A 57,671-nucleotide genomic window follows, 5' to 3' on the forward strand; every position below is an offset into this window, starting at 1 on the left:
GCCAACAGTAAGTCGTACGGGGTGAGTATTTCCCAGTACACGCCGAACATGGCCAAGGTGCTCAAGCGCCCTGAGCCGACTGGTTGGATTATCGATTCCGAATTCTCGGACATGTGGTACGGCTTCTACTGCTACGAAACCACCGGTTTTGTACTCAAGGGCAACACCTACAAAGACAACATCGTCTACGGCATTGACCCGCACGACCGTTCCCACGGCCTGATCATCGCCGACAACACCGTCTACGGCACCAAGAAGAAGCACGGCATCATCATTTCCCGGGAAGTGAACGACAGCTTCATCTTCAACAACCGCAGCTACGACAACAAGCTCTCGGGCTTGGTGATCGACCGTAACAGCGTGAACAACCTGGTCGCCGACAACGAGATTTACCGCAACCACACCGACGGCATCACGCTCTATGAGAGCGGCGACAACCTGCTGTGGGGCAACAAAGTGATCGCCAACCGTCGCCACGGCATTCGCATCCGTAACAGCGTGAACATTCGCCTGTACGAAAACACCTCAATGGCCAACGGCCTGACCGGCGTGTACGGCCACATCAAGGATTTGACCGACACCGACCGCGACATCGCCCTCGACCCATTCGACGCCAAGGTCTCGCTGATCGTGGTCGGCGGTGAGCTGGCCGGTAACGGCAGCGGGCCGCTGTCGATCGACTCGCCATTGAGTGTCGAGCTGTATCGCGTGTCGATGCTGGCGCCGACCAAATCCAGCGGCATCAGCTTCAACGGCGTGCTGGGTGATCGGCAGGAAGAAATTCTCGACCTGTTGGTACGCCAACAGAAAGCCGTGCTGATCGACCCTGTCGAACGCCAGACCGAAATGCAGGACTGAGGATGACCCTTATGCACCCACACATGATCAAACTGCTGAGCCTCTCGGGTCTGACCCTCGGCCTGCTGGCGGCCAGCCAAGGCGTACGCGCCGACGAAATCAAAGCCCCGACCTTCACCGCCGAACCGTGCTGCAGCCTGTGCCCGGCGGCCCATGACGCGAAGAACTACACCACGCGTTATCAGCAGAACTTCACCACCCTGGTGCAAGCCCAGGGCGATTGGCTGTTCCGTACCCAGGAAGACCTGCGTACCGAATTCGACACCAGCCCTGCCGGCTACAAACGCATGCAACAGCTGCACGATGCGTTCAAGGCCAAAGGCGTAGAGCTCGTGGTGGTGTACCAGCCGACCCGTGGCTTGGTGAACCGCAACAAGCTCAACCCCATCGATAAAGCCAAATTCGATTTCGACAAGGCACTGGGCAACTACAAAGCCATGCTCGGCCGTTTCGCCAAGATGGGTTATGTGGTGCCGGATTTGTCGCCGCTCACCAACGAGCAACTGCCGGATGAATTGCCGGCCCACGATTTCTACTTCCGCGGAGACCAACACTGGACCCCATACGGTGCCCAGCGCACGGCGAAAATCGTCGGTGCCAAAGTGCGTGCAATGCCAGAGTTTGCCGATATTCCCAAGCGCGAATTCGAGACCAAGCGCTCGGGCCGCATGGGCAAAACCGGCACCCTGCACAACATGGCCGGGCAACTCTGCGGTACCAGCTACGCGATCCAGTACATGGACCAGTTCACCACCGAGCCCAAGGGCGAAGCCGGTGACGGCGACCTGTTCGGCGATTCGGGTAACCCGCAAATCACCCTGGTCGGCACCAGCCACAGCGGCAAGAACTACAACTTCGCCGGCTTCCTCGAACAGGAAATCGGTGCCGACATCCTCAACGTCGCCTTCCCTGGCGGTGGCCTGGAAGGCTCGATGATCCAGTACTTGGGCAGCGACGATTTCCAGAAAAACCCGCCCAAGATTTTAATCTGGGAGTTCTCGCCGCTGTATCGCCTCGACCAAGAGACCATCTACCGCCAGATGATGGCGCTGCTCGATAACGGCTGCGAAGGCAAGACCGCGCAGATGAGTGCCAGCACGACGCTGAAACCCGGCAAGAACGAATTACTGGTCAACAGTTCGAACAAAGACCTGCGCAACGCCAACCATCAAGTTGATATCCGCTTCGCCGACCCGTCGGTGAAAAACCTGCAAGCCACCCTCTGGTACATGAACGGGCGCCACGAGGACATCAAGATCGAGAAACCCGAAACATCTGATACAGACGGGCGTTTCGCCTTTGAACTGCGCACCGATGACGACTGGGCCTCGCAGAACTTGCTGGCCGTGGAAGTGCAGGGCCCAGAAAAGGGTGCTGCCGCGCAGAAAGTCGACGCGAAAATTTGCACACGCAACGTATTCACCGCCGGCGGTCAACAGACTGCTTCGATGCCGTGAATAAGCGCGCAATGAGGTTAGCTATGCAGAACATATTGATTCCATCGTTGCTGGGCTTGGCGATCTTCGCTGGCGCAGCCAACGCCGCCGCGCCACTGCGTCCACCCCAGGGGTATTTCGCCCCGGTGGAAGCGTTCAAGACCGGCGATTTCAAAAATGACTGCGACGCCATGCCGGCGCCGTACACCGGCTCGCTGCAATTTCGCAGCAAGTACGAAGGGTCGGACAAGGCCCGGGCCACCCTGAATGTGCAATCTGAAAAAGCCTTTCGCGACAGCACCGCCGACATCACCAAGCTGGAAAAAGACACCAGCAAGCGCGTGATGCAGTTCATGCGCGACGGTCGCCCGCAACAGTTGGAATGTACGTTGAACTGGCTTACGAGCTGGGCCAAGGCGGATGCGTTGATGTCCAAGGACTTCAACCACACCGGTAAGTCCATGCGCAAGTGGGCGCTGGGCAGCATGGCGTCGGCCTATGTACGCCTGAAGTTCTCCGACTCGCACCCGCTGGCCAACCACCAGCAGGAATCGCAGCTGATCGAAGCCTGGTTCAGCAAAATGGCCGATCAGGTCGTCAGCGATTGGGACAACCTGCCGCTGGAAAAAACCAACAACCACTCCTACTGGGCCGCGTGGTCGGTGATGGCGACGTCCGTCGCCGTCAACCGTCGCGACCTGTTTGATTGGGCGGTGAAGGAATACAAGGTCGGCGCCAACCAGGTCGATGACCAGGGCTTTTTGCCGAATGAATTGAAGCGTCAGCAACGGGCTTTGTCGTACCACAACTACGCACTCCCGCCGCTGTCGATGATCGCCAGTTTTGCCTTGGTCAACGGCGTGGACTTGCGCCAGGAAAACAACGGCGCGTTGAAACGCCTGGGCGACAAAGTGCTGGCCGGGGTGAAAGACCCGGAGATCTTCGCGCAGAAGAACGGCAAAGAGCAGGACATGAAGGACCTCAAGGAGGACATGAAATTTGCCTGGCTTGAGCCCTTCTGCACCCTCTACACCTGCGCCCCGGATGTGCTCGAGCGCAAGCACGGGATGCAGCCGTTCAAGACCTTCCGGCTCGGCGGTGACCTGACCAAGGTCTACGACCCGACGCATGAAAAAGGCAACAAAGGTTCCTGAAAAAACAACTGACGAAACTGGGTCCCAGTGTGGGAGCGGGCTTGCTCGCGAAGGCGGAGTGTCAGTCAACACATCCGTTACAGAACCACCGCTTTCGCGAGCAAGCCCGCTCCCACAGTTTGAGCCGGTTTCGTCAGTAGGAATGTAGTACCGCCCTCCCGCGAAATCGTGGGGGGTTTGGGGGGGCCGTTGGCCCTTGACTGTCTGTTAAACATGGAGAGATCGGGATGGTTTTCTCGTCCAATGTGTTCCTGTTTCTGTTCTTGCCGATCTTCCTCGGCTTGTACTACTTGAGCGGGCAACGCTATCGCAACCTGCTGCTGCTGATTGCCAGCTATGTGTTCTACGCCTGGTGGCGAGTGGACTTCCTGGCGCTGTTCGCCGCCGTCACGCTGTGGAATTACTGGATCGGCCTCAAGGTCGGTGCGGCCGGCGTGCGCACCAAGCCGGCTCAACGCTGGCTACTGTTGGGCGTGGCGGTCGACCTGTGCATTCTCGGCTACTTCAAATACGCCAACTTCGGTGTCGACAGCATCAACGTGATGATGAAGTCCGCGGGCCTGGAGCCGTTCATTCTCACCCACGTGCTGTTGCCGATCGGGATCTCGTTCTACATCTTCGAGTCCATCAGCTACATCATCGACGTGTACCGCGGCGACACCCCGGCGACCCGCAACCTCATCGACTTTGCGGCGTTCGTGGCGATCTTCCCGCACTTGATTGCCGGCCCCGTGTTGCGCTTTCGCGACCTGGCCGACCAGTTCAACAACCGCACACACACCCTCGACAAGTTCTCCGAGGGCTGCACGCGGTTCATGCAGGGTTTCATCAAGAAAGTCTTCATCGCCGACACCCTGGCGGTGGTGGCCGACCATTGCTTCGCCCTGCAAAACCCCACCACCGGCGACGCCTGGCTCGGCGCGCTGGCCTACACCGCACAGCTGTACTTCGACTTCTCCGGCTACAGCGACATGGCCATTGGTTTGGGCTTGATGATGGGTTTCCGCTTTATGGAAAACTTCAAACAGCCGTACATCAGCCAGTCGATCACCGAGTTCTGGCGCCGCTGGCACATCAGCCTGTCGACCTGGCTGCGCGATTACCTGTACATCACCCTGGGCGGCAACCGTAAAGGCACGCTGACCACCTACCGCAACCTGTTCCTGACCATGCTGCTCGGTGGCCTGTGGCACGGTGCGAACATCACCTACATCGTGTGGGGCGCCTGGCACGGTATGTGGTTGGCGATTGAAAAAGCCATCGGGCTCAACACCGCGCCGCGCAGCTTTAACGTGGTGCGCTGGGCCTTCACCTTCCTGCTGGTGGTGATGGGCTGGGTGATCTTCCGCTCGGAGAACCTGCACGTCGCCGGCCGTATGTACGGCGCGATGTTCAGCTTTGGCGAGTGGTCACTGTCGGAACTCAACCGCGCCAACCTCAACGGCCTGCAAGTGGCAACCCTGGTGGTGGCCTACGCAACGCTGGCGTTCTTTGGCCTGCGCGATTTCTACACCAACCGCCCTGCCGAGAAAGCCAAGCCAGCCGACCCGAGCCTGATCAAGGCCGTGCCGGGTGACAACCCGAGCAGCATCCACCAGCCAGGTTTCACCGTCGGCCAGGACGCCGCCGTGCAACCGGCCTACTGGACCGATGACTGGCCACGCTACGCCATGCGCGCTGCGGTGCTGCTGCTGTTTGTGGCATCGATCCTGAAACTGTCGGCGCAGAGTTTCTCGCCGTTCCTTTACTTCCAATTCTGAGGGAGCCGACCATGACCCGTTCATTCCGCGTCCTCTATATCGCGCTGTTCCTGCTAGTGCTGCTGGCCCTGGGCGCCTGGTCGATGCGCAGCTTCTTCGGCTTCAGCACCAACGCCGACGCGACCGTGCTCAACGGCCGCTGGACCAAGGCCGTCGAGACGCACTACGACGACCAGTTTCCGATCAAGCGTATCGGCACCAACCTGTGGGCTGCGCTGGACTACAAGCTGTTCAACGAAGGCCGTCCTGGCGTGGTGCTGGGCCGCGATCACTGGCTGTACAGCGACGAGGAGTTCAACCCCACCGTCAATGAAGACCAGAACCTTGAGGGTAATTACGCGCTGGTCGAAGGCGTACGCCAGAAACTCAAAGCCCAAGGTATTCAGTTGGTCATGGCGATTGTGCCGGCCAAGGTGCGCTTGTACCCCGAACACCTGGGTGAAGTGAAACCGGCGAGCATCCACGCCAACCTGTACCAGGACTTCCACGCCCGTGTCGCCGCCGACAAGATCATCGCCCCGGACCTGCTTGGGCCCCTGCAACAGGCCAAGCTGGGCGGCCAGCAAGTGTTTCTGCGCACCGACACTCACTGGACGCCGGACGGCGCCGAAATTGCTGCCAAGCAATTGGCCAAGGTGATTAGCGAAAAGACCCCACTCAGCGGCGAGCCACAGCGCTTTGTGACCGAGGCCGAAAAGACCGAACCGCACAAAGGCGACCTGCGTCTATTCCTGCCGCTGGACCCGCTGTTTGAAAACCTGATGCCGCCCAAAGAGCCGCTGCAAAAACGCGTGACGCATTTGGTTGAAAACAAAGGCGACGACGCGCTGTTCAGCGACAGCGAAACCCCAGTGGCACTGGTCGGCACCAGCTACAGCGCCAACCCCAACTGGAACTTCGTCGGCGCGCTCAAGCAAGCCTTGCACAGCGACGTCATCAACTACTCAGAAGACGGCCACGGCCCGATTCTGCCAATGCTCAGCTACCTGAAAAGCGACGACTTCAAGAACAGCCCGCCACAGGTGCTGATCTGGGAGTTTCCTGAACGTTATCTGCCCGTCAATAACGAAATCGGTGACGCCGACCCACAGTGGGTTGCGCAGCTTAAACAAGCCGGTTCGCGCCAACAGAACATGGCACTGAATACACCCGCTAAACACCAAAAATCCGAGACGCCCGACCGGGCGCAAAACTGAAAGAGAGGTAACTCACATGACTTTCACTACAACTCCTCGTCGTCTCGCCAAGACTCTGGCCCTGGCTGCCGGCATGAGCATCGTATCGATGTCCGCCTTCGCCGGGGGTGATGCCGCGCTCTACGGCCCAACCGCGCCAAAAGGCTCGAGCTTCGTACGCGTCTACAACGCGTCAAACCAAGAAGTGAGCGCCACCGTCGGCGCGACCAACCTGAGCGACGTTGCGCCGCTGGCCAGCAGTGACTTCAGCTTTATGCCCGGCGGCGACTACAGCGCCAAGGTCGGCAGCCAGACCGTGCCGGTCAAACTCGCCGCCGACCACTATTACACCCTGGTCAACAGCGGCAGCGGCCAGCCACAACTGATCGAAGAACCGCCGTTCAAGAACAAGCAGAAATCCCTGGTACGCGTGCAGAACCTCAGCGACAAGGCCCTGACCCTTAAAACCGCCGACGGCAAGACCGACGTGGTCAAGTCGGTGGCTGCCAAAGGCCGTGGCGAGCGCGAAATCAACCCGGTGAAGGTGAGCCTGGCGTTGTATGACGGTGACAAGAAAGTCGGCGATGTGAAGCCGGTTGCGTTGGAACGTGGTGAAGCGGCGGTGCTGTATGTGACCGGTTCTGGTTCGAGCATTTCGCCAGTCTGGGTCAAGCGCCCAGTGTCGACCCGCTGATTAGCTTTTGAAATTGACGCTCCCCCTGTAGGAGTCGGGCTTGCCCGCTCCCACAGGCTCTGACCCAAATCGATTCAAGGAGAAACATTCATGATCCCAGTAATCCTTTCCGGTGGTAGCGGCTCACGTCTTTGGCCGCTTTCCCGTAAACAGTTCCCGAAGCAATTCCTGGCCCTGACCGGTGAGCACACGCTGTTCCAGCAAACCCTGGAACGCCTGGTGTTCGAAGGCATGGACTCCCCTATCGTGGTCTGCAACAAAGACCACCGTTTCATCGTCAATGAGCAACTGAGCACACGTAAGCTTGAGTGCCAGCGCATCCTGATGGAACCGTTCGGGCGCAACACCGCACCGGCCGTGGCCCTGACGGCGATGATGCTGGTCAACGAAGGCCGCGACGAACTGATGCTGGTGCTGCCGGCCGACCACGTGCTCGACGACCAGAAAGCCCTGCAACGCGCCCTGGCCCTGGCCACCGTGGCGGCCGAGCGTGGCGAGATGGTGCTGTTCGGCGTGCCAGCGACCCGTCCGGAAACCGGTTATGGCTACATCAAGTCCGCCAACGATTCGCTGCTCCCCGAAGGCGTGAGCCGCGTACAGCAGTTCGTGGAAAAGCCCGATGAAAAACGCGCTGTCGAGTTCGTCAAAAGCGGCGGTTACTTCTGGAACAGCGGCATGTTCCTGTTCCGTGCCAGCCGCTTCCTCGAAGAGCTGAAAAAGCACGATCCGGACATCTACGACACCTGCCTGCTGACCCTGGAACGCAGCGAGCAGACCGCCGACACCGTGACCTTCGACGAAGCTACTTTCGCCTGCTGCCCAGACAACTCCATCGACTACGCCGTGATGGAAAAAACCCAGCGCGCCTGCGTGGTGCCGCTGAGTGCCGGCTGGAGCGACGTGGGTTGCTGGGCCTCGCTGTGGGCGGTCAACGACAAAGACGCCAACGGCAACGTCAGCAAAGGCGACGTGGTGATCCAGGACAGCCGCAACTGCATGATCCACGGCAACGGCAAGCTGGTCTCGGTGATCGGCCTGGACAACATCGTGGTGGTGGAAACCAAGGACGCGATGATGATTGCCCACAAGGACAAGGTCCAAGGCGTCAAGCAGATGGTCAGCACCCTCAACGACCAGGGCCGCAGCGAAACCCAGAACCACTGCGAAGTCTATCGCCCATGGGGTTCCTACGACTCGGTGGACATGGGCGGGCGGTTCCAGGTCAAGCACATCTCGGTAAAACCGGGCGCGTGCCTGTCACTGCAAATGCACCACCACCGCGCCGAACACTGGATCGTGGTCAGCGGCACCGCCGAAGTCACCTGTGACGAGAACGTGTTCCTGCTCTGCGAGAACCAGTCCACCTACATCCCGATCGCCTCGGTGCACCGCCTGCGCAACCCGGGCAAGATCCCGTTGGAGATCATCGAAGTGCAATCGGGCAGCTACTTGGGCGAAGACGATATCGAGCGTTTCGAAGATATCTACGGGCGCTCCACGCCGATTGAACGTGGCGTGTCGGTGAAAACTATCGCGCAGTAAAACAGTCGTAAAAGAAGCCCTCACCCAGCCCATTGCGTCCCCTATCCGCAGTGGGCTGGGTGGGGGCTTTTTGTGTGGGCGTTGTGGTGACTGCGATGGCGTCCGAAAGCACAACCGCCAGCATTGACCCCTGCCCCCTTCCTGCCTATCCTCGCGCCTGTCACGACTCATTCGTGATGAGGTTTGACGGCCTCCGATACTCATAGGACCAAGCACAGCGTTATGGCGACTGTGCGTGGGGCGCTTTCGAGCGCGCCGGGTTCCTATGACCGGTCCGTCAACCTGCGCACAGTTGCCACCCATTCGTTTGACGGCGAAGCGTGGCAACTCCGATTTTCATAGGAGTTTTACCATGTCCAAACAAACCACCCGCCCCACCACCTTCGGCCCCAGCGACCGCAGTGAAGCCCCCCTTTTTTGCGTACAACCCGGCATTCCCATCGAACATGCACTGGAACATGCCAGTTATGTTTTGGGCACCGCGCGCGTGCTCACCCTGGCGGCTCAAGACTTATGCACCGAACACCAGAGCTACCTGAATTGGGCCAGCCTGCAATTGGCTGAAACAGGACTGGCTTTGGTTGAGGCCTCCATCGAGGGCTTGCAGGCAGACTCTTCTACTCAGTAAGTAAGTCTTCGCAGGCAAGCCTGCTCCCACAGGGGAATGCATTCCAAGGGTGTACCCGGTCCAACTGTGGGAGCGGGCTTGCTCGCGAAGGCGTCCGCCGGGCCAACACACCTCTCACGCTACCCAATCCCACCTACGCTTAAGTTAGGATGCTCGTTCCCTATTCGAGGTGGTCTCCATGTTCTTCGGCGTTCTCCTGATCATCACCTGGCTGATCCTGCTGCTGCGCTACCCCGCCAAGGCCTTGCCGGTATCGCTGGCCGCCGCCGTCGGCCTGGGTTTTGTGGCGATCTGGGTAGTGTGGCTGGACAGCCGCGAAGCCTCACAACTGTCGCGTCTGGAACTGCGCATAACCTATGCACCGCAGGAATGCCCGGCCGACCGCCCCTTGAAACTGGTGCTGATCAACGGCAACGACGTGCCTCTGACCGAGCTGCGCTGGCGGCTCGCCGCGTATGCGCCGGGCGACACCGTGAACCTGGCCGACAACGTCTATGCGGCCCCACGTTATCGCGGCCCCGGCGAACTGCAGGCCGGCGCTACCTGGGAAGATTGCCTGCCCACCCCGCCCCTGCGCCCCGGCTACCGCCCGCAAACCCTGGAATTTCGCGCCGAGCACCTGCAAAGCAGCTTCTCGGACTGACAAAGGATTGATCCATGCCCAACGTACTCATCACCGGTTGCTCCAGTGGCATTGGCCGCGCCCTGGCTGACGCGTTTAAATCTGCCGGCTTCGACGTCTGGGCCAGTGCCCGCCGCGAGTCAGATGTCGCCGCCCTTGCGGCAGCCGGCTTCAACACGGTGCAACTGGACGTCAACGACAGTGCGGCGCTGCAGCGCCTGGCCGAACAGCTCGGCGAACTGGACGTGTTGATCAACAATGCCGGCTACGGCGCCATGGGCCCGCTGCTCGACGGCGGCACCGAGGCAATGCAGCGCCAGTTCGAGACCAATGTGTTTTCCATCGTCGGCGTCACCCAGGCGCTGTTTGCGGCGCTGCGGCGCCGCAAAGGCCTGGTGGTGAATATCGGCAGCGTTTCCGGGGTGCTGGTCACGCCGTTTGCCGGGGCTTATTGCGCGTCGAAAGCGGCGGTGCACGCGTTGAGCGATGCCTTGCGCATGGAGCTGGCACCGTTTGGTGTGCGGGTATTGGAAGTACAGCCGGGGGCCATCGATACGCGCTTCGCGAAAAACGCCGGAGCCCAGGCTGAGCTGTTGATCAACGAAAAATCGCCCTGGTGGCCGTTGCGCGAAGGCATTCGCGCGCGCTCCCAAGCCTCGCAGAACAACCCGACCTCAGCCGAGCAATTCGCGGCGCAGGTATTGAAGGCAGTGCAACAGCCAACGCCGCCAAGGCTGCTACGGGCGGGCAATGGCAGCCGGGCGTTGCCGTTGATGGCGGCCTTGTTGCCCAAGGCGTTGCTGGAGAAGGTGTTGAAGAAACGCTTTGGGCTGAGCGGTGTGTTGTAAGCAACCGTGAAGCCTACCTGCCAAAACACGAGATGAGTGCCATAATCGCCGCCTGCCTCTTGAAACTGACTGGCCCTACAAGGGTAATGCGATGGAAATCAGAAAAATTCGACTGAACAACGTCGGTCGTTTTACCGACTTGGAAGTCGCCTTTGCGCCTACCGAAAAACATGCGTCGAAGGTGACGGTGTTTGTGGGGAATAATGGGGCGGGGAAGACGACGATTTTGAAGTCGATAGCCACGTCGTTAAGTTGGCTGGTTGGGCGCATTCGCACTGACAATGGCGGTGGCAGTCCCATCCAAGAAGATGTGGTCACTAATGGTGAGCGATTCGCCTCAATAGATGCTGAAGTCAGCGGTATATCTCACCCGTCAGCATCAGCTTCCGCGACCTACTCATGGACACTTGCTCGCACCTTGCGAGGCCACAAAGCAAAGGTAAATAGCTCTCTTACTAAATTAACCGAGCTGGCTGATCTCTATCGCTTTCATATAGGGTTGGTTGACGACAACGGCTCACTTCCACTTGTGGCCTTCTACCCTGTCGAAAGATCCGTCCTTGACGTTCCACTAACAATCCGAAAATCCGAAAAACCATTCGATCAGTTTGATGGATACGAAAACGCTCTAAATGGTGGCGTAGATTTCGGACGCTTTTTTGAATGGTTCCGTGACAGAGAAGATACTGAGAACGAGCTAGGCATATCCTCAGCCGTAATGGAACAGTTGAAAAAAATCTCTAGTTCAGATGAAAAACTGGTATCTGAACTTAAAAACATGCACCTAGCATCACGCGATCCTCAGTTAAATGCTGTGCGGTCCGCCGTCAACAAGTTTATGCCTGACTTTAGCAACCTTAGAGTCCAGAGAAAGCCTAGATTGCACATGGCCATCGACAAGCTAGGCAGTACACTCAGTGTTTCTCAGCTTTCTCAGGGGGAGAAATCACTGATGGCACTTGTCGGCGACATTGCTCGCCGCTTGGCACTTATGAATCCATCATTGAAGAACCCACTTGAAGGAGCGGGTGTCGTCCTAATCGACGAAGTAGACCTCCATCTTCACCCTCAATGGCAGCGCCGTCTGATCCAGCAACTCACTGAAACCTTCCCCAACTGCCAATTCATCCTGACAACGCATTCTCCACTGGTGATCAGCGATACAAAGGATGTTTTGTGCTACGTCCTCGACGACGGTGAACTAGAAGAGCGCACCGGTCTCTACGGTCTAGACGCAAATCAGGTCCTGCGCAGCGTCATGGACACCGATGCACGCAACAGCGAGGTGCAGGACCGCCTAGATCGTCTACTGGATCTGCTGCAAGACAAAAAATTGAAAGAGGCTAAGGCTCTTTTCGAAGAACTTTCAGCAGACCTCCCCCCAGGTCATATTGAGCTAACTAAAGCATCCCTCCTAATTCGCAAGCTGGAACTGCGCAGTGCGTAAGATCACCAAAGGAAATGAACCCGTAGCGCTGACGCAATGGAGACGCGTACACCCGAGGGGACGCTACCCCGAGTTATCGCACATTGAAAGAAACGCCATTCGCCAAGCTTGTATAGAAGAGCAATACGGCCTATGTGCCCACTGCTGCAACGCAATTGCACTGAATAGCGCTCACAACGAGCATGTAGAGGCGCAAAGAGATGCCCAAAACCGCACGGTGGACTTCTCCAACATCGTAGCGAGCTGTAATCGACCTCAACAATGCGGGAACGCGCACGCACATCAGGCATTGCCACTCACCGCACTGATGGATGAATGTGAAACAGAGCTAAAATTTTATCTTTCAGGGCGAGTGGAAGGGTTGAGCCCAAGAGCGATCACGTCTATTCAGGTTCTGAATTTAGGGGATAGCCGCGAGAAAAACCGGGCGCTGTTCAATGATCGGCGAGACATCATCAATGCGCTTCTTTTCAACAGCCGCATGGATGGTTCTGATCTCACTATAGAAAACATTGACCTGCTGACAATTCTTGAGGAAGAACTGCAACAACCGGATGAGAACCGACAACTCAAACCATTCTCTCCGGTCTTGATAAACGTTATTCGCCAAATCAGCGCCTGACCCTACCCCTTCATAAAATCAATAAACGCCCGCACCTTCAGCGGCAAATGCCGCGTATCCGGGTACATCGCATAAATCCCCTGCGGCGCAAAGCGATGGTCGGCCAATAGCCGCACCAGCCGCCCCGCGTCCAAGTCCTCCTGCACCAGCCACTGCGGCAGCACCGCCACGCCGTGACCGCGCACGGCGAACGCCTGAAGCACGGCCGCGCTGTCGGCCACCAGTGCCGTAGGGCCGGTGCGGTATTGATGTTCGCCACCGGCCGGGTCGATCACACTCAGTTCCGTCAAACGGCCATGACCCAGCTTGGGCACCTGTTCCAACGCATCCAGCGTTTGAACCCCGGCAAATTCAGGCGCCGCCACCGCCAATACCTCGAAGGTCGACAACTGCACCGCGCGGTGGTTGGAGTCCAGCAGGCGGCCCAACCGAATCGCCACGTCAAAGCGTTCCGAGATCAAATCGGCGTGGGTGGAGGATGTGGATAAGTGAATATTCAGGTCCGGGTGCAAGCGGCGGAAGGCTTCCACCGCCGGGGCGACCACCGCCAGCGCGTATTCCACGGTGGTGGTGATGCGCAGCGTGCCTTTGAGCTGGGCGTGTTCGGATCGCGCTTCTTCCACGGCCAGGCGGGCTTCTTCGAGCATCCGTGTGCAACGCAGGTAGAAGCGTTCGCCGGCGTCGGTCAGCGCCAGTTGGCGCGTGTTGCGGGTCAGCAGGGTGACGCCCAGTTCCGCTTCCAGGCGCTTGAGGTTGAAGCTGACCACGGCGCGCGTCTGGCCCAGCATATCCGCCGCTGCAGTGAGCGAACCGGCTTCTACTACAGCCTTGAAGGTGTCGAATCGGTCCAGGCTGACCATCGGCCACCCCCTCCTTTGTCAAAATATTTTTGACAAACTAACAGGCAAACCGGCGTATCCCAAACCCTGCAAGCGGCCTACCCTGCCCGCTTCATTTGCAGGATCGCGTTCATGACCTACCGCTCGAAAGTCGCCTGGATCTTTTTACTCGGCTTCGCCCTGGACCTGGTGAACATGTTTGTCGCCACGGTTGCATACCCGGATATTGCCCGCGAGTTGCATGCCTCGGTCACGCAATTGGCCTGGATTAGCAACGCCTACGTGCTCGGGCTGACCGTGATCATTCCCTTGAGTGTGTGGCTGGCGGCGATCCTGGGTGAACGAACGCTGATCGCAGCAAGCCTGCTCTTATTTGCGGGGGCGTCGGTGATGGTGGGCCAGGCAGGTTCAATCGAAGCGCTGATTGGCTGGCGGGCGCTGCAAGGCTTGGGTGGCGGACTGCTGATCCCCGTGGGCCAAGCCCTGGCTTACCGGCACTATCCAGCGGCAGAACGCAGCCAATTGACGGCGCGGGTGATGTCGGTGGCGCTGCTGGTACCGGCGCTGTCGCCAGCCTTGGGCGGGTTGGTTGCCGACAGTGTGTCGTGGCGTTGGATCTTCTATGCCAACCTGCCGCTGGCGTTGCTCACGCTGCTGCTGGCACTGCTGTGGATAAAACCTGACGCGCCAGCAACGGTGCGCCCGAGCTTGGGGCTGGGCAGTATTTTCAAACAGATTCGTAGCCCGATGCTGCGCGTGGCGATGCTGGTCTACCTGTTCATTCCCGGTGTATTTATCGGCACCAGCCTGATCGCTATCCTCTACCTGCGCGGCCTGGGTTACGACGCCACACACACCGGCGCGCTGATGTTGCCGTGGGCGCTGGCGTCGGCGCTGGCGATTTTCCTGAGCAAAAAACTGTTCAACCGCTACGGCCCAAAACCTTTGCTGCTGGCGGGCATGGCGCTGCAATGTGTCGGCATCGTGCTGCTGACAAAACCCGAACCGGCCGTGATTATTCTGGCCTACGCGTTGATGGGCCTGGGCGGCAGCCTGTGCAGCAGCACCGCGCAGACCCTGGCGTTTCTCGACATACCCGCCGAGCGTATGGGCCATGCCAGCGCCCTGTGGAACATCAATCGGCAAGTCAGCTTCTGCCTGGGCGCTGCCGCCCTCAGTGCGTTGTTGTCGGCCTTGGATTCCTTCGCCATAACCTTCACGATGGCCGCAGCCCTGACACTGTTGCCCCTTTTTGCCGTGTTGCGCCTGGATGCGTCCAGGGTACGCACACTGCTTCACCCTGCCAGCGAGTCCCAGCAATGATTGATTACAGCGATTTTTTTGAGGAAGTGATCCAGACCCACGTCGAGATCGAGCAATGGTTTGCCGGCGTTGCGCCAGAAGGCACCCTGGAAACCTTGCTTGCGCGCTTTTCACCCGAATTCAGCATGGTCGCACCCGCCACCGGCACGAGAGTGAATGCAGCCGGGGTTAAAGCGTTGTTCACGCGCCTGGGCGGCATGCGCCCGGGGTTGAAGATCACCTTGAGCGAAATGGCCGGCATTGACCGCCATGCACGCGGCGCGACGGTGACTTACCGCGAACATCAGGTTGACGACAGCGGCACGCAAACCGATCGCCGTGCCACCGTGGTGTTTGAAAAACAGGCCAGCGGTGCGCTGTTGTGGCGCCATTTGCACGAAACCTTCATCAAGGCCTGACGCGGTCAAAAAATGTGGGAGCTGGCTTGCCTGCGATAGCGGTGGGTCAGTTGCACATCCTTCAACTGACAGTCCCCCATCGCAGCATAGGTATCTACACATCTTTTTACGGGTTGGATTCTTTGGTTGTCGCGGGGGCGCGGGGTACATATCCGTTATTTGGGTAACGGCTGCTATGGGTTCCGCTCTTACAGCGGGTCACTTTTGGAAAAGAGCCCGGAATGCCGGCCCAGCCAAAAGTAACCAAAAGGGCTCTTGCCCCACCACTCGGCACCTCGCTCACGCTTCGGTGTGCCCTCACGCAGGCGGTGGGTCAGTCAGCTCATGTGTAACTGACCCACCGCCTTCGCGAGCAAGCCCGCTCCCACAGTTGGATCTCAGTACATCAGACAGAGAGTGTGCTGCTGTACTTTTGCCCTGCTTTTGCTTCTACCACTCAGGTCGGCTACTAGGCCGCCGTGCTGTAGATTTTGATCTTGATCTGACAGGCCCCGTTAACCACGATGGCCGAACGCAGGCTTGAATCCGTGGGTAACCCGGCAGGACGCCGAGTTAGCCGCGATGGGCCAAGGATGGCCCATGGCGGCGGCCCACGGATTCAAGCCTGCGTGCGGGCATGCCGAGCCTAGGCGAGGCACCGAGTGATGGGGCGAGGTCTTTTTGGTTACTTTTTGGTCCTTCAAAAAGTGACCCGCTGTAAGAGCGGAACCCTAAGCAGCCGTTACCGCAGCAACGGATATGTACTCAATCTACCTAAACCATCGCAGGCTAAAAGCAACACAAAAAGTTGCGCAGACACCCATGGCTATCGCAGGCAAGCCACACACACATTCAGTTTTGCGTCGGGTCAACGATGACGGTGCAGGTCATCCCCGCCGCCAGCAGCACGCCTTCGGGCACTTCATCAATATGAATCCGCACCGGCACGCGCTGGGCCAGGCGCACCCAGTTGAAGGTCGGGTTCACATCGGCGATAAGTTCCCGGCTTTCAGGGTTGTCACGGTCGTATATACCGCGCGAGATGCTTTCCACGTGGCCCTTGAGCGTCTCGCCGCTCATCAATTGCATATCGGCCTTATCACCGACTTTGACGTGGGGCAGCTTGGTCTCTTCAAAGAAGCCATACACCCAGAACGAGTTCATATCGACCACGGCCATCTTGGCTTCGCCGATGCGCGCATAGTCGCCGCGGTGCACGTTGAGGTTGGTGACGTAGCCGTCCACCGCTGCCACCACTTGGGTACGCTTGAGGTTGAGTTCGGCCGCTTCCAGCTGCGCCAGCGCATGTTGGTAATCGGCCAGGGCCGAGTCAGCAATGTTGCTGGCGTCGTCGCGGTTTTCCCTGGAGATCACCAACGCGTCGAGGTCCGCGCGGCGGTGGGCATTGACCTTGCGCATCTCCCAGGTGGCTTTGCGCGAGGCGACCAGCGATTGCGCCTGCTTGACCGCGATGCGGTAGTGCTCGGGGTCGATCTGCATCAGCAGGTCGCCCCTTTTCACCAACTGGTTATCACGCACCGGCACGTTGACCACCTCCCCGGTAACGTCGGCGGCGACGTTGATGATATCGGCGCGCACGCGGCCGTCGCGGGTCCACGGCGTCTCCATGTAGTGCACCCACAATGTGCGGCCAATCCAGATCGCCAAAGCCAGTAACAGCAAGGTCGCGAGCAGGCTGAAAAACTTTTTCATCGGGGCATTCTCAACGGTAGACGGTCAGCGCCAGGGCGCCGAACAAGCAAACGAACAGGCTCAGGCGCAACAACGCCGGGTGCCAGAAAAAACGGTACAGGTCGAACCCGGCCAGGAAGCGATCCAGGGCCCAGGCAAGCGCGGCCGCGATCAAGAACATCAAGGTCATGGTCGGCATGTAGAGGCCGTGAAAGGCTATTTCACGCGGCATGGGGAGATCCTTTGAGGGCAGCCAGTGGCGATTGCGGGTCCAGCAACGAGGTGCGGATAAAGTGCAGGTAGCTTTTCACCCGGCGCAGGGCCGAGGTGTCGAAGTGCGGGGCGAAGGGTTCGTCGGTGGCCTGCACGCGGCTGATCGCATGGTCGACGGCAATCAGGCCGCGCTCCAGGTTGCTCGCGCTCGGTTGCAGAAACAGCCGCACCAGCGAGCGGCCCATCACGCGGATCGCCTGGCGCCATGGCTGGGATTCGGCATACGCAGGGTGCACCGGCAAAATCGCCTGCTCCTTGCGCAGCTCGATGATTGCGTGGCCGACTTCCAGCACCACGAACATCCAGCGCAGCAGGTTGCGCTGCACGTGCGGCTGGCCGACGGCAAGGCCATAAGCCTGGTGCAGCAGGTCACGGGTGCGGCTTTCAAAACTCGACGCCAGGCCCTTGAGTCTGCCGCTGATCGCATACACCACTTGCTCGCGCAGGTCCTGTTCGAGGCGACGCCATAACCAGCGGCTGTTCGGCGGCAGAATGATCGCCCCCGCCGCCGCACACACCAGCATGCCGATGACCATGGCGATGTAGTCGTTGATAAAGGTGTAGGGGTTGTAGACCGTGAGGTTGTCCGGCACCGAGCCGGTGCTGAAGAAAATCAGCAAGCCCACGCCGACGCCCGCATATTTTGCCCGTGAGGCGAGGAAGGCGCCGAAGATGATCACCGGCGCAAGCATCACGCACAGCAGCGCGAAGCCGTCGATCCAGGGGAACACGAAGAACATTTCGACGAAGCCCACCAATGCGCCGATCAAGGTGCCGCAGGCCATCTGGAACGCCATGCGTTTGGGGTTGGGCGTGGCGGCGGACAGGCCAACGGTGGCGGCGGCGATCAGGGTCATGGTCGCGCCACTCGGCCAGGCGGTGGCCACCCAGTAGCTGCCGAGCACGATCAGGATAAACGACGCGCGAATCCCCGAGGCGGCGCAGGCCAGCCAGTTGGTTTTCGGCGTGTAGGCTTCGTCCCACTGCTCGCGCGCGTGGGTGTGATCGGCCAGCGATGCATGGGTCTGCGCGTAGTTGTGCAGGTCATCGACGAAGCGGTACAGCAGCTCGTAGGCGGTATGGAAATCCAGCTGCTCGGCTTCGCTCGGGTTACCCTCTTGGAAAGTCGCGCGCAGGCTGCGCACCTTGGCGGGCAGGCCATCTTTATAGGCACTCAGTTGCTTGACCAAGCGCCCAGCGTCGGGGCTGGTCAGGGCGCGTCCGGAGAAACCATCAAGCACTTCGGCCAGGTCTTGCAGGCCGGGTTTGATCGCCGCGACCACGTGATCCGCCGCATCCGTGCGCAGCCGCTCAAGCAACTGGTGCAAGGCGTTGAAGCGCGTGGTGATGCTCATGAATTCGCTGTTGAGGCGACTGAGCCGGCCGTTCCTTCGGCGCATGTGCGGGTCTTCAAACACGGTGACGCTGCGCAACCCTTCCAGGCCCACGGCTTCGGCGATAAAGCGCACGTTGCTGGCCTCGAACCCTTCGCGCTGGCTGCGCCCACGCAGGCCGTCGGTGACGAACAGCGCGAACACGCCAAAGCGCTGATACAGGGCGTTACGCATGGCCGCGCTGCTGGTCTGCGGCAGGATCGCGGCGCTGACCAGCGTGGAACAGATAATCCCCAGGGAAATCTCCAGCACCCGCCACACCGCCGCCATAAAGGCGCCATCCGGGTGCGCCAGGGCGGGCAAACCCACCATCGCCGCCGTGTAGCCGGCCAGCACAAAACCATAGGCGCGAAAGTTGCGGTTACGCGTTGCGCCAGCGGTGCAAATGCCGACCCAGATCGCCAGCGCGCCGAGGAACAATTCAGTGTTCTGCGCAAACAAGGCAATCAAAAAGACCATCACCGCCGAACCCGCCAGGGTGCCGAGGAAGCGGTAAAAGCTCTTGGCGAACACCTGGCCGCTCTGCGGTTGCATCACGATAAACACGGTAATCATCGCGGTACGCGGTTGCGGCAGCTCCAGGCGCATGGCCAACCACAGCGTGAGGAACGCAGCGATCAGCACCTTGAAGATATAGACCCAGGTCACGCCATCACTGCGTGCCCAGTCGAAAAAGCCACGGCGCCACTCAAGGGAGTGCAACCAGCGCAGCGGTGCAGGCAAGGGCGTCATTAGATCCTACTCAGTGATCAAACACGGCAAGTGCCGCCGGGGTCTTGCTTGGGAGGGTCTTGGCGTGTTGCGGTACATCGTTGCCAGCGCCGAGCCCACCACCCAACGCAGTGACCAGTTCGGCATGCGCACTCAGGCGTGCGGCCTGCACCTGTTGCTCGATTTGCTGCTGGCGGAATAGCTGGGTCTGGGCGTTCAGCACGTTGAGGTAATCGGTGAGGCCTCGTTGGTAGGCGATCATCGCGATGTCATAGGTTTTCTGCGCCGAGGCCACCGATTGCGCAGCGAAGGACGATTGCTTGTCCATGGATTCGCGGCGGATCAACTGGTCGCTGATGCCCTTGAGCGCGTTGACCAAGGTCTGGTTGTAGTTAGCGACGGCGATGTCGTAACCGGCGCTGGCTTCGCCCAGTTGCGCGCGCAAACGGCCGCCGTCGAAGATCGGCAAGGTGATCGCCGGGCCGACGTTGTAGTTGAGTTTTTCACCGCTGAGAAATCCCAGCATGGCGCCGCCGGTGGCCATATAGCCGAGACTGCCGACCAAATCGACGTTGGGGTAAAAACCGGCGTGGGCCACGTCGACACTTCGCGCCTGGGCGGCGACCTGCCAGCGGCTAGCGACCACGTCCGGGCGTTGGCCAAGCAACTGCGCCGGCAAGCTAGAGGGTAATTTCAGCGGCGCCGCGAGGGACAAGCTGGGGCGTTGCAGTTGCGCGCCCGCCCCGGGGCCTTTACCCGCCAATGCCGCCAGCTGGTTACGGCTCAGGGCAATTTCTTCGTCCAAGGCGTCGAGCTGGCGATGGGTCTGCGGTAATGGCGTTTCGGCCTGGCTTACATCGAAGTGCGTGCCGATCCCGGCGTTCAGGCGCTTGTTGGCCAGGTCGAGAATCTGCTGTTGCTGGGCCAACGTGGCGGCAACGATGTCGCGGTTGGCGTAATGCAATGACAACTGGATATAGGCACGCACCACGTTGTTCTGCAATTCGAGCTGGGCCTGACGCGCTTCGGCGACGCTCATATGCGCCAGGTCGACGGCGCGCTCGGTGGCGTTGCTTTCGCGGCCCCACAGGTCGAGGGCGTAACTCAGGCCCAGTGACGAATTGTTGTCCCAGGTGTTGGCGCCGCTCAATTCGCCCGGACCGTAGAACTGATCCTTCGGCCAATTGTGGCGCTTGAGGGTAGTTTCACTGTTGATCTGCAACGACTCGGCCGACTCGGCAATCCCGGCCATAGCCCGCGCCTCACGCACCCTCGCGGCGGCCATGGCCAGGCTCGGGCTATTTTGCGTGGCGAGTTCAACCCAACGGCTCAGTTGCGGGTCGCCGTAGGCTTGCCACCATTGCGTGGTGGGCCAGTGGGCGTCCTGGGCGGCGCCTTGGATGGCTTCGTCGGTGGCCAGGTTATTGGCGTTGAGGGCCTGGCCTTGGGGGGCGATTCCTCCGGTTCCGATGCAGCCGCTGATTGCTAACGATAAGGCACAAACGCTGAGAGCCTTCGGCGCTCTGTTGATGAGAGCCTTCAGCTCTATATTGATAAGAGTCTTCAGCTCTCTGCTGATGCGACGCGGCACGGCAAGCGTATTCCTGAGGTGGTGTTGCGGGGAAGGTGGCGCAATTCTAGGGGGCGCGATGGAGGACGATAAGCTGGCATTCCTGTGAATCTTTGTTACCGTTCAGGCGATAATCCGTTGGTAGGGATCACTGGACGGCGTAACTTTCTGTCACAATTTGCTATCTCCCCTGAGAACACTCCATGGACACTTTGCAAAACATGCGCGCTTTCAGTTGCGTGGCCGAAGCCGGTAGCTTCACCGCCGCCGCCGTGCAACTGGACACCACCACTGCCAACGTCTCGCGCGCGGTCTCCAACCTTGAGGCCCATCTGCAAACCCGCTTGCTCAACCGCACCACTCGCCGCATCGCGCTGACCGAGGCCGGTAAACGTTATTTGCTGCGCTGCGAACAGATCCTCGCCTACGTCGAGGAAGCCGAAGCCGAAGCCAGCGATGCCCACGCCCGCCCGGCCGGGCAGTTGAAAGTGCACACCATGACCGGTATCGGCCAGCATTTCGTCATTGATGCGATTGCCCGCTACCGCCGTACTCACCCCGACGTGACCTTCGACCTGACCTTGGCCAACCGCGTGCCGGACCTGCTTGACGAGGGCTACGACGTGTCCATCGTACTGGCCAGCGAGCTGCCGGACTCGGGTTTCGTCTCCCAGCGCCTGGGTATCACCTACAGCATCGCCTGTGCCTCGCCGGATTACGTTAAGGCCAAGGGCTGTGCGCAACGGCCGCAGGATTTGCTCAACCACGCTTGCCTGCGGTTGGTGAGCCCGGTGATCCAGCTGGATAAGTGGACCTTCAACGGGCCTGAAGGCCAGGAAAGTGTGGCGATCAATACATCGCCGTTTTTGGTCAATTCGGCTGATGCGATGAAAACCGCGATCACCAGCGGCATGGGTGTCGGTCTATTGCCGGTGTATGCGGCTATCGAGGGGTTGCGTAACGGCACGTTGGTGCGAGTGATGCCGACCTACCGTTCGCAGGAGTTGAACCTGTACGCCATCTACCCGTCACGCCAGTACCTGGATGCGAAGATCAAGACGTGGGTCGAATACCTGCGTGGGTCGTTGCCGGAGATTCTGGCGGCGCATCAAGCGGAATTGGTGGCGTATGAACTGAGTGGCAGCCTGAGCGGGGCGCGGTTAGCGAACTGATTGTGGAATGCTACCCCACAAACACCATCAATTTACTGTGGGGGCTGGCTTGCCTGTGATATCGATGGGCCAACTGCCGATGTATCACTGACAGATTGCTATCGCAGGCGAGCCAGCTCCCACCGTTAAAGGGTCGCCCTGACAATTGTCAGCAGGAATGTTAGCGTGCTTACCATTCTCCCGTAGTCGATGAGCCCGCCTGCAATGAAAAAGACCGTCCTCGCCTTCAGCCGCGTCACCCCGCAAATGATCGAACGCCTGCAACGGGATTTCGAGGTGATCGCCCCCAACCCCAAGCTGGGCGACATCAATGCTCAATTCAATGAAGCCCTGCCCCACGCTCACGGCCTGATCGGCGTAGGCCGCAAGCTCGGCCGTGCTCAGCTCGAAGGCGCGAGCAAGCTGGAAGTGGTCTCCAGCGTGTCGGTAGGCTACGACAACTACGACGTGCCGTACTTTAACGAGCGCGGGATCATGCTCACCAACACCCCAGACGTGCTCACCGAAAGCACCGCCGACCTGGCCTTCGCCCTGTTGATGAGCAGCGCACGCCGGGTGGCCGAACTGGACGCCTGGACCAAGGCCGGCCAGTGGAAAGCCAGCGTCGGCGCGCCGTTGTTCGGCTGCGACGTGCATGGCAAGACCCTCGGTATCGTCGGCATGGGCAATATCGGCGCGGCTGTCGCCCGGCGTGGGCGCCTGGGTTTCAATATGCCGATTCTGTACAGCGGCAACAGCCGCAAGACCGAGCTGGAACAGGAGTTGGGGGCGCAATTTCGCAGCCTGGAGCAGTTGCTGGCCGAGTCGGACTTCGTCTGCCTGGTGGTGCCGTTGAGCGAAAAGACCCGTCACCTGATCAGCACCCACGAGCTGGGGCTGATGAAGCCCAGCGCGATCCTGATCAATATCTCCCGTGGGCCGGTGGTGGATGAGCCGGCGCTGATCGAAGCCCTGCAAACCCAGAAAATTCGTGGCGCCGGGCTGGATGTGTATGAACAGGAACCGCTGGCGCAATCGCCGCTGTTCCAGCTCAGCAACGCCGTGACCCTGCCGCACATCGGCTCGGCCACCCATGAAACCCGCGAAGCCATGGCCAATCGCGCCCTGGACAACCTGCGCAGCGCCTTGTTGGGGCAGCGCCCGCAGGACTTGGTCAACCCACACGTGTGGAAGGGCTGACACCTAATCTATGTGGGAGGGGGCTTGCTCCCGTTAGCGGTGTATCAGTGAACAATCTATTGGCTGACACTCCGCAATCGGGAGCAAGCCCTATACCACACTGATCCAGCCCGACACAAAATCCGGTTAAAGCCTGGCGCGCCCAAGTCGATAACCCTCTATAGATCGTCTTCCCTGATCCACAGAAGGTTTTTATGTCCACCACCAAAGCCCGCGCAGATTCACTCTCGCTTCTGCTCTTTACCTTGCGCAGTGGCAAGCTGATGGCCATCAACCTGCTGAAAGTCAGTGAAATCATCCCCTGCCCGCCGCTGACCAAGCTGCCGGAGTCTCACCCCCACGTCAAAGGTATCGCCACGCTGCGCGGTGCTTCGCTGTCGGTGATCGACCTGAGTCGTGCCCTGGGCGAAATGCCCCTGCAAGACCCGAACGGCGGCTGCCTGATCGTCACTGACGTCAGCCGCTCCAAGCAGGGCCTGCATGTGCAGGCGGTGAGCAAGATCGTGCACTGCCTGACCACCGACATTCGCCCGCCACCCTATGGCTCCGGCGGCAATCGCTCGTTTATCACCGGGGTGACCCAGGTTGAAGGCGGGCTGGTGCAGGTGCTGGATATCGAGAAGGTTATCCACGGCATCGCCCCGGCACCGGTTGAAGCGGCGCCCACTGATCTGACCATGGAAGAGGCCGAGGTGTTGGGCAATGCGCGAATCCTGGTGGTGGACGACAGCCAGGTCGCCCTGCAGCAATCCGTGCACACCCTGCGCAACCTCGGCCTGACCTGCCACACCGCACGCAGCGCCAAGGAAGCCATCGACGTGCTGCTGGAACTGCAAGGCACGGCCCAGCAGATCAACGTGGTGGTGTCGGACATCGAAATGTCTGAAATGGATGGTTACGCCCTCACGCGCACGTTGCGCGAAACCCCGGACTTCCAGGAGCTTTACGTGCTGCTGCATACGTCCCTGGACAGCGCAATGAACAGTGAAAAGGCGCGCCTGGCCGGAGCCGATTCGGTGCTCACCAAGTTCTCCTCGCCCGAGCTGACCAAATGTCTGGTCATCGCTGCGCAAACCGTGGCGCAAAAGGGCCTGTAGCCCGTGGCGGAGTATTTCCAACTGCTGCGTCGCGACCTCACTGGCAGCCTGCCCGCACCGCAGTGGCCGGCTGATACGCGATTGGATCATTACCGTAAAGAAATGGCCCCGGCGATTCATGCGGTGTTGCGCATGACCCAGGACCAAGGCGGTGGCCGTGTGGCCGGGCTGACGCAATGGCAACATCAGTTCGTCACGGACGCCGAGTTCGACCCCACGCTGTGCCTGGTGGCCAGTAACGCCGACGGTATCCTCGGTGTGGCCCAATGCTGGACCAGCGCGTTTATCAAGAACCTCTCGGTACACCCCTGCGCCCAAGGCCAGGGGCTCGGCCGCGCCTTATTGCTGCACACCTTTAACGTGTTCAAGCAACGTGGCGAACCCTACGTCGACCTTAAGGTGCGCGAAAGCAACCTGCGCGCCCGGCAACTGTATGAAAGTGCCGGCATGGTGTTTGTGCTGCGCGACTGGGTACCCGAGGGCTGACAGGCACTGGCGCATAACTTGCTTCGCAAACGCTTGAACAGTGCATAGAGGCAAAAAACCGTCACTGTTCAAGAGTGCCCTCTGACCTTGCCTGGTGACAGATACTCCATGAACACTCATTTTTCCTGTGTGGGTTGCGGTAAATGCTGCTCCGACCATCACGTGCCCCTGACCCTCGAAGAGGCCCGGCAGTGGGCGGCTGACGGCGGTAACGTCATCGTGCTGGTGGAGGGTTTTCTTGGCAACGGGCTGGGCTTGCCCCTGCAACAACGCGAGCACGCAGAGCGCCGCTCGGTGGTGGTGCCCAGCGGCACTGCCGAGGCGTTTGTAGCCATCACCTTTGCCGCCTATAACGCCGGGCGCTGCCGAAATCTTGACGAAGACAACCGCTGCGGCATTTATGAACGTCGCCCGTTGGTGTGCCGCATCTATCCGATGGAAATCAACCCGCATATCCCGCTCAACCCTGGCGCTAAAGACTGCCCGCCGGAATCCTGGGAGCAAGGCCCCGCGTTGATCGTCGGGGGCGAGTTGATGGACCTGGAGTTGGCGGAGTTAATCCGCCGCTCGCGCCAGGCCGACCGCGATGACGTGCAGACCAAGGAGGCGGTGTGCGCCTTGCTAGGCATTCGCACCACCGCGCTCAAGGGTGATGGGTTCACCGCGTACTTGCCGGACATGAACGCCTTTGCCCAGGCGATCGAGCTGGCGGCTGAACAACCCAGCGCAGCCAATGAGTGGGTGTTTCATGTGTCCGGCACGGACATCGCCGAACAGTTGCTGGATGCCGGCGCCCGGATTGCCACTCAGGTGCCGGCCAACTACGCGTTTATTTCGTTGCGAGCTTCGTAGGCGCGCTGGTGTACAGGCTGGCCAGGCACTCGATTTCCGATCCGCGCATCCGCTAACAGCTTACCGGCGGCAGATCGGGGTGGCGCAGCACGTTGTGCGGCGCGCCAAGCGGCTCATCACCGCTATAGCTGCAGACGTCGATGCAGTGCTGATTCGCATAGGTCATCACGCTGGTCAGCGTCGATCGTCAAGCGGAGGTTCGCGTCGCAGGCAACGTCCACATTTCGACCGATGACCGGCAGGTTGATCTTCATGGAGAAGCGCGCTCGTAATTATTGGAGGCGTCGGCAGGGCCGTCGACTCTAAGCGCACCGAAGGGGCAACTACTGATCCAACTGATGTTCCGCGCAATTCATTAGCCGTCATGGACAGTGACGGGCTCATCCAGGTTGTAGGGCTTAAGAATTCGCTGGTAGTCGCCGTTCTGCCTCAGTTGTTCCAGCGCGTGGTTGAGTTCATCACGCAAGGCGATATCCGGCTTGCGCACCGCGATAGCCACGCCGTCACCCAATAGCTCGGCCGAAACAGCGGGGCCAAGGAAGTCGAAATCCTGGCCGACAGCGGTGTTGAGCAGCGCCTTGCGGATTTCCACCGTGCCTTGCAGCGTCGCATCGATATGGCCGGCCACCAGGCTGCGCACCAGTTCGTCATTGAGCCAGAAACTCTTGATGACCACGCCCGCCGGTGCCCACTTTGATCGGGCGAAGGCTTCACGGTTGCTGCCCAGCAGTACGCCGACACGCTTCCCCCTGAGCGCCGCTACGGTAGGCAACAAGCCTGATGCCTTGCGGGCTACGAGCCGCGTGGTAAAGGGATAGAGATGGTCGGTAAAGCTTGCCCATTGGCGCCGCCTAGAAGTGGGGGCTATGCCCATGATCGCATCGAATCGACGGGCCTCAAGGGCTTGAAAGCTTTCAACAAGCACCTGATCGACCCAGGTACACCGCGTGTTGAGCTGTTGGCAAAGGGCATTGCCCAAATCAATATTCAACCCCACCAACTGACCGTGCTGATCGCGGCTTTGAAAGGGTGGGAATTGGGCCACGACGGCGAAACGAATGTCGCCCCGTGGCTCATCACCTGTCGCAGCGGAGCAGAAAAAAGCGGCTAAGGGCAATAAGGCAGGCGCTACAAAAACCCGTATGAAATCCACTGGGGACGTCCTTTTCTGGAAAGACCAGCCTCACTACACCCTGCCCCGTAAAGCACAATCGAGGCGGAGCAGAGGCTGCACAAGCTTTCAAGAAACGGTCATGGGCCTTCAATAAGAAAGATCAGCGCTACCTGTAGGCAAATGCCGTTAGAGTCTGCGCATCATTACTCTCAGCGTTTACCCATCGAACGGCGAGTGCCTGGCGGCGCCATGCCTGGCGACTTGGTGTGGCCGTTTTTGGCACCGTTTTTGTACCAAGGCTGGGCAGCATTCTTGGCCCCGGCCAACTCACCCGGTTTGAACGGAAACTTGAACGCCGGGATCTCGGCTTTTTCAACGCTTTGAGCGTCGGCCGGATCGACGAGGTCGGCCGCTTCAACAGGGGGTTGTGTCGGGGAAGTCATGGAAGCTCCGGAGCGTGCAAAAAATGAGGCGAGGCCGGCTTGCGGGCCTTACTGGCGCGCAGTATACCTGCGCGCTTCGCATCTTTAACCACCGCCTGTACGAATGGTCGGACTTTGCTGACAGCGCCGTCAGTTAGCCGTCACCGTGCTGACCGGATGGGCAGGCTATAAAGACCTTCATTCTCCCAATCCTTTGCCCTGGCGCCTCACCCCATGCACATTCAACGAAAAACCGCCCTGATCGTGGGTGTCCTCGTGGTCGTGGCGATTGCAGGCTGGGCCTTGACCCGGCCCGCCAAGACCAAACTGGCGGCGCCAACTGCCATCCCGGTGCGAGTAGTGAGCGTGGTGCAACAGGACATTCCTCGGTATGTGAGCAGCATCGGCTCGGCGCTGTCGTTGCACAGTGTGGTGATCCGCGCGCAAATCGACGGCATCCTCACTAAATTGCTGGTCAAGGAGGGCCAATGGGTCAAAACCGGCGACCTGCTGGCCACCCTTGATGACCGCTCGATCCGCGCCAGCCTCGACCAGGCCAAGGCGCAACTGGGGGAAAGCCAGGCGCAGTTGCAAGTGGCATTGGTCAACCTCAAGCGCTACAAAGAACTGAGCATCGACGACGGCGTGTCGAAACAGACCTACGACCAGCAACAAGCGTTGGTCAACCAACTCAAGGCCACGGCGCAAGGCAATCAGGCCGCGATTGATTCCGCCCAAGTACAGCTTTCCTTCACCCAGATTCGCTCTCCCGTCACTGGCCGCGTCGGCATTCGCACGGTGGATGAAGGCAACTTCCTGCGCATGAGTGATACCCAAGGCCTGTTCTCCGTGACGCAAATCGACCCGATTGCCGTGGAGTTCTCACTGCCGCAACAAATGTTGCCGACCCTGCAAGGCCTGATCGCATCGCCCACTCAAGCCAGCGTCAATGCCTACATGGGCGCCGACACCGACGGCCAGACCGGCGACTTGCTCGGAGAAGGCCACTTGAGCCTGATCGACAACCAGATCAGCTCCACCACCGGCACCCTGCGCGCCAAGGCCGAGTTCAAGAATGCCTCGCAGCGCCTGTGGCCGGGGCAACTGGTGACTGTCAAGATCCAGACCGCTCTCGACAAGAACGCGCTGGTGGTGCCGCCGACCGTGGTGCAACGCGGCCTGGACTCGCATTTTGTGTACCGGCTCAAGGGTGACAAGGTCGAGATTGTGCCGGTGCAAGTCACGTATCAGAACAGCGACGTGAACATCATCAAGGGCGTGCAGGCCGGTGATGTGCTGGTCAGCGATGGCCAGTCGCGGCTCAAGGCCGGCGCCCGGGTAGACGTGCTCAAGCAACCACCGCAAGTGATCCAGACCGTCGACGCCAAGGTGCAACCATGAGCGGCAGCCTTTCTCCGTCGGCCTGGTGCGTCGACCACCCGGTCGCCACCCTGCTGCTGACCTTCGCGTTGGTGCTGCTGGGCATCATCGCCTTCCCGCGCCTGGCCGTTGCGCCACTGCCGGAAGCGGAATTCCCGACGATCCAGGTCAGTGCGCAATTGCCCGGCGCCAGCCCGGACACCATGGCCTCCTCGGTGGCAACGCCTTTGGAGGTGCAATTCAGTGCCATCCCCGGCATGACCCAAATGACCTCCAGCAGCGCCTTGGGCTCAAGCCTGCTGACCCTGCAATTTACGCTGAACAAGAGCATCGACACGGCCGCGCAAGAAGTGCAGGCGGCGATCAACACCGCCTCCGGCAAGTTGCCCAGCGACATGCCAAGCCTGCCGACCTGGAAGAAGGTCAACCCGGCGGACAGCCCGGTGCTGATCCTCAGCGTCAGCTCCGACAGCATGCCCAGCACCGAGCTGAGCGACTACGTGGAAACCTTGCTGGCCCGCCAGATCAGCCAGATCGACGGCGTCGGTCAGATCAACATCACCGGCCAGCAACGCCCGGCGATTCGCGTACAAGCCTCGCCAGACAAACTCGCGGCGATTGGCCTGACCCTCGCCGATGTGCGCGTGGCGATCCAGCAATCCAGCTTGAACCTGGCCAAGGGCGCGATCTACGGTGAGAACAGCGTGTCGACCCTGTCGACCAACGACCAGCTGTTTCACCCGGATGAGTACGGCCAGTTGATCGTTTCCTACAAGAACGGCGCGCCGGTTCAACTGCGCGACGTCGCCAAAGTCATCAACGGCTCGGAAAACGCCTACGTACAGGCCTGGTCGGGCGACACCCCAGGGGTCAACCTGGTGATTTCGCGCCAGCCCGGCGCCAACATCGTCGAGACCGTGGACCGCATTCAAGCCGAACTGCCGCGCCTGGAAGGCATGTTGCCCGCCTCGGTGCAGGTCAGCGTGTTGACCGACCGCACCAAGACCATCCGCGCCTCCCTGCATGAAGTGGAAGTCACCTTGCTGATCGCCATCTTGCTGGTGGTGGCGGTGATGGCGCTGTTCCTGCGCCAATTGTCGGCGACGCTGATTGTGTCCAGCGTGCTCGGCGTGTCGCTGATCGCCAGTTTCGCCTTGATGTACCTGATGGGCTTCAGCCTGAACAACCTGACCTTGGTGGCGATCGTGATTGCCGTGGGCTTTGTGGTGGACGACGCCATCGTGGTGGTGGAGAACATTCACCGGCACCTGGAAGCGGGCCTGAGCAAACGCGAGGCGGCAATCAAGGGTTCCGGCGAGATTGGCTTTACCGTGGTGTCCATCAGCTTCTCGCTGGTGGCGGCGTTTATACCGCTGCTGTTCATGGGCGGCGTGGTCGGGCGGTTGTTCAAGGAGTTCGCGCTGACGGCAACCTCGACCATCCTGATTTCAGTCGTGGTTTCGCTGACCCTGGCGCCGACCCTGGCCGCGCTGTTCATGCGCCCACCCACCCATCACGCCCAGGACAAACCCGGTTTCAGCGAACGCCTGCTCGCCGCGTATGCACGCAACCTGCGCCGTGCACTGGCCCATCAACGCACGATGGCGGCGATCTTCATCATCACCCTGGCGTTGGCGGTGGTCGGCTACGTGTTTATCCCCAAGGGCTTCTTCCCGGTGCAAGACACCGGTTTCGTACTCGGCACCAGCGAGGCGGCGGCCGACGTGTCGTACACGGACATGGTCGCCAAACACAAAGCCCTGGCCGAAATCGTCAAGGCCGACCCGGCCGTCGAAGCGTTTTCTCATTCGGTGGGCGTGACCGGCAGCAACCAGACCATTGCCAACGGGCGTTTCTGGATTGCCTTGAAAGCCCGTGGTGATCGTGATGTGACCGCCAGCCAATTCATCGACCGCATTCGCCCCAAACTGGCCAAGGTGCCGGGCATTGTGTTGTACCTGCGCGCCGGCCAGGACATCAACCTCAGCTCCGGCCCGAGCCGCGCGCAGTATCAATATGTGCTCAAGAGCAACGACGGCTCGACGCTGAACACCTGGACCCAGCGCCTGACCGAAACACTGCGCGCCAACCCGGCGTTCCGTGACCTGTCCAACGACCTGCAGCTGGGCGGCAGCATCACCCACATCAGCATCGACCGCCAGGCCGCCGCGCGTTTCGGCCTTACCGCCACCGATGTCGACCAGGCGCTGTATGACGCGTTCGGCCAGCGCCAGATCAACGAGTTCCAGACCGAGATTAACCAGTACCAAGGGGTGCTGGAACTCGACAGCCAGCAGCGCGGCAAGGCCGAAAGCCTGAACTACTTCTACCTGCGCTCGCCGCTGACTAACGAGATGGTGCCGCTGTCGGCGCTGGCCAAGGTTGATCCACCCACGGTGGGGCCATTATCCATCAGCCACGACGGCATGTTCCCGGCAGCCAATCTGTCGTTCAACCTGGCGCCCGGCGTGGCATTGGGCGATGCGGTGATCATGCTCAACCAGGCCAAGAACGAAATCGGTATGCCGGCGACCATGATCGGTACTTTCCAGGGCGCCGCCCAGGCGTTCCAGAGTTCGTTGGCCAGCCAACCCTGGTTGATCCTCGCGGCGCTGGTGGCGGTCTACATTATTCTGGGTGTGCTGTATGAGAGCTTTGTGCACCCGCTGACGATCATTTCCACCCTGCCGTCGGCGGGCCTGGGTGCGCTGATCATGCTGTGGCTGCTGGGCCAGGACTTTTCGATCATGGCCCTGATCGGCCTGGTGTTGCTGATCGGTATCGTGAAGAAAAACGGCATCCTGATGATCGACTTCGCCCTGGACGCCCAACGCGTGCGCGGGCTAGCGCCCGAGGAGGCGATTTATGAAGCCTGCGTCACACGGTTCCGGCCGATTATCATGACCACCCTCGCCGCCCTGCTCGGCGCAGTGCCGCTGATGCTGGGCTCCGGCCCAGGTGCGGAGTTGCGTCAGCCACTGGGGATCGCCGTGGTAGGCGGCTTGCTGGTGAGCCAGGCGCTGACACTGTTCACCACACCGGTCATATACTTGTACCTTGAACGTTTTTTCCACAGGCCCAAACCAGTGCCCGAGCTGGCGACCACACATTGAGGCTGAGGCCCTGCCTTGGAGCAAAAGGCTCATGCGCGTCCTGATTATTGAAGATGAAGAAAAAACCGCGGACTACCTGCACCGTGGCCTGACGGAACAAGGCTATACCGTCGATGTGGCGCGTGAAGGCGTCGAGGGTTTGCACGTGGCGCTGGAGAACGATTACGCAGTAATCGTGCTCGACGTGATGCTGCCCGGCCTCGACGGCTTCGGTGTGTTGCGCGCGCTACGTGCACGCAAGCAGACACCGGTGATCATGCTCACCGCACGTGAGCGCGTGGAAGACCGCATTCGCGGCCTGCGCGAAGGCGCCGACGACTATTTGGGCAAACCGTTTTCATTCCTGGAACTGGTGGCACGCCTGCAGGCGCTGACCCGGCGCAGTGGCGGGCATGAACCGGTGCAGGTCACCGTCGCCGACCTGTGGATAGATTTGATCAGCCGCAAGGCCAGCCGCAACGGCCTGCGCCTGGACCTGACCGCCAAGGAGTTCTCGCTGCTCAGCGTATTGGCGCGTCGCCAAGGTGAAATCCTCTCCAAGACCGCGATTGCCGAGATGGTCTGGGACATCAATTTCGACAGCGACGCCAACGTCGTCGAAGTGGCGATCAAGCGCCTGCGCGCCAAGCTCGACGGACCGTTCGATACCAAGCTGCTGCACACTATTCGCGGCATGGGCTATGTGCTGGAGAACCGCAGTGTCGGCTAACTCCATCGCCCTGCGCCTGAGCGGCATGTTCACCCTCGTGGCGCTACTGATCTTCGTGTTGATCGGCGGCGCGTTGTACCAGCAAGTAGACCGAGGCTTGGGGTTGTTGCCGGGCGCCGAGCTGGATGCGCGCTACAGCGTGCTTGAATCCTCGGTGAACCGCTTCGGCACGCCGGACCACTGGGCGAAAATCACCGCCAAACTGAAATTGCTCGGTGAGGAAGACAAGCGCATCCGCTTCTGGGTGGTGAGCAGCGATCCAAACTACGAGTACGGCAACCCGGATGCGCAGATCCGCGCGTTCGCCGCAGGGCCGACCGGTAAACGCGACTTGCGCCTGCCGGGGCGTGAGTACCCGTTCAAGGTACTGGTGAGCCAGTTCGCGGCGAAAGAACAGCGCCCGCCGCTGCGTTTTATGATCGCCATCGACACCGAAAACTTCCGCACCACTCAACACCAGTTGCTGGTAGCACTGATCAGCCTGGCATTTATCGGCGTGGTGCTGGCGGCACTGTTGGGGTTTTGGGTCTCGCGTATCGGCCTCAAGCCGCTGGGTAAGCTCTCGGACGAGGCGCAGAAACTTGCACCGCCCAAGCTCTCGGGGCGCTTGCAACTGTCGCCGTTACCGCCGGAATTGAGCCAGTTCGTCAATTCGTTCAACTCGACACTGGACCGGGTTGAGCAGGCCTACTCGCGCTTGGAATCATTCAATGCTGATGTGGCGCATGAGCTGCGCTCGCCGCTGACCAATCTGATTGGCCAAACCCAGGTAGCGCTGACGCGCGGGCGTTCGGCCGAGCATTATTTCGAGGTGCTGCAATCCAACCTTGAAGAGCTGGAGCGGTTGCGCTCGATCATCAATGACATGTTGTTCCTGGCCAGTGCTGATCAGGGCAGCAAGGCGACCAAGCTGATCGAAAGTTCGCTGGCGGATGAGGTGGCGACCACGCTCGATTACCTGGACTTCATCCTCGAAGACGCCCAAGTCCAGGTACGGGTGCGCGGTGACGCGTTGGTGCAGATTGAAAAAGCGCACTTGCGCCGTGCGCTGATTAATCTGCTGAGCAATGCGGTGCAGCACACCGCACCGGGGCAAGTGATCGAGGTGGCGATCGAGGTGCAAGCGCATCAGGTGGCGATTGGGGTGACCAATCCTGGGGACGAAATTGCCACTGAGCACTTACCACGGTTGTTCGAGCGGTTTTATCGGGTGGATGCGTCGCGCAGTAACAGCGGGGCGAATCATGGGTTGGGGTTGGCGATCGTCAAGGCGATTGCCTTGATGCATGGCGGGGATGTGTTTGTGCGCAGTGAGGGTGGCGGTAATACCTTTGGCATTACGTTGCCGGTTTAACACAGCTCCCACAGTGGAACTCTGCCACCTTGACTATTGCGATTTGGGCAACAGTCATTATCTTGTTACACTCTGTATCGCACCGCTCACCTGCGTTAATTTGACGCACCGATGAGCGCGACGGCAAACACAGCTTCCCGCTCACCCCAATTCCCCTCGACTTTTTCCAGGGCTCTACACTGGGAATCTGTCTTAAAGCCGCTGACTTCAGCGGCTTTTTTTTGCCGTAAAAAAAGGCCAGGCACACCCCCACGACATTGGCCGTTTACGATTGACCAAAGGAGCTCCACCGGTGAAGAACTCGCTGACGTTCACCCCGCTATTCCTCGCGATTGCAGCAACGATCGCCCCTTTCGCCCAAGCGGCAGACACCCCCCCCGCCGACGGTTTCGTCGAAGGTTCCAGCCTCAAGATCAACACCCGCAACTACTACATGAACCGCGACCGTCGCGACATTCACACCGATGACAGCAAGGAATGGGGCCAAGGCTTCATCGGCACCTTCGAATCCGGCTACACCCAAGGCACCGTCGGCTTCGGCCTGGACCTCAACGCCATGCTCGGCCTCAAGCTCGACGGCGGTGGCGGCACAGACGGTTCCAGCATCCTGCCAGTCGGCTCCGGCAACGGCAAAGCGCCCGGCTCGTTCTCCACCGCAGGCGGCACCTTGAAAATGCGCGCCTTCGACACCGAGCTGAAGGCCGGCGACCTGTTCCTCAATAATCCGGTGATCGCCGGCGGCATGACCCGCATGTTGCCGCAGGATTTCCGTGGTGTAAGCCTGACCAACCACAGCTTCGACGGCTGGATGCTCGAAGGTGGCCAGGCCAGTTTCACCAAGCTCTACAACCAGAGCGGCCACCGGCGCATCGGCACCAGCTACGGCGCGCTGCCGGCGCATGCCGACAGCCAGCACCTGAACTGGGCCGGCGTGTCCTTCAGCAGTATCCCAGGCTTGACCAGCAACCTGTACGCCTCCGAACTCAAGGACGTGTGGCACCAGTACTACTACGACCTGGACTACACCTACGCGCTGAACGACTGGGTCAGCCTCAACCCAGGCCTGCACTACTACCACACCCAGGACACCGGCCAATCGCTGCTGGGCACCATCGACAACAATACCTACAGCCTGCATTTCACCGTAGGCGTGGGCAACCACAGCGTCACCGCCGCTTATCAACGGGTCAACGGCAACACGCCGTTCGACTACATCAGCCAGGGCGACAGCGTTTACCTGGACAACTCCCAGCAATACTCGGACTTCAACGGCCCTAACGAGCGCTCGTGGAAACTCAAGTACGCCTATGACTTTGCAGGCCTCGGCATGCCTGGGCTGACCTCCGCCGTGTCCTACATCAGCGGCAAGACCGACCTGACCAAGGTCGACCCGCAAAGCCGTGGCTACAGCGCCTGGTACAGCGCCGACGGCAAGGACGCGAAACATTGGGAGCGCGATATCGACCTGAAATACGTGGTGCAAGGCGGCAAGGCCAAAGACCTGGCCGTGCGCCTGCAGTGGGCGACCAACCGCGGTGGCAACGGCTACGCGGCGGTGGATCGGGACGTGGACGAATACCGGGTGATCGTGGACTACCCGATCAACGTGTTCTAACCCGCTGATCTTTCTTTTTTAGCCCATGCGCTAATTTTCATCGCGTAGAACTAAACTGCCAGTATCTTCCCTGTTGAAGCCTGCGCGATGAGTCAACCCCGCCCTCCTGCCTTACCTGCCCGCTCGGAGCTTCTGCTGATGCTGGGCAGTGGCCTGACCGTCATCCTGATCGTGGTTATCGTCGCAGCCTTGCTCACCCGCGAACACGCCAGCACCCTGCAGGCGGCCAAGCGCGCGGCCACCAATATCACCCAACTGATCAATGCCGATGTGCTGCGCAACGCCGAACTCTACGACCTGGCGCTGCAGGGCTTGATCAAGGCCACCACGCGCGATGACTTGTCGCAGGCGACGCCGGACATCCGGCACATGGTGCAGTTTGATCAATCCATCGCAGCGCCGTTCAAGGGCGAAGTGCTGTTGCTGGATGCCAATGGCGCGGTGGTTGCCGATTCTTCGACGCTGCAGCCGACGCCGCGCAATTTCGCCAACCGTGACTATTTCCAGGTGCATAAACAAAATGCACAGGCCGGTCTGTTTATCAGCCGCCCGTTCAAGATCCGCTGCGATTGCGATCAAGTGTGGCGCATGGCATTCAGTCGCCGAGTGGAGGGCCCCAACGGCGAGTTCGCCGGGGTCGCGGTGGCGACGATGCGCCTGGCGTATTTCGATCAACTGTTCAACCGCCTCACCATCGGCAACGGCAGCTCCGTCAACCTGCTGAACACCCGTGGCATCCTTCTGGCCCAGCAGCCGCTGCTGGAGCGCGACATGATTGATAAGGACCTCAGCGACCGGCCCAATTTCAAACGCATACTGCGCGAAGGCGAAGGCAGCTTTCAGGCGATTTCCACCCTCTCTGGCACAGAGCGTTTATATACGTTCACCAGGGTCGGTGAGCTGCCGTTGATTGTGGTGGTGGCGCTGGCCAGCGAAAACGTGTTCGCCCCCTGGCAACGTGCCGCGCGGCTGACCAGTGGCGCCACCGGCGTGCTGTGTATCGGCCTGTTGTGGCTGACGTGGATGTTGCGCCGCGAACTGCGCCGTCGCTATCGTGCCGAACAGGTGTTGTCTGAGCTTGCCGCCACTGATGCGCTCACCGGCCTGGCAAACCGCCGTACCCTGGACCAGCGCCTGCGCCTGGAGTGGGACCGCGCACAACGCTCGACCGAGCCGCTGACGCTGCTAATGATCGACGTGGACCACTTCAAGGCCTTTAACGACCGCCACGGCCATCACGGCGGCGACGAGGCATTGCGCACGGTCGCGCAGGTGATCGGTGGCAACATCCGACGCCCGGCTGACCTGGCCGCGCGGTATGGCGGGGAAGAGTTTGCGGTGGTGCTGCCGGATACCGACGCCAAGGGCGCCTGGGTGATCGCCGAGCATATCCGCAGCGGTGTCGAGCACCTGCCGCGAGTTGCTGGCGCTGAGCAGCCGATTACCGTGAGTATTGGCATGAGCACGTGGGGCAAACACAGCCGTATATCATTGGAGGCGCTATTGCTGAGTGCGGACCAGGCGCTGTATGAGGCCAAGCACACGGGGCGTAATCGGATTGTAGAGGCGGGCAAGCGTTGAGTAGAAGGCGGACATGTTGTGGCGAGCGGGCTCGCCCCGAGTTGGGCTGCGCAGCAGCCCCCAATAATGAAAAATGAAGTACACCAGACACTGCTCGGTAGCAGATTCCGGGGCCGCTTCGCAGCCCAATGCAGGGCAAGCCTTGTCGCCACAGGTGATCCGCTCAGCTAAAAAGGCATAAAAAAAGGCCACCCGAAGGTGGCCTTTCAAAACTAAAGAAAGAGAGTTGTTACTTACACCGCCGCAACGGGACGCATGTAAGAGATCGGTGCGGTGCTGGCATCTTCGAAGGTCACGACTTCCCAAGCATCTGTCTGCTCAATCAACTTGCGCAGCAGCTGGTTGTTAAGGGCGTGGCCCGACTTGAAGCCTTTGAACTCGCCTATCAGGCTATTGCCCAGCAGGTAGAGGTCACCGATTGCATCGAGGATCTTGTGCTTCACGAACTCGTCTTCGTAGCGAAGGCCGTCTTCGTTCAGTACACCATCCGCGTCGACCACAATGGCGTTTTCAACGCTACCGCCGAGTGCGAGGTTGTGCTTGCGCAGGTACTCGATGTCACTCATGAAACCAAAGGTACGGGCGCGGCTGACTTCTTTTACGAACGAAGTGCTGGAAAAATCCACGCTTGCACTTTGGGTGCGGTCACGGAATACCGGGTGATCGAAATCGATCTCAAAGCTCACTTTAAAGCCTTCGAACGGGACGAAGGTGGCGCGCTTGTCGCCGTCTTCTACTGTCACTTCCCGCAGAATGCGAATGAACTTCTTGGCTGCGTCCTGTTCTTCCAGGCCGGCAGATTGAATCAAGAATACGAAGGGTCCAGCGCTGCCATCCATGATAGGGACTTCGGACGCGGAGAGCTCGACGTAGGCGTTATCGATGCCCAGGCCAGCCATGGCCGAGAGCAAGTGCTCCACCGTGTCCACTTTGACGTCACCGTTGACCAATGTGGTCGACATAGTGGTTTCGCCAACGTTTTCCGCGCGAGCAGGAATCTGCACCACAGGGTCCAGGTCGGCACGAACAAACACGATGCCGGTGTCGACAGGTGCAGGTTTGAGAGTCAGGTATACCTTCTCCCCGGAGTGCAGACCTACACCTGTGGCACGGATAATATTCTTCAGGGTGCGTTGTTTAATCATGGCTTGGACCGCTTCAGCGCAAATTGCGAACTGGTATCAACAAAGGCTGGCGATAATAGCAGACCAGACCTTTGCTGAACACCAATCACCTTCATAGCCCTGATACATTCCATTAATCGGCCTGACGACGCAGGAATGCCGGGATGTCCAGGTAGTCCAGGTCATCTTGCGGATTCGGGCTACGGGACGCCGCAGCACCGGCCTGAGCCTGGTTGCGCATCACGGTCGGACGGTCCAGATCACGGTAGTTCACAGACGGCAGTTCCTGGCGCGCAGGCGCAGGAGCGGCAGCTTGCTGGCTAGCGTGGCTGTTGTGGCCGGTGTGAACGGTATTGTCGATCACCTTCACAGGCTTCTCGATTTTTGCACCCAGGCCGGTAGCAACAACGGTCACGTGCAGTTCGTCGCGCATGTCTGGATCGATAACGGTACCGACCTTGACCATCGCGTGCTCGGAAGCGAAGGCTTCGATGATGCTACCCACGTCGGAGTACTCACCCAGGGACAGGTCAGGGCCGGCGGTGATGTTCACCAGGATGCCGCGTGCACCTTGCAGGTTCACGTCTTCGAGCAATGGGTTGCGGATCGCCGCTTCAGTGGCTTCACGTGCACGGTTCGGACCGCTGGCGCAGCCAGTGCCCATCATTGCCATGCCCATTTCGCTCATCACGGTACGTACGTCGGCAAAGTCGACGTTGATCATGCCTGGGCGTTTGATGATGTCGGAGATACCGCGAACGGCACCGGCGAGTACATCGTCAGCCTTGGCGAAAGCGGACAGCAGGCTCGCGTCCTTGCCCAGGATGGTCAGCAATTTCTCGTTGGGAATGGTGATCAACGAGTCGACGCTTTCAGACAGCAGACGGATGCCTTCGTCGGCGATCTGCATGCGTTTGCGACCTTCGAACGGGAACGGACGCGTTACGACTGCAACGGTCAGAATCCCCATTTCCTTGGCCACTTCGGCAATGATCGGCGCAGCACCCGTACCGGTACCGCCGCCCATGCCGGTGGTGATGAACACCATGTTGGTGCCTTGCAGCACTTCAGCAATACGCTCGCGGTCTTCCAGCGCGGCTTGACGGCCGACTTCCGGATTGGCGCCAGCGCCGAGGCCCTTGGTCACCGCTGTGCCCAATTGCAGGATGGTCCGCGCGCCGATGCTTTTCAGCGCCTGGGCATCAGTGTTGGCGCAGATGAATTCAACGCCTTCAATGTTGCTCTTGACCATATGGTTGACAGCGTTGCCGCCGCCACCGCCGACACCGATCACTTTGATGACCGGGCTGGCGGGGATGTTGTCTACGAGTTCGAACATGTTCCCTCTCCTTTCGTTATCTCTAGTTTTTTCGCCTACTGCTTGAAACGGTGTTGCGGTAAATCTTAAAAGTTGCCTTGCACCCAGCTCTTGATGCGATCGAATAAAGGCGCTTTGGCCTCTTCGTCGCCGCGATAGCTGTCACGGATACTCGGTCCCGACAGGGAAATGCCGTCGGTCTGCTTTTGCAGCCCGTACAACAGCAAGCCCACACCGGTGGAATAAATTGGGTTGCGCACCACGTCGCCCAGGCCTTTGACGCCATGAGGCACGCCCAGACGGACTGGCATGTGGAAGATTTCCTCGGCCAGTTCGACCGCGCCTTCCATCTTCGAGGTGCCACCGGTCAGCACGATGCCGGCCGGGATCAAATCTTCGTAGCCGCTGCGACGCAGTTCGGCCTGGATCAGGGTGAACAGCTCGTCGTAACGCGGCTCGACCACTTCGGCCAGCGCCTGGCGCGACAGCTCACGCGGCGGGCGATCACCCACGCTCGGCACCTTGATGGTTTCACCGGCACCCGCCAGTTTGGCCAGGGCGCAGGCGTAGCGGATCTTGATTTCTTCGGCGTACTGGGTCGGTGTACGCAGCGCCATGGCGATGTCGTTGGTGACTTGGTCGCCAGCAATCGGGATCACGGCGGTGTGACGGATCGCACCCTCGGTGAAGATCGCGATGTCGGTGGTGCCGCCGCCGATATCCACCAGGCACACGCCCAGTTCTTTTTCGTCGTCGGTCAGCACCGAGTAGGCCGAAGCCAACTGCTCGAGAATGATGTCGTCGATTTCCAGGCCGCAGCGGCGCACGCATTTTTCAATGTTTTGTGCAGCGTTGACGGCGCAGGTCACCACGTGAACCTTGGCTTCCAGACGTACGCCCGACATGCCCAGCGGCTCGCGAACGCCTTCCTGGTTGTCGATCACGTAGTCCTGCGGCAGGGTGTGCAGCACACGCTGGTCAGCCGGGATCGCCACGGCCTGGGCCGCGTCGAGTACACGCTCAAGGTCAGCCGAGCTGACTTCACGGTCGCGGATCGCCACGATGCCGTGGGAGTTCAGGCTGCGGATATGGTTGCCGGCCACACCGACGAACGCTGAGTGAATCCGGCAGCCGGCCATCAGCTGCGCTTCTTCAATGGCGCGCTGGATCGATTGCACGGTGGACTCGATGTTCACCACCACGCCCTTCTTCAGGCCCCGGGACGGATGCGTGCCGATACCGACGATTTCGATAACACCGTCTTCCCCGACCTCGCCGACAAGCGCCACCACTTTGGAGGTGCCGATATCGAGACCGACGATCATTTTTCCGCTTTGCACGTTTGCCATGGGTCCTGCCTCTTCTTAATTCTTCGCGACAGCGGGTTTGGCTGTCGTCGGCGCAGCGGGTTCACGCCAGCCGACGGCCAGGCCGTTGGCGTAACGCAGATCGACGCTCGCAATGTTCGTAATCTGTTCTTTCAAGGTCTTGTCATAGATGGCAATAAAGCGGCGCATCTTTTCCACCAAGCGGTCGCGTCCCAGCAACAACTCGATGCCCGGGCCGGAACTGCCTGCCCCGGTGGTCAAAAACCAGCTGCCCCGCTCACGCAATTCCAGGCGTGCGATGGAGAAACCCAGTGGCCGCAGCATCTGGCTCAAGGCCTGGTACTGCTGCATCACTTGCTGTTGCGCCCGCTGCGGCCCGAACAACTGCGGCAGGTGCTCGTAGTTGGCCAGCTCACGCGGGGTGAACGCCTGCCCCTGGTTGTTCAACAGCGCGCCATCGCCCCAACGGGCCACGGGCAGTTGTTCTTCCAGGCGGATCGTCACCTGGTCCGGCCAGACGCGGCGGACTTCGGCGTGAGCGATCCATGGCATCTGTTCCAGCTCCCGGCGCATACCGGCCAGGTCGATGGTAAAGAAGCTCGCCGCCAGGTACGGGCCGATGCGCTGCTGCACCGCTTGCTGGCTGATGTAGCTCAAGTCGCCCTGCACGCTGATCTTGGTGATCGGCCGGTCGGCATACGGCAACAGGCGCTGTGCACCTTCGTAAGTACCGAAGCCCAACGCCACCAACAGCACCGGCCAGAACAGCGCTTTGAGAAAACCAAAGTTGGCTTTCGGCAGGCGCGCCGACATCGGCTCTTTAGCCACCATCCGGCTGGCACCCCGAGGCACCGGCTTGCGGCCGGGTGCTTGTGGGGGCTGATGACGAAGCGATGCGCCGTTCATGTGTTTAGCCTCTTGGCTCAATGCTTGCGGCCAGGATCGACAGCACCAACTGCTGGAAATCCAAACCGGCGGCACGGGCTGCCATAGGTACCAGGCTGTGATCGGTCATACCGGGAGCGGTGTTGACTTCCAGGAACCAGAAATCCCCTTGGTCATCCTGCATCACGTCTGCTCGCGCCCAACCGGCGATACCCAGCGCCTCACAGGCTTTCGCCGTGAGGTCCATCAATTCCTGTTCCTTGGTTGCGTCGAGGCCGCAGGGGATCCGGTACTGAGTATCGCAAGCCACATACTTGGCGTCGTAGTCGTAAAAAGTGTGGGGCGTGCCCAATGCGATAGGTGGCAATACCTGGCCACGCAGGGTGGCGATGGTGTACTCGGGACCTTGGATCCACTGTTCCACCAACACTTGCGAATCGTAGGTACTTGCCGCTTTCCATGCGTCGATCAATTCGGCGGCCGAGTTCACTTTAGCCATGCCGATACTGGAGCCTTCATGGGCTGGTTTGACGATCAAAGGCAGACCCAGTTCCTTGGCTGCAGAAATACAATCGTCTTCGCTGCACAACACGCTGTGACGCGGGGTTGGAATACCCAGGCTGTGCCACACCTGCTTGGTGCGCAACTTGTCCATCGCCAGTGCCGAGGCGAGGATGCCGCTGCCGGTATAGGGGATGCCAGCGCACTCAAGCAGGCCTTGCATGCTGCCGTCTTCACCGCCACGGCCGTGCAGGATGATGAAGGCACGGTCGATCTTCTCGGCCTGCAGACGAGCAAGGAAATCATCACCCACGTCAATACCGAACGCGTTCACACCGGCGCTTTGCAGTGCTTGAAGTACAGCATTGCCGGACTTGAGCGAAACTTCACGCTCAGCACTCTTGCCGCCGAACAGCACGGCCACGCGGCCGAAGTCGGCAGGCGTAAAGGTGGAAAACAGGGCGTCGTAATTCGAGGTCATTTCGACTTCCCCTTTTGCGCAGCAAACAGCGGGCTGGCAAGCAGCTTAGGCGCGAGACCGCCGATGTCACCGGCGCCCTGGCACAGCAGGATGTCACCGGCACGCAGCAGCGGTTTAACGATCGGCGCCAGGTCCACACCACGCTCGATGTAGATCGGGTCCAACTGGCCACGTTGACGAATGCTGTTGCACAGCTTGCGGCTGTCGGCGCCCGGGATCGGCTCTTCACCGGCCGGGTAAACTTCCATCAGCAGCAGCACGTTGGCATCGGCCAATACATTGACGAAATCGTCATACAGGTCGCGTGTGCGGCTGTAGCGGTGCGGCTGGTAAACCATCACCAGGCGGCGCTCCGGCCAGCCACCGCGTACGGCTTTGATCACAGCCGCAACTTCGGTCGGGTGGTGACCGTAATCGTCAACCAGCATGACGTCGCCGCCTTCTACCGGCAGTTGGCCGTAGACCTGGAAGCGCCGGCCAACACCGGCAAAGCGCGACAAGCCTTCGACAATGGCTTCATCGCTGACGCCCTCATCGGAGGCGATGCAGATGGTCGCCAGCGAGTTGAGCACGTTGTGGTTGCCCGGCATGTTCACCGAAACATCCAACGGCTCACGGTCAGGGCGTAGCACAGTGAAGAAGGTTTGCATGCCTTCCTGACGCACATTGATCGCGCGCACGTCGGCGTCTTCGCTGAAGCCGTAGGTCACGGTCGGACGCTTGACCTGCGGCAGGATTTCACGCACCACCGGATCATCCAGGCACACCACGGCCAACCCGTAGAACGGCAGGTTGTGCAGGAACTCGACGAAGGTTTTCTTCAACTTGTTGAAGTCACCGTCGTAGGTCGCCATGTGGTCTTCGTCGATGTTGGTGACTACCGCGACCAGCGGCTGCAGGTGCAGGAAGCTCGCATCACTTTCATCGGCTTCGGCAATCAGGTAGCGGCTGGTGCCGAGCTGGGCATTGGTGCCCGCTGCATTCAGACGGCCACCGATGACAAACGTCGGGTCCAGGCCACCGGCGGCGAACACCGAGGCGATCAGGCTGGTGGTGGTGGTTTTGCCGTGCGTACCGGCGACGGCGATGCCGTGGCGATAGCGCATCAGCTCAGCGAGCATCTCGGCGCGCGGCACCACAGGAATACGGCGCTCAAGGGCGGTGGCCACTTCCGGGTTGGCGGTGTTCACGGCACTGGAAACCACCAGTACATCGGCCTCGGCGGCGTTCTCGGCACGGTGGCCGATAAAGATCTGTGCACCGAAGGACTTCAGGCGGTCGGTGACCGGCGACTCTTTCAAGTCGGAGCCGGACACTTGGTAGCCCAGATTCAGCAGCACTTCGGCAATCCCGCACATGCCCACGCCGCCGATACCGACGAAGTGGATGCGACGGATGCGGCGCATTTCCGGTTGTGGCATGGCTTTCTGATTCTCAACCATGGGCCACCTCCAGGCAGATATCGACCACGGTGCGGGTTGCATCAGGTTTGGCCAGGCGGCTTGCGGTGCTCGCCATGCTGTTGAGTCGTTCCGGTTGCATCAAAACCTCAGTCAGGCGTGCGGCCAAATCGGCGGCGCCAGTCGTTCTTTGCGGCAGCAGGAAGGCAGCGCCCTCCCCGGCCAAATATTCGGCGTTGCGGGTCTGGTGATCGTCAATCGCGTGGGGCAAAGGCACCAGCAAGGACGGCAGACCGGCGGCGGCCAGTTCACTGACGGTCAACGCACCAGCGCGACAGACCACCAGGTCGGCCCAGCCATAGGCTTGGGCCATGTCTTTGATGAAGGGCTGTACATTCGCCTCGACCCCAGCCTCGTGATAGCGGGCTGCGGTCACTTCATCGTGATTCTTGCCGGCCTGGTGGAAGATCTCCGGGCGCAATTCCACAGGGAGTTGCGCCACGGCTTCCGGCAGCAATTTGTTCAGCGGCTCGGCGCCAAGGCTTCCGCCGAGGATCAGCAAATGCGCCTTGCGCCCGGCCAGTGCCGAGCGGGCAATGTCCATAAACAGCTCAGTGCGCACCGGGTTGCCGGTGGTGCGGCGTTTGTCCGACACGCTGAAGGTGTTCGGGAACGCTTCACACACCCGCGCGGCCAACGGCACCAGCAGGCGGTTCGCAGTACCGGCGACGGCGTTCTGTTCGTGCACGATCACCGGCACGCCAGCGAGCTTGGCCGCCACACCGCCAGGGCCGGTCACATAACCGCCAAAACCGAGCACACACACCGGCTTCAATTCACGAATGACTTTACGCGCCTGCCACACCGCCTTGAGCAACACAAACGGCGCCTTGAGCAGGGACAACTTGCCCTTGCCACGCAGGCCCGTGACGTTGATCAAATGCAGCGGCAAGCCGGCATTCGGCACCAGTTCGTTTTCGATACCACGCGGCGTACCCAGCCAGTGCACGGTGTAGCCACGGTTCTGGAATTCACGCGCGCAGGCCAGGGCCGGGAATACGTGCCCCCCGGTGCCGCCCGCCATGATCAGCACGTTAGCGCCCATGGGTCGGCTCCTCGGCAAAATCGCTCTCGCTAAATTCCATCTCTTCGCTGCCCAAGTGGGTTCGACTCTCCCACTCGATGCGCAGTAATAACCCGAGACACGCGCAGCAAATCACCAACGAACTGCCGCCGTAACTGAGGAACGGCAAGGTCAGGCCCTTAGTCGGCAACAGACCGACGTTCACTCCAATGTTGATCAGGAACTGGCCGATCCACAGGAATGACAAGCCATACGCCACATACGCGGCGAAATACTGTTTGGCCTTCTCTGCCCACAAGCCGATGTACATGCCGCGTACACACACGAACACGAACAGCGCGACAGTGCACAGTGAACCGACCACGCCGAGTTCTTCGGCGAGTACCGAGAACACGAAGTCGGTATGCGCTTCCGGCAGGTAGAACTGCTTCTGCACGCTGTTGCCCAGACCCACACCCAGCCACTCGCCGCGACCGAAGGCGATCAGCGCCTGGGTCAACTGGTAGCCGGAACCGAACTGGTCGGCCCACGGGTCAGTAAAGGTAATCAGACGGGCCATCCGGTAAGGTTGCGCCTGCACCAGTACTGTCACGGCGGCCACGGCCAGCACCACCATCAAGGTGAACCGGAACAAGCCAACGCCGCCCAGGAATAGCATCGCCGCAGCCGCGCCCATCATCACGACGGTGGCACCGAAGTCGGGCTCCATCAGCAACAGACCAGCCATCGGCAGCAACACGATGAATGGCTTGAAGAAACCCATCCAGCTTTCGCGGACTTCTTTCTGGCGACGCACCAAGTAGCCGGCGAGGTAGATCACCACGAACACCTTGGCGATTTCCGACGGCTGCACGTTGAACGCACCGAAACCGATCCAGCGCATCGAACCGTTCACCTCACGGCCGATGCCGGGGAGGATCACCATGATCAGCAAGCCGAACGCACCGATCAGCATCAGCCAACCCAGGCGCTGCCAAGTGGCAATCGGGATCATCATGGTGACGATGCACGCGCCGAGACCGATCACCAGATACACCAAGTGGCGGATCATCATGTACAGGGTGTTGCCCGACTGCACGGCGGCCACTTCGGAGGACGCCGACGTGATCATCACCAGGCCCAGACCGAGCAACGCAAGGCAACCGGCGAGCATCGGGAAATCAAGGTCGATGCCACGGCCGGTGATGATCGGCGACGGGTACGGCTTGATGATATTTCTGAAATTCATGCCAAGGCCTCCACGGCGCGGGCGAACAGCTGGCCGCGCTCTTCGTAGTTCTTGAACATGTCGAAACTGGCGCACGCCGGCGACAGCAGCACTGCATCGCCCGGCTGGGCCAGGGCTTTGCATTGAGCGATGGCGTCGTCCAGGGACGTGGCACGTACTTGTGGCACGGCGTCACCGAGGGCGGCGGCGATCAAACCGGAATCCCGCCCCATCAACACCACGGCGCGGCAATGGGCAGCCACTGGACCTTTGAGGTCTTTGAAGTCAGCACCTTTACCATCGCCACCGGCGATCAGCACCAGCTTGCCGTCGATATCGGTGCCAAGACCTTCGATGGCCGCCAAGGCAGCCCCCACGTTGGTGGCTTTGGAATCGTTGTAATAGCTGACGCCATTGAGGTCGCGGACCCACTGGCAGCGGTGCTCAAGGCCGGCGAAGGTGCGCAGGCTTGCGAGCATGGCATCGAACGGCAGGCCCACTGCGTGACCGAGTGCTAACGCCGCCAGGGCATTGGACTGGTTATGCGCGCCACGGATCTTCAGTTCACGCACCGGCATCAGGTTCTGGAATTCGAAGGCCAGGTATTTCTCGCCGTTCTCTTCGCGAATGCCGAAAGCCTTGAAGTCGGGTTTGCCCAGGCCGAAGGTCCAGCACGGCAAGCCCTCGCCCATCAGCGGACGGCTCAGGGCATCCTGACGGTTGACCACCACTTGCTTGGCCCCGCGGAAGATCCGGTGCTTGGCCAGGTGATACGCCGGCAGGCCGCTGTAGCGGTCCATGTGGTCTTCGCTGACGTTCAACACGGTGGCGACTTCCGCGCCCAGGTCGTGAGTGGTTTCGAGCTGAAAGCTCGAGAGTTCCATCACGTACAGCTCCACATCATCATTGAGCAGATCCAGCGCCGGTGTGCCGAGGTTACCGCCCACGGCCACGCGCTTGCCGGCCGCAACGGCCATCTCGCCAACCAACGTGGTCACGGTACTTTTGGCGTTGGAGCCACTGATCGCCACAATCGGCGCCTTCGCGTTACGCGCGAACAGGTCGATGTCGCCGGACAACTTCACGCCACGTGCGGCGGCGGCTTGCAGGGCCGGTGTGGCCAGTGCCAGGCCCGGGCTCACGTAGAGCTCATCGGCGCGGCACAGAAACTCGACATCCAACTCGCCACAACGCACTTCCACGTGCGGGTAGTCACGGCGCAGCGTGACCAGCTCCGGTGGATTTTCCCGCGTATCGGCCACGGCAAACGACGTGCCCCGGTTCGCCAGGAAGCGAACCAGGGACATGCCGCTCTTGCCGAGGCCGACAACGATGCGGAAGTGGTCTGAAGCGATCAGGGACACTCGTTTCTACCTCAGTTTCAGGGTGGCAAGGCCGACCAGAACAAGAATCACGGTGATGATCCAGAAGCGGACGATCACGCGTGGCTCAGGCCAGCCCTTGAGTTCAAAGTGGTGGTGAATCGGCGCCATACGGAACACGCGGCGCCCGGTCAATTTGAAGGAAGCCACCTGGATGACCACCGACAGGGTTTCCATCACGAACACACCGCCCATGATGAACAACACAATTTCCTGGCGAACGATCACTGCGATGGTGCCCAAGGCTGCGCCCAGCGCCAGTGCGCCGACGTCACCCATGAAGACTTGTGCGGGGTAGGTGTTGAACCACAGGAAGCCCAGGCCGGCACCGATCAGCGCGCCGCAGAAAACAATCAGTTCACCCGCGCCCGGTACATACGGAATCAGCAGGTACTCAGCAAACTTTACGTTACCCGACAGGTAGCAGAAGATGCCCAGCGCACCGCCGACCATCACCGTCGGCATAATCGCCAGGCCGTCGAGGCCATCGGTCAGGTTTACCGCGTTGCTGGAGCCGACAATCACGAAGTAGGTCAGCACCACAAAGCCGATGCCCAGTGGAATGCTGGCGTCCTTGAGCATAGGAATGATCAAGGTGGTTTCAACCGCGCTTGGCGCGGTGGTGTAAAGGAAGATCGCGGCGGCAAGGCCGAACACCGACTGCCAGAAATACTTCCAGCGGCTTGGCAGCCCCTTGGAGTTTTTCTCGATCACTTTGCGGTAGTCATCGACCCAGCCGATGGCACCGAACAGCAAGGTCACCAGCAGCACCGTCCAAACGTAGCGGTTATGCAGGTCGGCCCACAGCAAGGTGCTGATGCCAATGGACGACAGGATCAGCGCGCCGCCCATGGTTGGGGTGCCGGATTTGGACAGGTGCGACTGCGGGCCGTCATTACGAACCGATTGACCAATTTGCAGGTTCTGCAGGGTGCGGATCATCCACGGCCCGAGGAACAGCGACAGAGACAGCGCGGTCAGTACACCCAGGATCCCGCGCAGGGTCAGGTACTGAAAGACCGCGAAGCCTTTGTGGAACTGTTGCAGATACTCAGCCAGCAGCAGCAGCATTAATGTTTCTCCGTACTTGAGCCACACAAGGCCGCGACGACGTTTTCCATCACCGCGCTGCGCGATCCCTTGATCAAAATGGTTGTGTGTTGGTCTTGTTCAGTCGCAATCAATGCCTGGATCAACTCGGCCTGGGTTGCGAAATGCCGCGCGCCGAGGCCGAAGGCATCAACGGCGTGAGCCATGTTCGGGCCGACTGCGTAGAGCGCATCGACGTTGCCTGTGGCGTAGACGCCGACTTCGCGATGGGACTGTTCGGCCCAGTCGCCCAGTTCGGCGATATCGCCCAAGACCAGTACCTTGCGACCGTCGAAGCTTTTAAGCAGGTCGATGGCGGCACAAATCGAGGACTGGTTGGCGTTGTAGGTGTCATCAATCACGCGCATGCCATTGGTCGCCAGTTGCGCAACCGTGCGGCCTTTGACCGGCTGCACCGCGCCCAAACCGGTGGCGATGCCAAACAGCGACACGCCCAGGGCATGCGCGGCGGCAGCAGCGGCCAAGGCATTAGCGACGTTATGGTTGCCGAGCAGGTTCAACTGCACGTGTTCGTCGCCTAGCGGGGTGTGCAGCGTGAAGGATGGGCAGCCACGCGCGTCGACAGTGATGTTCGAGGCGTGAAAATCAGCCGCCGCATTCAGCACAGCAAACGTCAGCACCTTGCGACCGGCGGCGCGTACACGCCAGGTCTCGAAGGCCTTGTCGTCGAGATTCAATACAGCAGTGCCGGACGCATCGAGGCCTTCAAGGATTTCGCCCTTGGCTTCAACGATTTTCTCCGGGCCGCCAAACTCACCCACGTGGGCGGTGCCGGCGTTGTTGATAATCGCAACGTGGGGCTTGGTCAGCGCCACGGTGTAGGCGATTTCGCCGATGCGCGAAGCACCCAGCTCGATCACCGCCGCAGTATGTTCCGGGGCCAGTTCAAGCAGGGTCAACGGCGCGCCGAAATCATTGTTCAGGTTGCCACGGGTAGCGAGCACCGGCCCGCGTGTGCGCAGGACACCGGCGAGCAATTCCTTGACCGTGGTTTTGCCGCTGGAGCCGGTGATGGCTGCAACTGGCTTATCAAAGGCAGCGCGGTTCAATGCCCCCAACTGGCCCAAGGCCAAACGGGTGTCAGGAACCAGCAATTGCGCCAAGGTGGAATCCGCCACTTCACGCTGCACCAAGGCACCCACAGCACCTTTGGCGACGACATCGTTCAGGTAGTCGTGGCCATCAAAACGCGGGCCTGCCAACGCGACGAACAGTTGCCCCGGCTTGATGTTGCGGCTGTCGATACTGACGCCATTGAAACTGCAGTCGCTCGACACTACACGGGCCGACAAGGCCTGGGTCAGTTCGCTGAACTTCATCGCTTTAAGCATGGGCGACCTCCCAAGCGGTCAGGGCGTGATCGGCCTCGACCAGATCGGAGAAAGCATGGCGTTCGCCGTTGATTTCCTGATAGTCCTCGTGACCTTTACCGGCCAGCACTACTACGTCGTCAGCACTGGCACTGGCGATCAGTTGGGCGATGGCGGCGCCACGACCGGCGACGAAAGTGGCCTTGGACGCGTCTTTGAAGCCCACACGAATGTCGTCAAAAATCTGGCTTGGCGCTTCGCTGCGTGGGTTGTCGTCGGTGACGAGTACGCCATCGGCCAGGCGCTCGACGATCTCGGCCATCAACGGACGCTTGCCGCGATCACGGTCACCGCCGCAGCCGAACAGGCACAGCAACTTGCCCTTGGCATGGGGGCGCAGGGCTTCGAGCACTTTTTCCAGGGCGTCCGGGGTGTGGGCGTAATCGACCACCACCAGTGGCTGCGAGCCGCCGCCCAAACGCTGCATGCGACCGACCGGGCCTTCGAGCTTGGGCAGCACACGCAGGATTTCATCCAGCGCGTAATCCAAGCCAAGCAGTGCGCCAATGGCGGCCAGCAGGTTGCTCAGGTTGAAACGCCCGAGCAAGGTGCTGCGCAAATGGTGCTCGCCCTGAGGCGTGACCAACGTGGCGAGCACACCCTCATCATTAAATTGGGCCTCGCGGCAGTACAGGTACGCGCTGGCATCTTCCAGGCTGTAGCTGATCAGGCGCGCTTCGCTGTCTTGCGCAGCCAGCTGGCGACCGAATGCGTCGTCCAGGTTCACCACCCGGCACCTCAAGTCATTCCAGGCAAACAGCTTGGCCTTGGCGGCGGCGTAGGCCTCCATGGTGCCGTGGTAGTCGAGGTGATCGCGGGACAGGTTGGTCATCACTGCCACATCGAACGCAAGAGCGGTAACGCGGCCCTGATCAAGGCCGTGGGAAGAGACTTCCATGGCAACCGCTTTGGCACCGGCCTTTTTCAGGTCAGCCAGGGTCGCTTGCACAGCAATAGGGTTTGGTGTGGTGTGCAGGCCGCTTTGCAGCGCGCCATAAAAACCAGTGCCCAGGGTGCCGACAATGCCGCAATGCTGACCGAGCAGGTCAAGCGCCTGCGCGACAAGCTGGGTCACGCTGGTCTTGCCGTTGGTGCCGGTCACGCCGATCAGGTTCAGTTGACGGCTCGGGTCGCCATAAAAGCGTCCGGCGATATCCGACAATTGCGCAGCCAGGCCCTTGACCGGAATCAACGGCACGTCAGTGATCGGCAGCACGGTGGCGCCTTCGACTTCATACGCCACCGCTGCCGCGCCACGTTGCAGGGCATCGGCGATGTGCGCACGGCCATCGAACTTGCCGCCAGGCACCGCCAGGAACAGGTCACCGGCGCGCACATTACGGCTGTCCAAGGTCAGCTCGCGAATCAGCAGATCGCGTCCGGCATGGGCAAAAATCTTGTTCAAACTAAGAGACATCAGCCGCGCCCTCCGTTGGCTTTGGCAGCCGCGGCCGGTGGTCCGGCGTTCGCTTGTTGGGTAGGCGGCAGGTTGTCCGGCGTGATGTTCATCAGACGCAACGTCCCGGACATCACTTTGCTGAACACCGGCGCCGATACCAGACCACCGAAGTAACCAGCCTTGCTCGGCTCATCAATCACCACAACGATGGCATAGCGCGGGTCGCTCATCGGGCCGAAGCCGGCGAACAGCGAACGGTACGAGTTTTCGGCGTAGCCCTTAGTGCCGACCGATGTCTTACGTGCAGTACCCGACTTGCCGGCCACGTGATACGCCGGCACCCGGGCACGGAATACACCGCGCGGCGCTTCGATCACTTGTTGCAGCATGCCTTGCATGGTTTTGGCGACGCTTTCCGGAATCACCTGGGTGGCTTTCGGCGCTTCGTCGACGTGAATAAGGCTCAGCGGAACCATGCGGCCATTATTGGCCAATACAGAGAAGGCATGGGCCAATTGGATCGCGGTCACCGACAGGCCGTAGCCATAGGAAAGCGTGGCAGTCTCGGCTTTTTTCCACTCGCGGTAGTTCGGCAGGTTGCCCACGCGCTCGCCGGGGAAATCCAGGCCGGTGGGTTGGCCCAAACCGATTTTTTGCGCCAGGTGGTAGATGGTTTCGCCGCCGATATCGAAAGCGACTTTACTCATGCCCACGTTACTGGAGTTGATCAGGATACCTGTCAAATCCAGCACTGGGCCTTCGCTGCGGGACACGTCGCGAATGGTGTATTTGCCTAGCTGCAGGGTGCCCGGGTAAACCTCGACTTTATCGCTTGGTTTCCAGCGCCCGGTCTCCAGGGCGGCACTCATGGAGATGGCTTTCATGGTCGAACCGGGTTCGAACACGTCGATCATCGCGCGGTTACGCATCATCGCCGGCTGCAGGTTGCGTCGGTTGTTCGGGTTGTAGGTCGGTTGGTTGACCATGGCCAGGATCTCGCCGGTCTTGACGTCCATAATCACCAGGCTGCCGGCCTTGGCACCGTTTTCGATGATCGCGTTACGCAACTCGCGGTTGGCCAGGTATTGCAGGCGCAGGTCAATCGACAACGCCAAGGGCTTACCGGCCTTGGCGTTTTTGGTGACCTGGACATCCTTGATCAGCCTGCCACGCCGATCCTTGATGACCTGCCGTTTGCCGGGAACCCCGGCCAGCCATTCATCGTAGGCGAGCTCCACGCCTTCGCGGCCGTGGTCATCGATGTCGGTAAAGCCGACCATATGGGCGGTGGTTTCACCGGCCGGGTAGAAACGACGAAATTCCTCGATGCCGTAAACACCGGGGATTTTAAGGTCGAGCACTTGCTGGCCTTGCTCAGGGGTAAGCCCGCGAACCAGGTAGATGAATTCTTTATTGGCCTGGGCTTCCAGGCGTTCAGACAAGGCTTTTGGATCCTGGCCCAATGCGGCCGCGAGTTCCGGCCATTTGTCCTTGACCACTTGTAATTCTTTGGCGTTGGCCCACAGCGTGGTGACCGGCGTACTCACGGCCAGAGGCTCACCGTTACGGTCGGTGATCAGTCCGCGGTGTGCAGGAATCGGGATATGCCGCAGGCTACGGGCATTACCCTCGCCGATCAGGAAGTCGCGATCGATCACTTGCAGGTCGATAATCCGCCAGACAATCGCGCCCACCATCAATGCCAGCAAGCCCAGCATCAGACGGAAGCGCCATGGGTAGAGTGCGCCCTCAAGTTTCATCATGGCGCCACCATGCGAACGTCGGCCGCGCTAGGGATGTGCATTTTCAGCTGCTCGGTCGCCAGCACTTCGATGCGGCTATGCGCCGTCCAAGTGCTTTGCTCCAGGATTAACCGGCCCCACTCCGCCTGCGCTTTATCACGCACGCTCAGTTCCCCGTACAGGGTATTGAGCAATTGGCGGTTGTAGTGAGCGCTATAGGACACCGCAATCGCGGACACCAGCACGCCGACAAACAGCAGCAACATAAAGAAGCTGCCGCCCGGGAGGGGCTTGGCGAAAAGCTTGCTCACCGCAGCTTCTCCGCGACACGCATGACGGCGCTACGGGAACGTGGGTTGGCCTTGAGTTCAGCTTCAGAGGCGAACTGCGCTTTGCCATGGATCTTGATTTTCGGCACAAAGGCTTCGAAACGTACCGGCAGGTTGCGCGGCAGGTTATCGGACTCACCCTTGACCAGACGACGCATGAACAACTTGACGATGCGATCTTCCAGGGAGTGGAAGCTGATCACCACCAGGCGACCGCCCACTTCCAGCGCTTCGAGGGCAGCCTCGAGGCCAGCCTCCAAGTCGCCCAATTCGTTATTGACGTGAATGCGCAGCCCCTGAAATGCGCGAGTTGCCGGATTCTTGCCTTTTTCCCACGCTGGGTTGGCGACTTTCAGCACTTCGGCCAAGTCGGCGGTGCGCTCGAACGGCTGGATTTCACGGCGCTCGACCACGGCACGGGCCATGCGACCGGCGAAGCGTTCTTCGCCGTATTCCTTGAACACACGGGTAATTTCTTCGTGGGACGCGGTGGCGATGAACTGCGCAGCGCTGACACCACGAGTGGGGTCCATGCGCATGTCGAGCGGGCCGTCGTTCATGAAGCTGAAGCCGCGCTCCGGGTCATCAAGCTGCGGCGAAGACACGCCCAGGTCGAGCAAAACCCCGGCCACCTTGCCTGCCATGCCGCGCTCGGCGACTTCGGCACCCAGCTCGGCAAAGCTGCGCTGCACAACGACAAAGCGGCCGTCTTCGGCCGCTAGCGCTTGCCCGGTGGCAATCGCTTGGGGGTCTTTGTCGAACCCGAGGAGTTTGCCGTCGGACCCGAGCTGGCTGAGGATCAACCGACTGTGCCCGCCCCTGCCGAAGGTGCCATCCAAATAGCAGCCATCCGCGCGTACGGCGAGAGCCTCAACGGCTTCGTCAAGCAGTACGGTGATGTGGTTAAAACCGCTATCAATAGTCACAGGATCAAATCACGCAGTTCATCAGGCATAGCGCCCGGTTGTTGAATAGCAGCCAGGTCAGCTGCAGAAACAGCATCCCAAGCATCTTCGTCCCACAATTGGAACTTGTTCAGTTGGCCGACCAGCATTGCGCGCTTGTCCAGCTTGGCGTACTCGCGCAGACGCGGAGGCACCAGAAAACGCCCACTGCCATCGAGTTCGAGGTCGACGGCATTACCAATCAGCAAACGCTGCAGGCGGCGGTTTTCTTCACGCAATGAAGGCAGGGCGCGCAACTTGGTTTCGATCAACTCCCACTCATCGAGCGGGTAAACACATAAACAAGGGTCAACGGCATCAATCGTGATGATTAATTGCCCGGAACTTCGCGAAATCAGCTCGTCACGATACCGGCTCGGCATAGCGAGACGGCCTTTTGCATCGAGACTGATAGCGTTAGCTCCGCGAAACACAGATGCGTTTCTCCAAATTTTAGCGTTTTACGTTCAAAAAACCCACTTTGTGCCACTTTCCGCCACTTGCGCACACTATAGGAATGCGCCCACCACACCGTCAAGGCACGGATTCAAGGAAAAGCCTTACAGAACGGAGATTTAGGAACGCAAAAGGAGAAGAAACGCGAGTTCGGGGATGTTTTTGACTCAACAATCGCAAATAGCTCAGATAGCTATGGCTTAAAGTTAAAGTGATTTATTAAGAGTAAGATTTTTTTGGTATTACGAAGACGCATCTGCCAATGATTTGGCAGGGAGGGATTCTTGCGTTACTACCGGGTTTCTGCCCGAGATTCGGACAGAAGGAAAAAAGGTGGAGAGTCGATCTGTAAGCCGGGTTCTGTCTTGAACAGTCATTCGTCTACGATGGCCATCACTGGACATCTTTAGCAACCTACCCGGTCCCAGCGCGGGCCACGCCTTGGGACCCTATTTGGTCTTGCTCCAAGTGGGGTTTACCTAGCCACGAACTGTTGCCAGTCGTGCGGTGCGCTCTTACCGCACCTTTTCACCCTTACCGGCACCGAAGTGCTTAGGCGGTTATTTTCTGTGGCACTTTCCGTAGGCTCACGCCTCCCAGGCATTACCTGGCACTTCGCCCTATGGAGCCCGGACTTTCCTCCCCCCCCTAATTTTCATAGAGGGCAGCGACTGTCCAATCGACTCTCCGCCGCGCAGGTTAACGGCACGGCGGGCTGAGGACAAGTATTAAAAGTGCGGCAATGCCATCACATTCAGACGCAATACCGGTTTGCCCCCGGAACTATTCGGCTTTCTGTTTATCCAGCGCAACCTGATACAACACATTCTTACGCACGCCGGTAATTTCGGCTGCCAGCGCTGCTGCGCGCTTGAGCGGCATTTCCTTGAGCAGCAAATCCAGAATGCGCATGGCCTCGCTGCCCACTGCATCCTCCTCTTGCGGTGCCGTCCATCCGGCGACCAGCACCACGCACTCGCCACGCTGTTGATTGCTATCGCCTTCGACGAAGGCGCGCAGCTCTTCCAGCGGTAGGCCCTTGAGGGTTTCGAAGGTTTTTGTCAGCTCACGCGCCAACAGCGCCAGGCGCTCGCCGCCGAACACCAGCTCCATGTCCTGCAGGCATTCAAGGATACGGTGCGGGGCTTCATAAAAGATCAACGTGCGCGGCTCTTCCTTTAAAGCCTGAAGACGCGCGCGACGCCCAACCGTCTTGGCCGGCAGGAAACCCTCGAATATAAAGCGGTCCGACGCAAGCCCGGCAGCTGATAATGCTGCAATCAGCGCGCACGCCCCCGGAACAGGCACTACATTAATACCAGCGGCACGCGCCTGACGGACCAGGTGGTAGCCAGGATCGGAAATCAGCGGCGTACCGGCATCGGAGATCAGCGCCACATCGTCACCGGCCAGCAGGCGCGTGATAAAACGGCTGCCCTCTTCGCGCTCGTTATGCTCGTGGCACGCAGCTAATGGCGTGCTGATACCAAAATGCTGCATCAATCGTTGGGAGTGTCGCGTGTCTTCCGCCGCGATCAGTTTGACCTCGCGCAACACTTTAAGCGCCCGGGCACTGATATCGTCCAGGTTGCCAATGGGCGTCGCCACGACAAAAAGCGAGCCTGCAGTGGAATTCAAAGGACCTGGAGCAGTCAAAACGCACACCTCGATGGTTGAGAAAAGTCGCATTGTAGCGCGTAGGCGCCTCGATAATATGCCCTCAAGGTCGGCCGTCGATGACTACTCGCAACATTAGCACCACCTAAATCGACGGTTTCACGCCAGTAACATCGCGCCTGGGCCAGTGCTTGGGTACAATTCCACGCTAATTTGATCGGTATCAGGAACACTTACATGATCGCTTGCCTGCGGCTGCTCTCCGCCCTCTGCCTCGCTGCCTTATTGGCCGCTTGCGCCAGCTCGCCCTCGTCCAGCCTTGGCGACCTCCCCCGGACCCCGGATGCCAGTATCGAACAACTGCTCGAACAGGCTGCTTCCGCCAACACGCCAGAAAAGGCCGCGATGCTGCGACTGAGTGCGGCGGACCTGGCCTACCACCAGAACAACCCTGCCCGATCGTCGCAGATTCTTGCGCAAGTGCCCCTGGATGTCCTGAAGCCGGCCGCGCAAGTATTTGCCAGCACGCTGGCTGCCGAACTGGCCATGGCACGCAACCAGCCCAAGGCTGCGTTGACTGCCCTGAACCACCCCAGCCTGCAAAACCTGAAGGCGCTGCCGACAGACCAGCAGATCCGCACCGGCACCGTGCATGCCCGCGCTTATGAGGCTGACGGTCAAACCCTCGCAGCCGCTCGCGAGCGTGTCGCCATGGCCCCGTTGCTGACAGGCGACGCAGCCAACAGCAACCACGAGGCCATCTGGGCGCTGATTGCCGCGCTGCCGGCTGAACAGCTGCAGGCCAGCGGTAACCCGACACTCGACGGCTGGATCAGCCTGGCCAAGGCGGTCAAAGGTGCTGGCACCCTGGAGCAACAACAGGCCGCCATTGATACCTGGCGCGCACAGAACCCAGGTCACCCGGCGGCAGTCAACCTGCCAACCCCGCTGAGCA

Annotated in this window: 50 protein-coding genes, 1 other RNA gene and 1 pseudogene (2 of these 52 only partly in view); 26 read left to right on the plus strand and 26 right to left on the minus strand. The window is 60.2% G+C overall.

Translation table 11 applies throughout. The annotated features are described in order from the left end of the window. The 12 genes from algG to E0F99_RS03755 all read left to right on the plus strand — a co-directional run. Nucleotides 1–858: the 3' portion of a mannuronan 5-epimerase AlgG gene (gene algG, locus E0F99_RS03700; protein ID WP_083360047.1), read on the plus strand. Its footprint begins 732 nt before the window's first position; 858 of the gene's 1,590 nt are visible here — the last part of the coding sequence; the start codon falls outside the window, past its left edge; its stop codon occupies nucleotides 856–858. Between the two features lie 11 nt (nucleotides 859–869). Then, nucleotides 870–2,315, plus strand: a complete 1,446-nt coding sequence (locus tag E0F99_RS03705; protein ID WP_083360496.1) for an alginate O-acetyltransferase — start codon at nucleotides 870–872, stop codon at nucleotides 2,313–2,315. A gap of 23 nt (nucleotides 2,316–2,338) precedes the next feature. Then, nucleotides 2,339–3,448, plus strand: coding sequence for a mannuronate-specific alginate lyase (locus tag E0F99_RS03710; protein ID WP_173667129.1), 1,110 nt, complete (start codon nucleotides 2,339–2,341; stop codon nucleotides 3,446–3,448). Between the two features lie 227 nt (nucleotides 3,449–3,675). Then, nucleotides 3,676–5,208, plus strand: coding sequence for an MBOAT family O-acyltransferase (locus E0F99_RS03715; protein ID WP_083360049.1), 1,533 nt, complete (start codon nucleotides 3,676–3,678; stop codon nucleotides 5,206–5,208). A gap of 11 nt (nucleotides 5,209–5,219) precedes the next feature. After that, nucleotides 5,220–6,404 carry an alginate O-acetyltransferase gene (locus E0F99_RS03720; protein ID WP_083360050.1) on the plus strand — a complete coding sequence of 395 codons (1,185 nt, stop codon included), beginning with the start codon at nucleotides 5,220–5,222 and terminating at the stop codon, nucleotides 6,402–6,404. A gap of 16 nt (nucleotides 6,405–6,420) precedes the next feature. Continuing rightward, complete coding sequence (locus E0F99_RS03725) at nucleotides 6,421–7,077, plus strand: alginate O-acetyltransferase AlgF (protein ID WP_083360051.1); 657 nt, start codon at nucleotides 6,421–6,423, stop codon at nucleotides 7,075–7,077. 90 nt (nucleotides 7,078–7,167) lie between these two features. After that, nucleotides 7,168–8,619 carry a mannose-1-phosphate guanylyltransferase/mannose-6-phosphate isomerase gene (locus E0F99_RS03730; RefSeq protein WP_083360052.1) on the plus strand — a complete coding sequence of 484 codons (1,452 nt, stop codon included), beginning with the start codon at nucleotides 7,168–7,170 and terminating at the stop codon, nucleotides 8,617–8,619. 352 nt (nucleotides 8,620–8,971) lie between these two features. After that, on the plus strand, nucleotides 8,972–9,247 hold the full coding sequence (locus tag E0F99_RS03735) for a DUF3077 domain-containing protein (RefSeq protein WP_083360053.1): 276 nt from the start codon (nucleotides 8,972–8,974) through the stop codon (nucleotides 9,245–9,247). A gap of 178 nt (nucleotides 9,248–9,425) precedes the next feature. Continuing rightward, nucleotides 9,426–9,890 carry a multidrug transporter gene (locus E0F99_RS03740; RefSeq protein WP_083360054.1) on the plus strand — a complete coding sequence of 155 codons (465 nt, stop codon included), beginning with the start codon at nucleotides 9,426–9,428 and terminating at the stop codon, nucleotides 9,888–9,890. Between the two features lie 14 nt (nucleotides 9,891–9,904). Further along, nucleotides 9,905–10,717 carry an SDR family oxidoreductase gene (locus E0F99_RS03745; RefSeq protein WP_083360055.1) on the plus strand — a complete coding sequence of 271 codons (813 nt, stop codon included), beginning with the start codon at nucleotides 9,905–9,907 and terminating at the stop codon, nucleotides 10,715–10,717. A gap of 91 nt (nucleotides 10,718–10,808) precedes the next feature. Continuing rightward, a complete protein-coding gene (locus tag E0F99_RS03750; protein WP_083360056.1) occupies nucleotides 10,809–12,164 on the plus strand; it encodes an AAA family ATPase in 1,356 nt (451 codons plus the stop codon). After that, the gene (locus E0F99_RS03755; RefSeq protein ID WP_083360057.1) at nucleotides 12,157–12,786 is read left to right on the plus strand and encodes an HNH endonuclease family protein; all 630 of its coding nucleotides are present in this window, start codon (nucleotides 12,157–12,159) and stop codon (nucleotides 12,784–12,786) included. The genes E0F99_RS03750 and E0F99_RS03755 overlap by 8 nt, the downstream gene beginning before the upstream one ends. Before the next feature lie 2 nt (nucleotides 12,787–12,788). Here E0F99_RS03755 and E0F99_RS03760 read toward each other — a convergent pair whose 3' ends face one another. Then, a complete protein-coding gene (locus E0F99_RS03760) occupies nucleotides 12,789–13,646 on the minus strand; it encodes a LysR family transcriptional regulator (RefSeq protein WP_083360058.1) in 858 nt (285 codons plus the stop codon). Nucleotides 13,647–13,757: 111 nt separating this feature from the next. Between E0F99_RS03760 and E0F99_RS03765 the strand changes: the two genes are divergently transcribed. Both E0F99_RS03765 and E0F99_RS03770 read left to right on the plus strand, forming a co-directional pair. Next, the gene (locus E0F99_RS03765) at nucleotides 13,758–14,948 is read left to right on the plus strand and encodes an MFS transporter (protein ID WP_083360059.1); all 1,191 of its coding nucleotides are present in this window, start codon (nucleotides 13,758–13,760) and stop codon (nucleotides 14,946–14,948) included. Beyond that, nucleotides 14,945–15,346 carry a DUF4440 domain-containing protein gene (locus tag E0F99_RS03770; RefSeq protein ID WP_083360060.1) on the plus strand — a complete coding sequence of 134 codons (402 nt, stop codon included), beginning with the start codon at nucleotides 14,945–14,947 and terminating at the stop codon, nucleotides 15,344–15,346. The genes E0F99_RS03765 and E0F99_RS03770 overlap by 4 nt, the downstream gene beginning before the upstream one ends. A gap of 831 nt (nucleotides 15,347–16,177) precedes the next feature. Here the strand turns inward: E0F99_RS03770 and E0F99_RS03775 are convergent. From E0F99_RS03775 to E0F99_RS03790, 4 genes are read right to left on the minus strand one after another with little or no spacing between them, the layout of a single operon-like run. Then, on the minus strand, nucleotides 16,178–17,038 hold the full coding sequence (locus E0F99_RS03775; RefSeq protein WP_083360061.1) for an efflux RND transporter periplasmic adaptor subunit: 861 nt from the start codon (nucleotides 17,036–17,038) through the stop codon (nucleotides 16,178–16,180). A 10-nt stretch (nucleotides 17,039–17,048) separates the two neighbouring features. Continuing rightward, nucleotides 17,049–17,249, minus strand: coding sequence for a DUF1656 domain-containing protein (locus tag E0F99_RS03780; RefSeq protein WP_053254492.1), 201 nt, complete (start codon nucleotides 17,247–17,249; stop codon nucleotides 17,049–17,051). Then, nucleotides 17,239–19,416 carry an FUSC family protein gene (locus E0F99_RS03785; RefSeq protein WP_083360062.1) on the minus strand — a complete coding sequence of 726 codons (2,178 nt, stop codon included), beginning with the start codon at nucleotides 19,414–19,416 and terminating at the stop codon, nucleotides 17,239–17,241. Before E0F99_RS03785 ends, E0F99_RS03780 begins: the two co-directional genes overlap by 11 nt. Before the next feature lie 10 nt (nucleotides 19,417–19,426). Further along, the gene (locus E0F99_RS03790; RefSeq protein ID WP_407021671.1) at nucleotides 19,427–20,986 is read right to left on the minus strand and encodes an efflux transporter outer membrane subunit; all 1,560 of its coding nucleotides are present in this window, start codon (nucleotides 20,984–20,986) and stop codon (nucleotides 19,427–19,429) included. 182 nt (nucleotides 20,987–21,168) lie between these two features. Between E0F99_RS03790 and E0F99_RS03795 the strand changes: the two genes are divergently transcribed. The 5 genes from E0F99_RS03795 (at nucleotide 21,169) to E0F99_RS03815 (ending at nucleotide 25,751) form a co-directional block, all read left to right on the plus strand. Continuing rightward, nucleotides 21,169–22,137, plus strand: a complete 969-nt coding sequence (locus E0F99_RS03795) for a LysR family transcriptional regulator (RefSeq protein WP_053254489.1) — start codon at nucleotides 21,169–21,171, stop codon at nucleotides 22,135–22,137. A 204-nt stretch (nucleotides 22,138–22,341) separates the two neighbouring features. Further along, nucleotides 22,342–23,316 (plus strand): 2-hydroxyacid dehydrogenase, encoded by a 975-nt coding sequence (locus E0F99_RS03800; RefSeq protein ID WP_083360063.1) that lies wholly within the window; start codon nucleotides 22,342–22,344, stop codon nucleotides 23,314–23,316. A 194-nt stretch (nucleotides 23,317–23,510) separates the two neighbouring features. After that, on the plus strand, nucleotides 23,511–24,413 hold the full coding sequence (locus tag E0F99_RS03805) for a chemotaxis protein CheV (protein ID WP_083360064.1): 903 nt from the start codon (nucleotides 23,511–23,513) through the stop codon (nucleotides 24,411–24,413). Between the two features lie 3 nt (nucleotides 24,414–24,416). Next, entirely contained in the window at nucleotides 24,417–24,899 is a 483-nt protein-coding gene (locus E0F99_RS03810; protein WP_083360065.1) for a GNAT family N-acetyltransferase, read from the plus strand. Nucleotides 24,900–25,007: 108 nt separating this feature from the next. Beyond that, nucleotides 25,008–25,751: a YkgJ family cysteine cluster protein gene (locus E0F99_RS03815; protein WP_083360066.1), complete on the plus strand. Its 744-nt coding sequence runs from the start codon at nucleotides 25,008–25,010 to the stop codon at nucleotides 25,749–25,751. Between the two features lie 67 nt (nucleotides 25,752–25,818). Here the strand turns inward: E0F99_RS03815 and E0F99_RS30370 are convergent. The 3 genes and pseudogenes from E0F99_RS30370 to E0F99_RS03830 form a co-directional block, all read right to left on the minus strand. Further along, a pseudogene (locus E0F99_RS30370) lies at nucleotides 25,819–26,005 on the minus strand (methyl-accepting chemotaxis protein); the annotation flags it as partial. Between the two features lie 101 nt (nucleotides 26,006–26,106). Continuing rightward, nucleotides 26,107–26,868 (minus strand): transporter substrate-binding domain-containing protein, encoded by a 762-nt coding sequence (locus tag E0F99_RS03825; RefSeq protein ID WP_232000176.1) that lies wholly within the window; start codon nucleotides 26,866–26,868, stop codon nucleotides 26,107–26,109. A gap of 206 nt (nucleotides 26,869–27,074) precedes the next feature. Further along, entirely contained in the window at nucleotides 27,075–27,308 is a 234-nt protein-coding gene (locus E0F99_RS03830) for a hypothetical protein (protein WP_056858969.1), read from the minus strand. A gap of 213 nt (nucleotides 27,309–27,521) precedes the next feature. Here E0F99_RS03830 and E0F99_RS03835 point away from each other — a divergent pair, with 213 nt between their 5' ends. The 6 genes from E0F99_RS03835 to E0F99_RS03860 all read left to right on the plus strand — a co-directional run bounded on the left by E0F99_RS03835 (nucleotide 27,522) and on the right by E0F99_RS03860 (nucleotide 37,039). Beyond that, nucleotides 27,522–28,688: an efflux RND transporter periplasmic adaptor subunit gene (locus tag E0F99_RS03835; RefSeq protein ID WP_083360067.1), complete on the plus strand. Its 1,167-nt coding sequence runs from the start codon at nucleotides 27,522–27,524 to the stop codon at nucleotides 28,686–28,688. Next, nucleotides 28,685–31,780, plus strand: a complete 3,096-nt coding sequence (locus E0F99_RS03840) for a multidrug efflux RND transporter permease subunit (protein ID WP_130908708.1) — start codon at nucleotides 28,685–28,687, stop codon at nucleotides 31,778–31,780. The genes E0F99_RS03835 and E0F99_RS03840 overlap by 4 nt, the downstream gene beginning before the upstream one ends. Nucleotides 31,781–31,811: 31 nt before the next feature. Continuing rightward, the gene (locus E0F99_RS03845; protein ID WP_083360069.1) at nucleotides 31,812–32,489 is read left to right on the plus strand and encodes a heavy metal response regulator transcription factor; all 678 of its coding nucleotides are present in this window, start codon (nucleotides 31,812–31,814) and stop codon (nucleotides 32,487–32,489) included. Further along, nucleotides 32,479–33,843 carry a heavy metal sensor histidine kinase gene (locus E0F99_RS03850; protein WP_083360070.1) on the plus strand — a complete coding sequence of 455 codons (1,365 nt, stop codon included), beginning with the start codon at nucleotides 32,479–32,481 and terminating at the stop codon, nucleotides 33,841–33,843. Before E0F99_RS03845 ends, E0F99_RS03850 begins: the two co-directional genes overlap by 11 nt. A 292-nt stretch (nucleotides 33,844–34,135) precedes the next feature. Next, on the plus strand, nucleotides 34,136–35,458 hold the full coding sequence (locus E0F99_RS03855) for an OprD family porin (protein WP_083360071.1): 1,323 nt from the start codon (nucleotides 34,136–34,138) through the stop codon (nucleotides 35,456–35,458). Nucleotides 35,459–35,545: 87 nt separating this feature from the next. After that, nucleotides 35,546–37,039 carry a GGDEF domain-containing protein gene (locus tag E0F99_RS03860; protein WP_083360072.1) on the plus strand — a complete coding sequence of 498 codons (1,494 nt, stop codon included), beginning with the start codon at nucleotides 35,546–35,548 and terminating at the stop codon, nucleotides 37,037–37,039. Nucleotides 37,040–37,272: 233 nt separating this feature from the next. Here E0F99_RS03860 and lpxC read toward each other — a convergent pair whose 3' ends face one another. From lpxC to rsmI, 18 genes are all read right to left on the minus strand, one after another. After that, nucleotides 37,273–38,184: a UDP-3-O-acyl-N-acetylglucosamine deacetylase gene (gene lpxC / locus E0F99_RS03865; RefSeq protein WP_003171886.1), complete on the minus strand. Its 912-nt coding sequence runs from the start codon at nucleotides 38,182–38,184 to the stop codon at nucleotides 37,273–37,275. Between the two features lie 112 nt (nucleotides 38,185–38,296). Beyond that, nucleotides 38,297–39,502: a cell division protein FtsZ gene (gene ftsZ, locus E0F99_RS03870; RefSeq protein ID WP_017138180.1), complete on the minus strand. Its 1,206-nt coding sequence runs from the start codon at nucleotides 39,500–39,502 to the stop codon at nucleotides 38,297–38,299. Between the two features lie 65 nt (nucleotides 39,503–39,567). Beyond that, nucleotides 39,568–40,830: a cell division protein FtsA gene (gene ftsA / locus E0F99_RS03875; RefSeq protein ID WP_083360073.1), complete on the minus strand. Its 1,263-nt coding sequence runs from the start codon at nucleotides 40,828–40,830 to the stop codon at nucleotides 39,568–39,570. Nucleotides 40,831–40,845: 15 nt separating this feature from the next. Then, nucleotides 40,846–41,715, minus strand: coding sequence for a cell division protein FtsQ/DivIB (locus E0F99_RS03880; RefSeq protein WP_083360074.1), 870 nt, complete (start codon nucleotides 41,713–41,715; stop codon nucleotides 40,846–40,848). 4 nt (nucleotides 41,716–41,719) lie between these two features. Next, entirely contained in the window at nucleotides 41,720–42,676 is a 957-nt protein-coding gene (locus E0F99_RS03885) for a D-alanine--D-alanine ligase (protein ID WP_083360075.1), read from the minus strand. Beyond that, complete coding sequence (gene murC, locus E0F99_RS03890) at nucleotides 42,673–44,118, minus strand: UDP-N-acetylmuramate--L-alanine ligase (protein ID WP_083360076.1); 1,446 nt, start codon at nucleotides 44,116–44,118, stop codon at nucleotides 42,673–42,675. Before murC ends, E0F99_RS03885 begins: the two co-directional genes overlap by 4 nt. Then, nucleotides 44,111–45,181 (minus strand): undecaprenyldiphospho-muramoylpentapeptide beta-N-acetylglucosaminyltransferase, encoded by a 1,071-nt coding sequence (murG, locus tag E0F99_RS03895; protein ID WP_083360077.1) that lies wholly within the window; start codon nucleotides 45,179–45,181, stop codon nucleotides 44,111–44,113. The genes murC and murG overlap by 8 nt, the downstream gene beginning before the upstream one ends. After that, complete coding sequence (gene ftsW / locus E0F99_RS03900) at nucleotides 45,171–46,388, minus strand: putative lipid II flippase FtsW (RefSeq protein WP_083360078.1); 1,218 nt, start codon at nucleotides 46,386–46,388, stop codon at nucleotides 45,171–45,173. The genes murG and ftsW overlap by 11 nt, the downstream gene beginning before the upstream one ends. After that, nucleotides 46,385–47,731: a UDP-N-acetylmuramoyl-L-alanine--D-glutamate ligase gene (gene murD, locus E0F99_RS03905; RefSeq protein ID WP_083360079.1), complete on the minus strand. Its 1,347-nt coding sequence runs from the start codon at nucleotides 47,729–47,731 to the stop codon at nucleotides 46,385–46,387. Before murD ends, ftsW begins: the two co-directional genes overlap by 4 nt. A gap of 6 nt (nucleotides 47,732–47,737) precedes the next feature. Continuing rightward, a complete protein-coding gene (gene mraY / locus E0F99_RS03910; RefSeq protein WP_058414269.1) occupies nucleotides 47,738–48,820 on the minus strand; it encodes a phospho-N-acetylmuramoyl-pentapeptide-transferase in 1,083 nt (360 codons plus the stop codon). Next, complete coding sequence (locus E0F99_RS03915) at nucleotides 48,820–50,190, minus strand: UDP-N-acetylmuramoyl-tripeptide--D-alanyl-D-alanine ligase (protein WP_083360080.1); 1,371 nt, start codon at nucleotides 50,188–50,190, stop codon at nucleotides 48,820–48,822. The genes mraY and E0F99_RS03915 overlap by 1 nt, the downstream gene beginning before the upstream one ends. Beyond that, nucleotides 50,183–51,646 carry a UDP-N-acetylmuramoyl-L-alanyl-D-glutamate--2,6-diaminopimelate ligase gene (locus tag E0F99_RS03920; RefSeq protein ID WP_083360081.1) on the minus strand — a complete coding sequence of 488 codons (1,464 nt, stop codon included), beginning with the start codon at nucleotides 51,644–51,646 and terminating at the stop codon, nucleotides 50,183–50,185. The genes E0F99_RS03915 and E0F99_RS03920 overlap by 8 nt, the downstream gene beginning before the upstream one ends. Beyond that, nucleotides 51,646–53,388 carry a peptidoglycan D,D-transpeptidase FtsI family protein gene (locus E0F99_RS03925; protein WP_165447601.1) on the minus strand — a complete coding sequence of 581 codons (1,743 nt, stop codon included), beginning with the start codon at nucleotides 53,386–53,388 and terminating at the stop codon, nucleotides 51,646–51,648. The genes E0F99_RS03920 and E0F99_RS03925 overlap by 1 nt, the downstream gene beginning before the upstream one ends. Next, nucleotides 53,388–53,681, minus strand: a complete 294-nt coding sequence (ftsL, locus tag E0F99_RS03930; protein ID WP_058414273.1) for a cell division protein FtsL — start codon at nucleotides 53,679–53,681, stop codon at nucleotides 53,388–53,390. The genes E0F99_RS03925 and ftsL overlap by 1 nt, the downstream gene beginning before the upstream one ends. Beyond that, on the minus strand, nucleotides 53,678–54,625 hold the full coding sequence (rsmH, locus tag E0F99_RS03935) for a 16S rRNA (cytosine(1402)-N(4))-methyltransferase RsmH (RefSeq protein ID WP_083360083.1): 948 nt from the start codon (nucleotides 54,623–54,625) through the stop codon (nucleotides 53,678–53,680). The genes ftsL and rsmH overlap by 4 nt, the downstream gene beginning before the upstream one ends. Then, nucleotides 54,622–55,077 carry a division/cell wall cluster transcriptional repressor MraZ gene (gene mraZ / locus E0F99_RS03940; RefSeq protein WP_003171868.1) on the minus strand — a complete coding sequence of 152 codons (456 nt, stop codon included), beginning with the start codon at nucleotides 55,075–55,077 and terminating at the stop codon, nucleotides 54,622–54,624. The genes rsmH and mraZ overlap by 4 nt, the downstream gene beginning before the upstream one ends. A gap of 355 nt (nucleotides 55,078–55,432) precedes the next feature. Further along, nucleotides 55,433–55,786, minus strand: an RNA gene (gene rnpB, locus E0F99_RS03945) — RNase P RNA component class A. A 96-nt stretch (nucleotides 55,787–55,882) separates the two neighbouring features. Then, entirely contained in the window at nucleotides 55,883–56,788 is a 906-nt protein-coding gene (gene rsmI, locus E0F99_RS03950) for a 16S rRNA (cytidine(1402)-2'-O)-methyltransferase (protein ID WP_162276200.1), read from the minus strand. Between the two features lie 165 nt (nucleotides 56,789–56,953). On the opposite strand from rsmI, the gene E0F99_RS03955 reads away from it, so the two are divergent. Next, nucleotides 56,954–57,671, plus strand: partial view of a penicillin-binding protein activator gene (locus E0F99_RS03955; RefSeq protein WP_083360084.1) — the start only. It continues 1,094 nt past the right edge of the window; only the first 718 of its 1,812 coding nucleotides appear in the window; its start codon is at nucleotides 56,954–56,956; its stop codon lies beyond the right edge, outside the window.

Source organism: Pseudomonas antarctica, from assembly GCF_900624995.1.
Lineage (GTDB): Bacteria > Pseudomonadota > Gammaproteobacteria > Pseudomonadales > Pseudomonadaceae > Aquipseudomonas > Aquipseudomonas antarctica.

Excerpts from the sequence above, each read along its gene's own strand:
- E0F99_RS03765 (WP_083360059.1), top strand. The coding sequence starts at position 13,758 with ATGACCTACCGCTCGAAAGTCGCCTGGATCTTTTTACTCGGCTTCGCC.
- E0F99_RS03730 (WP_083360052.1), top strand. The coding sequence starts at position 7,168 with ATGATCCCAGTAATCCTTTCCGGTGGTAGCGGCTCACGTCTTTGGCCG.
- mraY (WP_058414269.1), bottom strand. The coding sequence starts at position 48,820 with ATGCTGCTGCTGCTGGCTGAGTATCTGCAACAGTTCCACAAAGGCTTC.
- E0F99_RS03760 (WP_083360058.1), bottom strand. The coding sequence starts at position 13,646 with ATGGTCAGCCTGGACCGATTCGACACCTTCAAGGCTGTAGTAGAAGCC.
- murC (WP_083360076.1), bottom strand. The coding sequence starts at position 44,118 with ATGGTTGAGAATCAGAAAGCCATGCCACAACCGGAAATGCGCCGCATC.
- murG (WP_083360077.1), bottom strand. The coding sequence starts at position 45,181 with ATGGGCGCTAACGTGCTGATCATGGCGGGCGGCACCGGGGGGCACGTA.
- lpxC (WP_003171886.1), bottom strand. The coding sequence starts at position 38,184 with ATGATTAAACAACGCACCCTGAAGAATATTATCCGTGCCACAGGTGTA.
- E0F99_RS03795 (WP_053254489.1), top strand. The coding sequence starts at position 21,169 with ATGGACACTTTGCAAAACATGCGCGCTTTCAGTTGCGTGGCCGAAGCC.
- E0F99_RS03715 (WP_083360049.1), top strand. The coding sequence starts at position 3,676 with ATGGTTTTCTCGTCCAATGTGTTCCTGTTTCTGTTCTTGCCGATCTTC.
- E0F99_RS03750 (WP_083360056.1), top strand. The coding sequence starts at position 10,809 with ATGGAAATCAGAAAAATTCGACTGAACAACGTCGGTCGTTTTACCGAC.
- E0F99_RS03925 (WP_165447601.1), bottom strand. The coding sequence starts at position 53,388 with ATGAAACTTGAGGGCGCACTCTACCCATGGCGCTTCCGTCTGATGCTG.
- ftsA (WP_083360073.1), bottom strand. The coding sequence starts at position 40,830 with ATGGCAAACGTGCAAAGCGGAAAAATGATCGTCGGTCTCGATATCGGC.
- E0F99_RS03720 (WP_083360050.1), top strand. The coding sequence starts at position 5,220 with ATGACCCGTTCATTCCGCGTCCTCTATATCGCGCTGTTCCTGCTAGTG.
- E0F99_RS03845 (WP_083360069.1), top strand. The coding sequence starts at position 31,812 with ATGCGCGTCCTGATTATTGAAGATGAAGAAAAAACCGCGGACTACCTG.
- E0F99_RS03705 (WP_083360496.1), top strand. The coding sequence starts at position 870 with ATGCACCCACACATGATCAAACTGCTGAGCCTCTCGGGTCTGACCCTC.
- E0F99_RS03805 (WP_083360064.1), top strand. The coding sequence starts at position 23,511 with ATGTCCACCACCAAAGCCCGCGCAGATTCACTCTCGCTTCTGCTCTTT.
- E0F99_RS03710 (WP_173667129.1), top strand. The coding sequence starts at position 2,339 with ATGCAGAACATATTGATTCCATCGTTGCTGGGCTTGGCGATCTTCGCT.
- E0F99_RS03745 (WP_083360055.1), top strand. The coding sequence starts at position 9,905 with ATGCCCAACGTACTCATCACCGGTTGCTCCAGTGGCATTGGCCGCGCC.
- E0F99_RS03860 (WP_083360072.1), top strand. The coding sequence starts at position 35,546 with ATGAGTCAACCCCGCCCTCCTGCCTTACCTGCCCGCTCGGAGCTTCTG.
- E0F99_RS03835 (WP_083360067.1), top strand. The coding sequence starts at position 27,522 with ATGCACATTCAACGAAAAACCGCCCTGATCGTGGGTGTCCTCGTGGTC.
- E0F99_RS03840 (WP_130908708.1), top strand. The coding sequence starts at position 28,685 with ATGAGCGGCAGCCTTTCTCCGTCGGCCTGGTGCGTCGACCACCCGGTC.
- E0F99_RS03830 (WP_056858969.1), bottom strand. The coding sequence starts at position 27,308 with ATGACTTCCCCGACACAACCCCCTGTTGAAGCGGCCGACCTCGTCGAT.
- E0F99_RS03780 (WP_053254492.1), bottom strand. The coding sequence starts at position 17,249 with ATGCCGCGTGAAATAGCCTTTCACGGCCTCTACATGCCGACCATGACC.
- ftsW (WP_083360078.1), bottom strand. The coding sequence starts at position 46,388 with ATGAATTTCAGAAATATCATCAAGCCGTACCCGTCGCCGATCATCACC.
- E0F99_RS03815 (WP_083360066.1), top strand. The coding sequence starts at position 25,008 with ATGAACACTCATTTTTCCTGTGTGGGTTGCGGTAAATGCTGCTCCGAC.
- E0F99_RS03880 (WP_083360074.1), bottom strand. The coding sequence starts at position 41,715 with ATGAACGGCGCATCGCTTCGTCATCAGCCCCCACAAGCACCCGGCCGC.
- E0F99_RS03725 (WP_083360051.1), top strand. The coding sequence starts at position 6,421 with ATGACTTTCACTACAACTCCTCGTCGTCTCGCCAAGACTCTGGCCCTG.
- E0F99_RS03885 (WP_083360075.1), bottom strand. The coding sequence starts at position 42,676 with ATGACCTCGAATTACGACGCCCTGTTTTCCACCTTTACGCCTGCCGAC.
- E0F99_RS03770 (WP_083360060.1), top strand. The coding sequence starts at position 14,945 with ATGATTGATTACAGCGATTTTTTTGAGGAAGTGATCCAGACCCACGTC.
- ftsZ (WP_017138180.1), bottom strand. The coding sequence starts at position 39,502 with ATGTTCGAACTCGTAGACAACATCCCCGCCAGCCCGGTCATCAAAGTG.
- E0F99_RS03920 (WP_083360081.1), bottom strand. The coding sequence starts at position 51,646 with ATGTCTCTTAGTTTGAACAAGATTTTTGCCCATGCCGGACGCGATCTG.
- E0F99_RS03740 (WP_083360054.1), top strand. The coding sequence starts at position 9,426 with ATGTTCTTCGGCGTTCTCCTGATCATCACCTGGCTGATCCTGCTGCTG.
- E0F99_RS03735 (WP_083360053.1), top strand. The coding sequence starts at position 8,972 with ATGTCCAAACAAACCACCCGCCCCACCACCTTCGGCCCCAGCGACCGC.
- E0F99_RS03785 (WP_083360062.1), bottom strand. The coding sequence starts at position 19,416 with ATGACGCCCTTGCCTGCACCGCTGCGCTGGTTGCACTCCCTTGAGTGG.
- rsmI (WP_162276200.1), bottom strand. The coding sequence starts at position 56,788 with ATGCGACTTTTCTCAACCATCGAGGTGTGCGTTTTGACTGCTCCAGGT.
- E0F99_RS03915 (WP_083360080.1), bottom strand. The coding sequence starts at position 50,190 with ATGCTTAAAGCGATGAAGTTCAGCGAACTGACCCAGGCCTTGTCGGCC.
- E0F99_RS03800 (WP_083360063.1), top strand. The coding sequence starts at position 22,342 with ATGAAAAAGACCGTCCTCGCCTTCAGCCGCGTCACCCCGCAAATGATC.
- E0F99_RS03775 (WP_083360061.1), bottom strand. The coding sequence starts at position 17,038 with ATGAAAAAGTTTTTCAGCCTGCTCGCGACCTTGCTGTTACTGGCTTTG.